A 57,671-nucleotide genomic window follows, 5' to 3' on the forward strand; every position below is an offset into this window, starting at 1 on the left:
TCTCTCCTACACAACTCCTGAGTTTTCAATAACAACTACCTTGCTATATAGCAACGTGATTATCTTTTACTTGTCCTATGGTTAAAAAAATACAAGTCACTATTTATAGCGATGTATAGCCATATCAATATACATCACTGGCAATAAAAGCAAGATTGGTGTGGCTATAACAGTGACAATAGCGTCCATAATGATAATCGCTGTCGCATTGTCCCCCTGATATCATGCCCTCGACATAAAGAGATTATCCGAAAGTAATGTCCGCGCCATCTAAATACGTTTAAAAGTAAGTTTTAGTTTTATTATTGAGGTAAATTAATTACATTGATCGCCAAAGTTAACTATTTAGTTTAAGAGTCCAGCCAATATGTTATTGACACTCATCTGTTGCACACTGTTTATTTTACTGGTTAGCTTATTACCTTTATTGCGTCATCCCCATTGGTTTATCAGAGGCATGGACTTTCCACGTTTGCAATTTACGATTTTAGCCGTAGCCTTATTATTCGCTCACTTTGTTTTTTTAGATATAAAAGCCCCTATCACGCAAATATTGCTTTTAGTTACCACATTGTGTGTTGTATGGCAGTTGTGGTGGATATTACCTTTTACTTTTGTCTGGCCAAAAGAGGTCAAGAACTCAGATGATCACAGCATCGATAAGCAACTAACGATACTGACATCAAATGTCTTTACACCCAATCGCCAAGCTGATGCCTTAATTACCCTCGTTAAACAATATCAACCTGACGTACTCGTAACATTAGAGTCAGATAAATGGTGGCAAGAGCAGCTTAAAGTAATTGAAGTTGACATGCCATACTGTGTTAAATGTCCGCTAGATAACCTTTATGGCATGCATGTTTACTCACGTTTACCGTTAAGCGAACAGGAAGTATGTTACTTAGTGCAACAAGATGTACCCTCTATACATACCGCACTTAAGTTAAGAACAGGAGACAAAATTCGTTTACATTTTCTTCACCCTGCACCACCAAGCCCAACAGAGAATACAGAATCTACAGAGCGAGATGCTGAACTGGTGATTGTTGCTCGTAGTATTGCTCAAACCAACCACCCCGTGATTGTAACGGGAGATCTTAATGACGTTGCTTGGTCTGCTACTACACGACTATTTCGCAAGATCAGTGGCTTATTAGATCCAAGAGTCGGTAGAGGTGCATTTAATACTTTTCATGCTGACTACCCCTTTGCTCGTTGGCCGTTAGATCATTTATTTCATAGTGATCACTTTACCTTACTTGATATTCAACGCTTACCCTCAATCGGCTCTGATCACTTCCCTTTACTTACTCGCCTATCATTTACACCACATCAAGGTGCTAATCAACAAGGGTTGCAAGTTCAGAATGAAGAACAGGTATGGTCAAAGGAAATTGCTGCATCAAAAGATGTCAGTAAAAGTGACGTGCCTAAGCCGATGAATTAAAGCCACTTAACAACAGTTAAATTAAGTCCTGTTCTGAACTCGATTTATCGGCAAATAAAGCCATAACAGTGTTTAATCAGCTATAAATGCCCATATATACTAAGCACAGTGTGGCTAAGTTTATCAGCCGACGTTTTATGGTTAAGCTATTTAATCACACCTGAGCTTCGCGACAGAACTTTAGCTGCTAAAGCGCACTATAACGACTTTTTATCAATCCTTATTATGGAATAAACAATGCAAGCACTAAATAAACAATTAGATTTTATTATTGAATTAGATCGACTCAAAGGTGTTTATCGACAAGCGCTTGTTAAATCTGATAAAAACAGATTTGAGAATAGTGCTGAACACAGTTGGCATATAACGTTAACCGCTCAGATCCTTCATGAATATGCTGTAGAAAACGTTGATATTTCACGTGTTATGAGTATGTTGCTCATTCATGATATTGTCGAAATTGATGCTGGCGATATGTTTGCCTTTTCCGATAAAGCAGCACTTGAAGAGCAAAGAGAAAAGGAAATGGCTGCGCTAACACGTATTTTTGGTTTGTTACCTCAAGAACAGTTTCAAAAGTATAAAGCCTTGTGGTTAGAGTTTGAAGGTGCAGAAACTATTGACGCAAGATTCGCTAAAGCAATGGATAGTGTTTTACCTTTACTGCAAAACATGAGAAATGAAGGCGGCAGTTGGGTTAAACATAACGTGAAAAAGTCGCAGGTTATTAAGCGCAACCGTTACCTTGAAGGCTTAGCACCTCAGCTGTGGCTGTATGTTTGTCAACAAATTGATTTTGCTGTCACACAAGGCTGGTTACTTGAAGATTAATATAAGCATTTGTATTTTATCGCGTTTATTTTAACTAATATCTAAGTGAACTTTTAGTGAACAAGGCATAAAATCATTTCTGCTGGTCAGCCTCATTATTTTTGTCTTAACACAATCAGTATTGCAAAATAACAAAAAGGCTTAGTATTACTACTAAGCCTTTAAAATTAGCTATGGTGTCTTACATGACCTAAGCAGCATGTATTACTTATAACTGTTTATCAATACGCACAGTACCGTTAGCAAGATAAACCATGCGAATAGCATCTGTAGGTTGAAATAGCATTTGACGGTCTAAGTCTTGTATCACCATATACTCATCGCCACTTTCTACTTTTATCATCAGCTCTACTAAATGTAGTGTTTTTTCACGATATTCGGGGTGGCGGTCATGAGCTACCGAACCACCAATGATAGCGCCTAATACTGTTGCAACACCTCGGCCACTTCCGCTACCGAATTGATTGCCAATAGCACCACCGATAAGCGCGCCACCAAAGGTTTTCCAGCCTTGATTTTTATCTTGTATCAATTCTCGTTCAGTAATATTACGCACTGATAAGATGTGGCCAAATAAGATCTTTTCTACCGGCACAGCCTTATTACGTTCATAATCAGCATGCGCAAAAGGCATTACTAACAGCCAACAGATTAATGATAAATAGATAGTTTTCATACTGCCCTCCGGATGAATGTTATGGCTTTACAAAACAACTGACTTACCAGCCGACTGATGCTTTAGTTTTGGTTTTACGAATCTCAGTTTCATCTGCCCAGTCCACTAAACCACTTTCAAGATCCATTAAACGTAGGGTAAATTTATAATACACGTCTGACTTATCCTGATTGCTTTTTACAATGCTCGATAAATTGCCGTATAACATATATTGTGCGCCAACTTGACGACCAAACTGTAGCGCCTTGCTTGGGTCAACCATACCACCATCATGTTGAAATTTTAATTGCTCACGTGCAGCTTCAACGCGTCCCATATCTATAAAACGAAACTTACCTGAACGCAATAATTTGGTTGATATTGAATCAGTAATCGACTCAGTATCTATATGTTCACTGGTTTTGTTTTTTAAGCGCTCAATAAATATTACGGGGCGAGTATTTTGCGTTAACGTACCAACAACCGGTGACAACAGTAATGAATCAGTCATTTGAGCTGCGACTTTTTGAAGATCTGTTGAGCCAAAATTAATATCAGTGGTTTCTACGGCGGTGGCGTCTCCATAACGAACAACTGATTTATTAGCACAACCAGATGCGATAACAAGGGTTAAGCCGAGTGTTGTTACTAGTGCTAATTTATTCATAATACGTTTCCTTAACTATTAATATTCGTATGCTTTTTCAGGGACTTCACGAACATAAACACTGAATGTGCTGACATTAATGTTCGGTGCTAAACCTCGTAAAGTCGTTGATTGTTGGCCATGTAACTCTATTGCTTGCCAGGGTGTTTTTCTTGCTTCAATCACAAAACCATCAGCGTCAAACCAATTAAAATGATATTGCAATTTTTGTGATCTTTTATAGCGGCTGCTAAGTTGCAAATTAACTTCCAATAACCCATTGTTTTTACGTGACTTTACTTCACTAATAAACAAGCGTTTAGCTAAATCTGCATTATGTACTTCCAGGTGCTGACTAAAATCATCACCTGGGGTCATAAGCCCCGTGCCTATTCCAGACGTTACCGGTGGTGTTTTATTTGCACATCCAGCAAACGCCAAAGTGCTCAGTAATGTCACAGCTAAACTCGCCGTGAGTTTTTTCAATTTATTGTTACTATTCAACATACTTCCTCCTGGCTTATGCTTATACAAGCCCTAATAGTGGTTTATAAATTAATCACTTGATAACCAGTATAGTTACCAATAGCTGAATAATAGATTAACGTCATCTTATTGGGCTTCACATCTAGGTTAATATCTTGTTGTTTTGTGTTAATTTGCACTTGTAACACTTGCTTACCTGCCGGTACCTGCATCCGCAAAATATCAACCTGATCAGGCAGTGTTGACCAACTTCGGGTATCAGCTCGCTCAGACGCTATGTTATAAATGCTAGCCAAAATATTGCCAACATCACCTGCTTCTCGACTCAACTTTTGCCGCATTTGTTCTTTGGCAACAACTCGTACAACTTGACGCGTTAACAATGCTGGTAATTGTTCTTGTAAGTCTTTTGCCGCTAATGATTGGAGACGAACAATTTCATTAGATTGATAACTTTGCCCGCTATTTTTAACAATCGTGCTACTGTGTTGTGGTAAATTTTCTGAGTAAACGGGTAAAGAAAAACTAAAAAACTTTACCCCATTGTTACTTCGGCCAATGGGTAGGTTTAAGCTGACATCTTGTTTACTATTCACAATATCTTTTTCGATTAGAAATACTACTTGTCCTTGCGACCCAGCGGGCTTGCTTTGATATTTCCCAAAGCGGCGCTGAAAATGCTCTAAATCTTCTGTCATGCCTAACTTGCTTGCTAAACGCAGAATATCTTGCTGTAAATAAGTGTTTTCAGGGTATATTTCTATCGCCCGCTTATAATCAATGTAAGCATCATTTAACTCACCACTGGCTTCATATAAAATACCTGAAAGGTAAAAAGTAAAAGCGTTTTGAAAGCCATTTTTTACTTGGCCAATAGCACCAGCCATACTCGGGTAAGTATTTGCTAAACTGTCGGTATTCATACCTGACTCATATAACGAATTTTTGGTGTTATATATGTCGCCTTGATAAGCTTTAAGGGCATTTTCTTGCACTAAATTAGCACGACGAATTTCAACTAACGCCCCCGTAAGGTCATGCTGAAATAAATAATTCAACGCTTGATAGCTGTGCAGCATACTTTGTTCGTAATAAGGCACTTGGTAAGAAATAGCATTATCATTACTCACGGAAGCGCCCAGTTTTTCAATGCCTCGACTCAGTTGAATTTTTGCTTTATTACGTTGTTCTTCAAGTTCGCTATAAGCTTGCGCAAAATTATTTTGGCTGGCTTGCCAGTTTGCCGCTAAAAACGCTAATCGTCCTCTTTCAAGCAAATTGAGTACATAGCTACCATCATTTTTTGATCGCTCTGCCAATAATGTTTGCGCCTTAATAAAATCCCCTTGGCGTTGTGCCGTTTTCACTGCTTGCATCTGGCTACTATAGCCTTGAAAAATATCAGCAAACTGTAACGAACTACAACCGAATAAAGTGCTAAACATTACGGTTACAAGGATACGTTTCGAAAGAGGCTTTATCATTTGAATTAATTTATTTCCATACCATGGTACTGACAGTTTTTACTTTCGTTTTATTTAATGACGATTTCTATTGGCAATCTTCATTGCTCATAACGTTGAATCAATTCACCACTTTTATAGTGCTAAAAGTAATCCTATTTAAGATCAGTAGCAATGATTACTTTGTTGTGAAAATGTAAGAAAGTTGGATGTTTTTGCACTTAGCGGTATAAGCTAAGTACAATATTATTGATTGATAAGTATGCCGTCATCCACCCATGACAAGAGATAGTTTAAGGCTAATTGACTGATATCTTCATCAGAACTTTGACTTAAAAGCTGTTCACACAACTGAGCAAAATTATCACCGCTGAGCATCAAGCTTATCAAGCTATGCTCTTGTTGTGATAGTGATCTAAATTGCGTTAGCCGCTCGTTATTGCGCCATAATAGCCATACATTAGCAGCATGCTTGGCTGGCTCAGGCGCGTGTTGTTGTTTTAATGCTTGCCATGTTTCAACGGTATTAAAGTTAAAAGCAGCTATTTGTACACTCGGGTGAAAGCGAAAAACTAAACTAGGCCATTGCTCATGAGGTATTTCCAAAAGCCTTTGTCTTGTAAATCGTGCCGCATCTTTCGCATCAAACGCTACCATCAATAAACGTTCAAAATGAGCTAATTCACTAATAATAGGATGATTTTTAAAAGGTGTATGGTTAGCCAGGAAATTGGGCAATGCATCAGCAAAATTACGTAACGAGGTTTTATTTGAAGGATAAGCTGTGACATACCCGCTAACCATTTGCTCAAACAAATCATCGCCTAAATACATGCCTAACATTTGATGATCATTCTCAATAGTTTCTTTCAAGCGCATTCGGTAAGCATTTTTGTATATATGCAAACGCGCTGTACGGTTAATACTTCCATGTTCAACAACATGTTGAGCAATATCCGCTTTATCATCGATTAAATAGTTCATCATCTGCTGTTGCAGGGAGTGTAATGAAAGTTTGCTCACGTCATTTATACTCTTAGTCTATGCCTCATTATCATAGCGTTATTTTACGGTTAACAAAACGATAATGTCTTTATATGAACATCTACTCATTCGACAAGCCTAGGGTCTGCTGAGCAATTTTTCGCGCGGTATCAACCTCTGCTAACAAGTCTACTAATGGGGGAATGTTATCATCACGTTCGATCATTGTACTGATCAAACCAAATCGTATCAGCGCCTGTTGGTAAAGTTGCCATACGGGATCTGCTACAGGGTGATCATGTGTATCAATAACGTAGTCACCATAATCACTGTGCCCTGCTAAATGAAACTGTTTAACTTTGTCTTTTGTAATGCCGTTAAGGTAATCTTGCGGATTAAAATGGTGATTTCGTGCACTAACATAAATGTTATTTATATCGAGTAGTATTTCACAACCAGAACGACGTGCAACCTCATTGAAAAATTGCCACTCTGTCATTTCTGAGCTTTTATAGCTTAAATAACTTGAAACATTTTCTAAGAGTATTGGTCTACCAAGAAAGTCTTGTACCTGCTCAACACGCTGGCATACATGCGTTAATGCTTCATCATTGTAAGGTAAAGGTAATAAATCATGACTATTTTTTTCATGTGCGCCAGTCCAGCATAAATGATCAGAAATCCATTCAGGCTGTAATTCATTACTGAGCACTTTGAGTTTGCGTAGATAATCGAAGTTTAGCGGGTCTGTGGAGCCTATTGATAATGAAACACCGTGCATCACCATAGGATAGAGTTCACGAATACTGTGTAAATAATGCTTTGGCTTGCCTCCGTCAACCATAAAATTTTCTGAAACGACTTCAAACCAATCAATGTTAGGTTTGTCGTTGAGCACATCCTGAAAATGTTCTGTTCTTAAGCCAAGGCCAAAACCAAGGAAGTGTTCAGGTACCACAACATCAGACAGAGAGAGCAAAAGCTCTCTTGTCAAATGATTAATAGGTTGATTATTCGCCAACCGTACCTCCAACATCCTCACATGTTTGTGCAGCAAGTGCGACAAAACCATGACCTTTACATGCCGCTTGACCTTTACAGGCATTTTCTGCGGTTTTACAGTCGTTATGACCTTTACAAACATTTACCCCATAGCAGTGCGTCAACTCAGCCGTATTTACTGCGCCACGCCAGTCATCTTTCACTGTGCCACCAATGTCGTCACAAGTTTTTTCTGACATGGCAACAAAGCCATGGCCTTTACATGCCGCTTGACCTTTACAGGCATTTTCAGCCGTTTTACAGTCGTTATGGCCGTTACATTTGTTGACACCGTAACAGTGTGCCATTTCAGCAACATTGTTATTAACTGCAGCGGTTTTACTCGTTGACTCAGCAGAAACAGCTGTACAACCCATTAAACCAGCAACCGCTAATGCAACAGCAGCGCCTTGAAACTTAGCTTTAGTATTTTGACTCATTATCTTCTCCGACCTTTCTGTTGTATTTATAGCTTTATAAGATATTTATGCATTTGGCAGTATTTTGCGTTTTAACCAGTAATCAAGACTGACATAGCGTCCGCCACCGATGAAAAACAATGCCAAAAGCATAATGAAATAAGTTGCCGCAAACTCAATACCGTTATTTAAAATAGTGATATTTCCGCTACTTGTTAGCCACTCATAATTACCATGCTCTTTTAAAATAGAAACAATGATCTCTTTTTTCTCTACGGAAGCTTCAACTCTTTCATTAGCAAAAGGAGCATTAGCATCAGCAATCGCCTGCCAGCCATACTGTCCATGCACGGAAGTCATCGCAATAATCATCGTAAACATCATAGGAACAGCCATCAAACGCACGCCTAAACCGAGCAATAAAGCAATAGCACCAATAACTTCAGCAGCAATAGCTAAAATGGCTAAAATAAAAGGAAAAGGCAAACCCAGTCCCCAGTCATCATTACCAAACCATTGCACAATATTTTCAAAGCCGTCAATTTTATGTGTACCTGCCATCCAAAAAATAGGCACTAAATATAAACGCATTAATAGTGGTGCAAGAAAATCCAACTTTTTCGTTGAATTTAAAACCCCATAACCTTTTTCCAATATTGCTTTCACCATGTTTTATTCCTATTTGCTTATGCATAAAGTTTAACTTTAGTCCAAATTACCCATTGCCTAATAAAATGCCTAATAAAATTGTCTAATAATTCATTTCATACAATATTAAAAACACAAGCTGGATAACTGCCTAATTTGACCCGAGAAGTTGTGGCACTATTTCATTATTTATTATGAAAATATAGCAACAAATCAGTGAGGTTTATTTTTGAAATATAAATGTCATTTATCAGGTCGGCAGAAAAAATGATTACTATGCTTTACCATTGGCTCAGTAACGCCGGCCTGTAACTAAGTGTAAACAACTGAAATTAAATGTAAAATAATTAAGGGGGTATGTTACTGGTGTATTATTTAAGTAGGCAGTTCAAAAACTGTTTAATTGCATTTAAGCCACAAATTCCGACAGCTAACGAGAAAAAATAAATTTAATTTTTATTTTTTCTCTCTTATTTTTATCACGACAATCGATTTTTAAAGTATTGTGTGTGTATTTTACAAACCACTTAACTGTTAAGAATGAATAGCAACTACATCATGTACAGCGTGATCAAAATGGTATTGAGAAGGGAAAGTTAAAAATAAAAAAAAGAAATAACATCTTGAACAGCACTGTGGCTATTCAAGATGTTTAATATACCATGCTAAGGTGTTGATTTAACTTATAGCGCTTCCACTGTTGCTAACGATTGAGTAAATTCAGCTAACTCTAGTTCAAAGCAATCGTCATTTTCTTGCCAATTTAGGCCAATTATAACGCCATCTTCTAGTAAGTCTTCAACCCAAAACTCCATCCAATCAGCAACGGTTATTGCTACAGGGATATATTCAGCCCACTCTTCAACACAATGACTTTTTGCTAAAGCTTCTGTTGACCAAAGTGGCATGACATCAGTATCTTCAAAATTAATTGAATCTAGTACTACCCAATCTTCGCTAGCTTTGTCTTGTAATGCCCAAATAAGTTGATTTTCTTTTACTTGTGTTAAAAAGTCACTGAGCGTGTTTGGCGTTGTCATATTAGCAATGTACCTTAAGAATTTTGCCAACATTATACGGGGGCAAATGGCATAACTCAACGGCTCAAGCCTAGCATTGAAAATTAATACGCAGCTATACCGCGATAATGTCTGGTGTAAATTTAAGCAAAGTCTTTAATAGCTTATTCAAAATCAAAAAATGATTATTTACTATATAAATCAAGGATAAATGCGACATTATGTCGCACTATGAAATAAAACTTTTCAGATATAGTTGCGTTAGTTATTAATTATCACTGATGAGTTTCACCTATGTTATTAAATAAGTCTTACCTAAGTATTTGCTGCGCCCTTGCCATTATTCCAACTCAACAAGCTGTTGCACAATTGACAAGCGATCAATCAATAAGTACTCAAGCAACAGAGCGTATAGAAATTACCGGTTCACGTATTAAGCAAGTTGATCTAGAGTCAGCAAGCCCGGTAACAGTTATCAATGCTGAACAAATCGCCTTTTCAGGTATTTCGAGCGTTGAAGAGTTATTACAAGAAATGACAGCTTCGGCCGGACCCGCAGGAAATGCGACCAATGCTTATTGGACAAGTAATGGTTATGCCACAGCACAAATAAACTTACGTGGCCTAGGCATTAAGCGTACCTTAGTGCTATTAAATGGCCGTCGACTTGTTGCCGGTGGCACAGGGGCAAATGACAGCCCTGATCTTAATATGATCCCCGTCAGTTTAATCAAGCGCATTGAGGTGTTAAAAGATGGCGCATCGGCAATTTATGGTGCTGACGCAATTGCAGGTGTTGTTAATATCATTACTAAAGATGACTTTACTGGCGCCCAATTAACCCTAAAAGCAGGAGCAAGTGATCGAGGAGATGCAGAGAATCAAGAAATAAACTTAACATTAGGTGGTGATTTTCAACGCGGTAATATGGTCGTTAATCTTAATTATGTTAACACAGGTAATGCCCTTCAGTCAGAGCGTAACCCATGCCCACTAACAGAAAGTGGCAGTAAGCTTGAGTGTTTTTATTCAGGCTCAACAATTGGCGGTCGCGCTACATTAGCTGATGGTAGTGAAGTACAATTTAACCAAACAGCTAACGGCAACGGTAATAGCTATAGTCAGTATAACAACAGTGAACATGGTTATAACTGGTTTGAATCACTTAATTCATACAGCCCAATGCAACGTTTAAACATTGCCACCTTGGTAAACTATGAGCTAAGCAGCACAGTACAGCTAAACACAGAGCTTATTTATGCTAACCGTCGCTCTAGCCAAATTGTTACGCCACGCGGCTTCACAAGCGTAGCGGTCGCGAGCGACTTTATCTACAATCCTACGGGGCAAGATTTAACCTTAAAAAACCGCCGCAATGTCGAAGTCGATAATCCAGAGTTTTATCAAGAAACAGATACCTTACAAACCAGTATTATGCTCAATGGTGAGTTGGCAAACGACTGGCAATGGCAAATCGGTTATAGCTATGGTCGTAATACCGGTACCGATGGTTGGAGTTATGACTTTAATGACGAACGTGTTGCTCAAACACTTGACCATAGCACCTGTAGTAACGAGCTTAATGCAGCTATTCCTTGCGGTGACTATTTTGGCGTTGATGAACTTTCACAAGCCGTGATTGATTACGTTACCTATCAACGTGAAGGCACTGGCGGAAATGAGTTACGCGCTTGGACAGGTCAATTAACCGGCGAAATACTTGCCTTAGAATCTGGCAGTTTAGCTTTCGCCGCTGGACTTGAACAAAGAGACGAAAAAGGTTGGCGCAAGCCTGACACCATTGCCCAACAAAATGGTGATGAAGAGGCTATTTCTGGATCATACCAAGTCAAAGAAGCCTTCTTCGAACTTGCCATTCCTTTAGCAAAAGATGCTGCATGGGCCAATAATTTAGACGCTGATATCGCATTACGTTATTCAGACTACTCAACTTTTGGCTCCGACACCACATTTAAACTGGGTCTAACATGGCGCCTAAACAGCGCGTTAATGCTAAGAGCGGTACGCTCATCTGCCTTTAGAACACCAACAATTACAGAATTATTTGGTGGCACTAATACTGAAAACCTGATCACAGTTGATCCTTGCGAAGGCGCTACCGGCACTATTCAAGCCAATTGTCTTGCCGCTGGTGTTCCAAGTAACTTCATTCAAGATGGCGCAACGGTAAAAACAAGCGTTGGCGGTAATCCCAATGTTGGTCCTGAGCGAGCAAATACACTAACCTTAGGTGCCGTATGGCAAAGCCCTTACGCCGATAACTTAGCTATAACACTCGATTACTTCGATATTAAAATTGACAACGCGATCAATGCCGTTGCGGGCTCTAATATGCTCCGCCTGTGTTATTCAGATCCGATCGCCTATGCTGAATATTGTCATAATATCGTGCGTGATGATAATACCCATCAAGTAACTGAACTTGAAAAACGCCCAATGAATGCCGCAAATGAACATGTTGCAGGTATTGATGCTAACTTCAAATATAAAAGTGATTATCAAGACTATAAGTTTTCACTAAATTGGGATATTACCCGTTTATTGACACATGAAAATACGGCTTTTTCGGGTGCAGAAACGGAAATACTTCTCGGTAAGATAACCGCTGATCGTGGCATTTTTTCTAAATGGAAAAGCAACCTCCAAGTATCATTAGCAGCACAATCATGGAAATTAAATTATAGCTTACGTTATATCGGCAAAGCAGATGATGAAAATGGTGGTGGCCCCATTGGCAGTGCGGTACCTAGTGTCGTATATAATGATATTCAAGCAAGCTACATGCTAGCGGATGACTTAATAATATCAAGTGGTATTGATAACTTATTTGACAAACAGCCCCCCTTCCTTACCTCATGGAATGATGCGAATACCGATGTCTTTACTTACGACACTGTTGGTCGTCGAGGCTATATTAAGGTTAATTACGCATTTTAAGCCTAATTAATTGTTTTTGAGTTCGGTTTATTGACGACTACAGCTATCGATAAACCGAACAAAACCTAGTAAACGAATAATTAACGAACAACAAGCCAATAAGCACTGAACAAATAAACAAAAAACCATAAGCATCTGATAAGCTGTCATTATCAACCACACCTGTAACAGAATTATCAGTGAAAATTGAGTTTGTAGATAACATTACCGATATTGCCGAGCAAGACTGGCAGCGACTAAATAGCCAAGCCTCGCTATTTTCAAATTATCGATTTTTTCAGTGCTTAGAAGCGAGTGGCTCAATTGGACAAGCACAGGGGTGGCAACCTCATCACCTACAGCTTCACGATACTAATAATGACGTTAGCGCGATATTACCAAGCTACATTAAGTCGCACTCTTGGGGCGAGTATGTTTTTGATTGGGCGTGGGCAGACGCGTACCAACAACATAATATCCCTTATTATCCCAAGCTAGTTACTACTGTGCCTTTCACGCCAGTTACGAGTCATAAGTTATTATCAAACAACATCAAACTGACCGACACTTTCGAGCTATTAAGTCACCATTGCCAGCATCAACAACTCAACAGTTGGCATTTACTTTATAGCCAAGATGCCCCAGAAATAACAACTCAGCAATGCCATGATGTTTATCAGCGTAATACCGTACAATTTCATTGGCTTAATTATGGTTATCGAGACTTTGATGATTTTCTAGCAACCTTTAATGCACGCAAAAGAAAAAACACTCGCAAAGAACGACTCTCGATAACTCAGCAAGGCATATCCGTTAGACAAGTTTTGGGCAAAGATATTAATGCCGCAGAGCTTGCCTTCTTCTATTTAACCTATCAGCTGACCTATTTAAGACGTGGACATACGCCGCATTTAACTTTTGAATTTTTTCAAAATATAGTGAAAAAGTTACCTGAACATATTTTGTTGATTATCGCTAGTTGCCATGGTGAAGACGTCGCTTGCGCTTGGTTTTTCTTTGATGATGACAATTTATACGGTCGCTATTGGGGCTGTACGCAGTCGTATAATAACTTACATTTTGAATTATGTTATTACCAAGGCATTGCCTTTTGTATTGAAAATAAGCTGGCTTTATTTCATCCCGGTACACAAGGCGAACATAAGATAGCACGTGGCTTTGAGCCCAAATTAACTACGTCATATCATTGGATAAAACATCAGGCATTTAAAACGGCTATTAAAGACTTTTGTCTACAGGAGCAACAGCAAATGCGCGAGTATCAACAACAATGCCGGCAGTTGTTACCTTTTAAATTATCCGAATAAATAGCAAGCCTTAACGTTACTAAACAACCATCAGCTTGCTCGCTAAACCATAATGAACTGAGAAAAACTCATGAATAAACCTTTTTCCCAAGCATGTGAAAATAACAAAACGGCTATTCTGCCTTTACTAACACAGAGCTTAAAAAGTGCTAAAACACTACTAGAAATAGGCTCGGGCACCGGCCAGCATGCGGTATACTTTGCGCCAAATATGCCATGGTTAACATGGCAAACCAGTGATAGAGCTATTAACCACCAAGGTATTAATTGCTGGCTTAAAGAGCAACCTAGCGATAATTTACTAGCGCCGCTAACGCTAGATTTACATCATGATTGGCCCATCAAGTCTGTTGATGCTATTTATACCGCAAATACGCTACATATTATTAGTTGGCCACTAGTACAAACGTTTTTTGCTGGTGTAGCACAGCATTTGGCGCTAGCTGGAAGGTTGTGTATTTATGGTCCTTTTAATTATCAAGGTCAACACACTAGCGAAAGCAATGCTAATTTTGATCTTTGGTTAAAAGAGCACGATGAACTAAGTGGCATTCGCGATATTGAAGCAATTATAGCTTTAGCAAAAAGTGCGGGTTTGTTGTTAACCGATGATCATGCTATGCCAGCGAATAATCGGCTGTTGATATTTAATAAAGTAAATTAACCTGGCACTCAACATGAATAACGCATAAAAAATGCGCTAGCAAATTACTAGCGCATTTTTATAAGTCTATTCAATGCGCCTACATGGGGAGCTACGCAATGTAGTAGCTCAGTTTCAATAAAACCGAGCTTTATAGCGGCTAGTGCCGTTAGGCAATGGAATGACTCAATATAGTAACTATATATAATTACTCATTGACGACTTTCACCGACACTTCAATCGACTTGGCACTGCCGGCCAGCCACTTTTGCAAGTAGATACTGCCTAACACTTCTGCTTTTCCTGGCTCAGGCACTTCTTTAAACCGAATACTGTTTTTATTTTCTTTTTCAAAAACAAGCTTAACATTAACTTCTGGCATTTAACTGTCCTTATAGTTTTAACAACCTTATGCAATATTTAAACGTGCCACTAACCATTGAGCAATATCACGAATCTCTGTTGGGTGAACACTGTGCGCCATGGGATACGTTTTCCAGGTAACTGGATAGTTTTGCTCATTCAGTAATTTATTGGCCATTTTACCAGCGCTTAATGGCACAACATCATCATTAGCACCATGTAATTGTAGGATGTTAGTATCACTATTTGCCACGCTAAGCTGGTCTGGTAAGGCATCTGCATTAGGTAAGTAACAAGATAATGCCATAATACCTGCCAACTTCTCAGGGTAGCGCAAGCCCGTAAACATACTTACCACGCCACCTTGGCTAAAACCTGCTAAAACAATATTACTGGTCGGAATACCTTTATCATTTTGTTCTTTGATCAGCGCTTTAACTTTCGCTTCAGATTCAATTACGCCCTTCATATCAGCACGGTTATGCAAATCCATGCTTTTAATATCGTACCATGAGCGCATAACATAACCTTGGTTAATGGTTACCGGTTGTTCAGGAGCGTGAGGAAAAATAAAGCGTACCGAATGGTTAGTCGGTAATCTTAGTTCAGGTACGATGGGCGAAAACCCAGCTCCAGAGTCGCCTAAACCGTGTAACCAAATAACACAGGCTGTGGCAGGCGAACTTGGCTCAATGGTAATTCTATCTAATGGAACAGCTGACATGCTTCTCTCTTTATATGGGTAACAGTAAAAAATGCCGATATCATAACGTTTCTACAGAAGTCGATACAACTAACTCTGGCTCAATTATGATAATTTTTATCATAAATTAACCAAACTTTGGGATAAATGACTCCATAATAATGGATGAATGATTTGTTACTAAATTATTCAAAGCAATGATTTTAATTGATCCCATAGCGCAACAACAATACAGTAGGCGTTACTTGGCAAGCAAACATGGATGAAGGAAGAAAAACCAACAGATGAATTTCCCGAAAAAAACCTTACTTGTTGTTAGCATCAGTCTTAGTGCCTTGATTATCGGCTATATTTCCCGTGTCAGTATCATAAACAATATCAGCAAAACAGAACTAGCCTTATACCAAGCTAAAATCACTTGTCTCGATTTTCACCTCAGTTCTGACTTAGCACTAACAATAAGTGCTTTATGTATAGAAACACCACAAGCCAGGGTCGATATTCATGATATGGTAATAAACACTGAGTTGACCTCAGATCAGAAAATCAAAGCTGTTGATATTGCATCGGTGCATATTGATGGTAAAGCGGAGCTAGTGCCTTACCTGATTGATCTTCAGAAAAACACTGAGCAAAAATCAAGTCAATTACCCGTTTCACAACAATTAAAAACGGCTTTAGCTCAGCTAGCTCAATTTGGTTTACCATTTGATATAGCAGTAAAACAGTTGCGCTATACTCCCCACCAAGTTATCGATAGCAGCACATCACCTGTTTTAAAACATAGCGAAATAGATAAAAGTAGTTTACCAAGTCGTTATTTTGGGCATTTTTTGGCAAACAATAGTCAGTTTGAAATACAACTACAAGATCATCAACAACAAACCTTATTTGCGGCTACATTTTCAAAAAATGAACAAACAACACAAGAGAATTTTTCGTTAGAACTAAGTGCTCAACTATCGCTATTAGCTGAGCTTATTGACCAACATAATATAGCGCTGCCCTTAACCATAAAAGAACTTACACAAACAATAGAAACTCATGGCGAGCTTTATAGCTTAATCAATTATCAAGACAGTAAACTAACCCTAAATAGCCAATTGAGTGCTTTTAGTCTTGAGACTGATACAGGGGTAAAAGCAAGTGGCCCCTTCAAGCTCAGCGGTGCGTTAGGTATTAACGGTGAAATTCATTTTTCAGCCAATAGCACAGAAGATAAAAATGATGCTCAACTTGCTTTATCTTTTACTGACAGCACGGCCTTAACGTTACAGTACAGCCAGCCACATTTATTGGCACTACTAAAGCAAAATGATATAGCTCCTGAAGTTGTCACCGTGCTAAAAGACAATCCTATCAACCAGCTATCGCTAAGCCCTGGAGGTGATTTTATTTACCGTTTCAAGACACAACAACTGACGCTTTCTAGCTTAAACGTTACCGCAAAAAATATTGTTAACGTTACGCTAAGTTCAGCGCCAGTAAATAGTCAGATAAATGACCTGGTAAATAAGCAAGCCACTAATCCCGCAACCAAATTAGGTAACAATATACACAACACTGAGCCTGCTCATCAACTTAACCTAAGCAACATTGTCTTAGATCTTCATCAGTTCATCACACTTAACCATAAAAGCGCTAAATTAGCCGACCATAATATAACAGCTAAAAACGTTATCTTAGCTGAACTAGACTTTATGCTTAATGGCTCATTGCAACTGTCAGCAATTAGCAGCTTATCTTCTGAGGCTGTTGGGATAATGCTACTAGGCTCTATTCGTCAAGCGCAAAATGAAACGTTAATAAAAATTTCTGAAAACTCGTTTTTGTCGAACAATAATATCGCCATATTATCTGCTCAAAGCGCCGGTAATAAGAAACTACTTTCAATTAAAAACATCAAAAACTATCTGCAAGGTGATATAAAGCTTCAAGATCAACAGGCGATCCGGTTAGATTTGTCAATCGACAGCGTGGCGCATAAATTACAAGTTCCAAAATATCTCAATATCAATAAATTAACCTTGAACAGCAAAATAACGGGCAATATAGATAACATTTCAATCACAACTCTTGCCAGCGCTGATCAGGTTCCACTAGGACAATTAGCGATTTCAGGCACTGCAGAGAAACCTCATATTACCCTCACCGCTAAGGCATTACCCTTAACTGACTTACTGTCACTTAATTTGCAATTGCCGGTAAAGGTAGCATTAGTCGACGGCACACTCAGTTATAGCGTTGCCGGTCAAGTCAGTGATTTATCTAACATTGCAAACACACCGTTGCTTATCTCATTAGGGCTAACGTCGGTCAGTGGAGAAGTTGAAGATATTTGGCTACAAGAACTAAATTGGCAGCAAAGCTTTAATTATTCTGCAGGCAAATTAACAACGTATTCTGGTGTAGACGAAAACCTCACCATTGCTTTAATCGATACACCAACCCCAATCGCCAAACTGTCCATCACCACAGGATTAAGCTACCAAGAAGATTTTAAAATCACGGCAAGTCAACTCAAAGGCGATATTTTAGGTGGCAGCTTTGCGATTCCAAGTATTCAGTGGCCATTAGAGCATAAGCATTCAGTTGACGTTCAGCTTACCTCTATAGACTTAGAGCAAGTATTAGCATTAGATAAAAAGCAAGGCATTGTCGTCACCGGTAATGTCTCAGGCCAATTACCGATAATTTTTGATGGCGAAAAATACACCATGGAAAAAGGTGAGTTACATAACGTTACGCAAGGTCTTATCCAAGTAATGAATAACCCTGCAGTCGAAGAGCTAAAAGCAAATAACAGCCAATTACAGTTAGCGTTTGATGCCTTGCAGAACTTACATTATCATCAACTGTCCTCTGATGTTTCTATGGCAGATGACGGCTACATGCTATTGGCAACGGTAATAAAAGGCCGTAACCCAGACATCGATAACGATGTAAATCTGAATTTGAACTTAAGCTATGATTTATTAGGCTTGCTTGAATCAATGTCAATTACCGAACAATTTGAAGAACGTATTATCAAAGGTTTACAAAAACATTAAGGAGTAAGTATGAATAAAATACTAACCACTGTGTTAGCTATTTTTATAATAAGTGGCTGTACACATAAGATAGAAGTCAGCGCAAAAGAGCCGATCACGATCAATTTAAACTTAAAAATAGATCATGAAATTAAAGTGAAAGTTGACAAACAACTTGATGACATATTTAGTGATGATAGCGACGTATTTTAGGAGATAATCATGAGTAAACTAAGTAGTAATATAACCAATAAACTAGTTAAAAAATTAACCTGCGCGCTATTAGTATCAACCATGGCATTTTCAGCCTGGGCTATTTCACTTGATGATGCAAAGCAGCAAGGTTTAGTGGGTGAAATGCATAACGGTTATTTAGGGGTAGTTGTAAACAGTGCAGAAGCAAAAAGTTTAGTGGCTAGCGTTAATAAAAAACGTAAAGAAATTTACCTTAATTTAGCCAGAAAGAATAAAATTACACTGCAGCAAGTTACTGCCTTAGCAGGCCAAAAAGCCCTAGCAAAAACACAGCCTGGTCACTTAATTCAAAATGCAGCAGGGCAATGGGTAAAGAAATAGTCAGCTGTTAATTAATAACCGATAAATCGAGAAAGGGACTAACGAGTCCCTTTTTTGGTTTTTATAACGCCTAATATTTACCGGTCGGTATCATCCATTTGCCCAGTCAAAAATTCAAGCACTCGTTTATGTCGCATTTTTACCGCAGACAGTTTCATTTCACAAATATCAGCAACTTCTTGAAACTCTAAACCTGTTCGGTAACGCAACAACATAATATTACGATCCACAAATGATAATCGCTCAAGCATGGTTGAAATTAACGCCGCTAAATCTTGTTCTGGCAATGTTGCTTCTAAGCTGTCTAAGTAATCATCATCATATTGCATAATATCCCAACGACGCTCTCTGATCTTATTAATGCATTCATGATGGGCAATTTTAAACAACCAAACCTTAAACGACACTAGCCACTTAAAGCCTTTTAAATGGGTTAAGGCTTTAATAATAGTTTCCTGTACTGCATCTTCAGCATCAGATTGGTTATTTAGCACCTTGACACAATAGCCCTTTAATTTAGGCAAGTAAGGGCTGATCAGCTGCTGAAAATAGCGCGTGTCATAAGGCAAGCTCTCTTGCACAAGTGCAACGAGCTGTCGTTCGTTAAACGAATTCAAATCAAAAGTAACCTATTTCCTACAATTTATTGTTTCGTTACTTTATTCGCCAACAAAAACGTATTGGGTACAGTAATAATTGCTTCGCCTTCAGCCATCACCTTACTGGCAACACTACCAATTGAAACTAAAGCCCCTTTAACTTCCTGTACTTCAATGTTGTCACCAATTTGATACATCTCTCTGAGATACACCCCAGCGACAACTTCTTGTGCCATTGATTTTGTTCCAATCCCCAAAGAAATAGCAGCAGCAAGGCCAACACTAGCAATAACCACTGAAAGAATATTATTGAGTAGTGATACATCAATATCTAACTGCGTAATCGACAATGAAACAGTGATGACAATAATAATGCCGCGACACACTTCTGCAACAGAGCGGCCATAATCAACGCCGGTATTTTTAGCCGCAATTTTTACACCATTGAAAACAATTTGGGCAACAAAAAAACCACACAGCAATACGGCTAAAGCTGCCAATAATTTAGGCAAAAACAGAGCAAGTGTGTCAATTAAACCAGACAGCATCTTAAGGCCGACAATATCCAATGCGGCCAATAAAAATATTAATAAGATAAAGGTAGATATTATACTGGCAACCACTTGGCTACCTTGAACATTAATATCCATTTTTTTTAGCAAAGCCTCAAGGCCAAGTTTATCCAAAAATGTATTAAAGCCAATTTTGATTAACGATTTATTAAGTAGTCGCTTCACTAAAGAAGCAATGGCCCAACCAACAAGTAAAAATAAAATAGCGACAATGAGATCCGGCATAAAAGTTACCACTTTATGCCAAACAGCCATCAGACCCGTATAGGTTTTTTCTGAGATATTTTCGGTTTCCATTATTTTTTCCTATTACTGTTAGCCATATTTTTAAAAACAGGCTTTAAAATTTTCATAAATATGCTAGCAAAAACCACCCAAATAGAGGCCATGCCAAGCGCAATTAAATCTTTACTGCCCTGCTGTACATTTGCAGTTGTCACCGCACGCTTAAATAATTCTTCATCAGGTGTCGCAAAAGCAATGTCATCATCTTGCTCAAACTGATCTTTTAAGTTTTGTTCTATGTTGTTCATTATTTTCCCCAAGCAAATAACTAATAACTTTGCTGCTTTTATTAATAACGATTTTTATCTGTAAAAGTCACAATTACTTTACTTTCATGAATAAAATAATCTGTCGCTAAAAGCAAGGTGGCAAATTCTAGTGTATTTTGCGTATTATTGTTACGAATAGATGAACTTTAAGGACGAATAAGCCAAGTATTGTTACTTAGGGATGTGTCATTATTTATTTTTCAGCACTAGCTAAAGTTTGTGCTAGCAGCACTTACCTATCGGCAAAATCAATACTTTGAAATAAATAATAATTAATTTGTGACTTTTACCCATTCTCCTCGTTATAGAGGATAGAAACTAATAAAAAGTATTTATCTCTAAGCAAGGAATTACCTATGAAAGCATTTAAAATCTCTCTACTAGCAGCCCTTATCAGTTCACCACTCGCTGCAGAAAATATCGATAAAACATGGGAGCTTGGTGTATTTGGCGACTATATAAAGTCAAGCACCAATAAAGAAACAGACAATGATTGGCAGCAAATTGAAGCCGGAAAATCTATCGGTATCGATTTACAGAAAATAATTAATGACTACTGGGATGTTCGCTTTGAAGTTGCCAAAACTCGTTATGAAATTCAAGACGGTGGAGATCATGATTACGGCACACGTGCTGGCCTTGATGCCATTTACAAGTTAGAAGATAGCGATTTATACCTCTTTGCTGGTGTAAAACGCTTTCGTAATGAACGAAGCTACAACGCTGTAAATGTTGGTGCAGGTTACAACTTTCAAGTCAGCGATCGTTTTTCACTTTACAGTGAAGCAGTCGTTTATAGAGATCTAGACTATGGTTTTACCGATCAAGGTATAAAGTTAGGTGTAAAGTATGCATTTGGTGATGCTAAACAAGCACCAGTAATGGCTAAACCTAAAACCGTTGTGGCTGCTAAGCCTGTGATCAAAGATAGCGATAATGATGGTGTACGTGACGCTATTGATCGTTGTGATAATACGCCATCTACAGTAAAAGTAGATTCTACCGGTTGTACATTGTATTCAGAGCATGAAGTAGAAATTAAGCTAAATATAGCATTCGCTAATAACAGCTCTATCGTTCAACCTGCTTTAGTTGATGATATTCAAAGATTAGCGGACTTTATGAAAGAATATAAACAAACCTCAGTAGAGATAGAAGGACACAGCTCTGCAACAGGCAGCGCCGATTACAACTTAATGTTGTCGAAAAAACGTGCCGATGCCGTGAAAAGCATTTTAGTGAATAAGTTCAACATTGAAAGCAGTCGCTTAACCACCAAAGGTTATGGCCAAGAGCAATTACTTTCAACAGAAAACACCGTCACAGCGCATAAGTTAAACCGACGCGTAGTTGCAAAAATTACGACTAGCACTAAAAAAGTAATTTCAAAAAACTAATACTTAGGTAGTTAAGTAATATCTCGTTAATAAAAACAATGCCAGATATGGCATTGTTTTTTATTTTATATATGTATTTTCTATTGATATCTCACGGTAAGCATAGTAATGAAAAAAGTAAAATTAACCGCATCAACCTTAAATTTTATCGCTAAAAATATAAAAAATAATGCTGACTCTTGCTCTTACCCTTTACGTACCCGCAACGCTGAATCGTCAATAAACGTCAGTAAAAATCATCAAATAACCACCGCTAGCAAATCAAAATCATAATATTTGCTACCAGCCTTAGTCTTTAATACTCAGTGTATAAGCTATAAAATCGAAGCACGTTATCTCTTCAGTCACGACTCAGAAAATACCTCATTCACGCCCGCGCATAACCCCAGGGAGTAAATCCTTACGGCAATTAACCTGCTTAATATGCGTTCTAGCCAGAGCTTTATCAGCAAAATATTTAACAGAAATTTAGTTTATAGCCTAGCTTAACTTTACCCGTGTAACTATCAATAGCGCAGTATGATAAATCAATCTGTTTTATTCTAAGTTTAGCTACTTTCCCTGAAGTACCTGTTTGTTAACAGTATTGTTAGCTTTGGAGCCTCAAGACCTATGACTCTACATTGTTGATATGAAAATACAGACATAAAAAAACCGGAACACCTTAATGATAAAGGTTATTCCGGTTTTTATTGGTTCTAGTAGAACCTGTATTTGGTGCAGATAGAGAGACTCGAACTCTCACGCCCTAAGGCACCACCCCCTCAAGGTGGCGCGTCTACCAATTCCGCCATATCTGCAAATTTTTTAAACTAGCCTGGTACGTCGCTATCTTTTTCTGTCACTGTGTCACTACTTGGCACATCAGAGTTGTTCACTTTTGGTTCAACACTGTCAGTTGGAATCGCATCAGTTGCAGGTGCTACTTGTCCAGCAGGAACGTCTATGTTATTCCATTCATCTGTTGCTTTAACACGATTAGCCGTTAAGTTACCTAATACTAAACTAATAACAAAAAAAGCAATCGCTAAGTAAGTAGTCGCTTTAGTTAAGAAGTTACCAGAACCGCTTGAACCAAAGATGGTTGCTGATGAACCAGCACCGAATGATGCGCCCATATCAGCACCTTTACCTTGCTGAATCAGCACTAAGCCAATTAAACATAAAGCAACGATCAAATACACTACAATTAACACTTGATACAACATTTTATTATCCCTTTGCTGCTGAGCAAATTACTTTGAATTCATCAGCTTTTAAACTAGCACCGCCGATTAATCCACCATCGATATCAGCTTGTGCAAATAATTCTTCACAGTTTGTCGCATTGACACTGCCACCATACAACAATGGCACTCTAACTGCGACGTTTTCATCAATTTTCGCGATAAATTCTCGAATAAACTGATGCGTTGCTTGCGCCATTTCTGGCGATGCTGTTTTTCCTGTACCTATTGCCCAAACAGGCTCGTACGCAATAACAACATCTTTAAAATTTTCAATACCTATTTCGTCAATCACCGGCTGTAATTGCGCGGCTAAAACGACTTCGGTTTGCTCTGCTATTCGCTCTTCTTCGCTCTCACCTATGCATAAGATAGGTTTAAGGTTTGCTGCTAGCGTTGCTTTCACTTTTTGCGCAACTAAACTACTCGATTCTTTATATATACTACGACGTTCTGAGTGTCCTAGTATGACATAATTAACACCAACTTCTTGTAACATTGAGGTTGATACTTCACCAGTAAATGCACCTTTAGCATGCTCATTTAAGTTTTGTGCTCCTAAACTGAAAGCCTTTGGCAACTTCATTTCAGTGCTGACTAAATTAAATGCCGCTAAGTAAGGAAAGCTTGGACAGACAACAACTTCAACATTTTCATTTAACGTTAAACTGTTTAACTCTGAAACCATTGAGTTGACTAATGCTAAACTGCCATTCATTTTCCAGTTTGCTGCAACTATTGCGCGTCTATTCATTTTTCATTCCTAAATCAAAGCGGCGAGATATTAACTAACCTGTCGACAAGATACAAGTCTTTCAAGCAATATCTTGTTCAATTGCCTAATATTTATTCGACATATGTAAATGGCCAAATTATTACCACTAACATGCAAGCTTAACGGCGTCAGCAATATTGTTTGCTAAAGCCGTAACTTCGTCGTGTTCTGGGCCTTCAACCATAACTCTGATCAGTGGTTCAGTGCCTGATTTTCTCAACAGTACACGCCCACGACCCGTGAGGATTGCATTAACTTTGTCAACAGCCGCCACAACATCATCATTAACTAATGGATCGCTATCACCAGAAAATCTAACATTAACTAATACTTGTGGTAATTTAGTCATACCTTGGCGTAATTCAAATAAGCTTTTACCCGTATTACAAATAGCGGTTAAAACATTCAAAGCAGCAATAATGCCATCACCGGTTGATGTATGGTTTAAATTGATGACATGGCCAGAGTTTTCTGCCCCTAATTGCCAACCTTTTTGCTTAAGCATTTCCATAACATAGCGATCGCCCACTTTACTACGAGCAAACGGAACGCCCATATCAGCAAGAGCAAGCTCTAGGCCCATATTACTCATTAAGGTACCCACAACACCACCATCGATATTACCACTTTGTAAATCATTACAAGCAATGACATAAACAGATTCATCGCCATCAATAACATAGCCGGTATGATCTACCATCATCAAACGGTCACCATCACCATCTAAAGCAATACCTAGGTCTGCTTGATGATCAACAACCGCAGCGCTTATTGCCGCCATCGAGGTTGCGCCACATTCATGATTAATATTAGTGCCATTGGGCGCCGTTCCGATTTCGACCACTTCAGCACCTAACTCACGAAAAACATTAGGGGCAATGTGATACGTGGCACCATTTGCGCAATCGACAACTATTTTCATGCCTTTTAATGAATATTGGCTTGGAAAATTACTTTTACAAAATTCAATATAACGACCGGCAGCATCAGCTATGCGATTAGCTTTACCTAAGTGAGCAGACTCTACACAGCCCATGTCTTTATCAAGTTCGGCTTCAATAGCTAACTCAACATCGTCTGGTAACTTTTGTCCGTCTTGAGAAAAGAATTTGATACCATTGTCGTAAAAAGGGTTATGTGAGGCACTGATCACAATACCGGCTTCAGCACGAAAGGTTTTAGTTAAGTAAGCAATACCTGGCGTAGGCATTGGCCCTAATAAACCAATATCAATGCCAGCTGCTGAGAATCCTGCTTCTAGCGCAGACTCTAACATGTAACCTGATATGCGGGTGTCTTTACCAATAAGTACTTTTTTGGTGCCTTGCGCGGCTAAAACACGTCCTGCGGCATAACCTAACTTCATAACAAATTGTGGGGTAATTGGGTATTGTCCGACTAAACCACGAATTCCATCGGTACCAAAATATCTTCTTTCTGACATGAGTTTCTCCATTACGCTAATGGCTTACCTATTAGCTTTTTGACCCTAGCTGTTTACTGGTTATCAGTTACGGCTTGTAATACAGTTAATGCGTCCACGGTTGCTTCAACATCGTGCACGCGAATAATATTTGCCCCTTGTTGAGCGGCAATAATGGCAGCACTTAAGCTGCCAGCGAGACGTTGCTTAACGTCTCGATTTAATAAGTTTCCTATCATAGATTTACGCGAAATCCCGATAAGCAAAGGTAACTTTAGCTGAGAAAATTTCGATAAGTTAGCTAAGAGATGAAAGTTTTGTTCCAGTGTTTTTCCAAAGCCAAAACCAGGGTCTAAAATAATGCGTTCACGTGCAATACCGGCACTAATACAAGCCTCAATGCGTTGTTGAAAAAATGCCACTATATCGTTAATTACATGATCATAACTGGGGTTATTTTGCATCGTACGAGGTAAACCTTGCATATGCATTAAGCAAACAGGCACATCACTTTGCGCGACAGCGGCTAAACACCCTTGATTTTGCAAGGCTGCTACGTCGTTAATCATATCGGCACCCGCAGTTATTGCCGCGTTCATTACCGCTGCTTTGCTAGTATCAATAGAAACTAAAACATCAAAGCGTTGCTTAATGGCAATAAGCACAGGAATAACACGTGCCAATTCATCTTCTTCACTGACATCTTCAGCTCCTGGTCGTGTTGACTCACCACCAATGTCAATGATGCTAGCACCATCAACAATCATACGTTCAACTTGTGCTAACGCAGATTCAAGTTGCGTGTAGCTACCACCATCTGAAAACGAATCAGGCGTAGTATTAAGAATACCCATCACTTGCGGTGTCGATAAGTCGAGGTTTAAGCTGGAACAATTAAGATGATTTAACACCAGATTCTCTTTATAAATTCTTTAATAAATACGGTTAAACTTTACATAAAATAAAGCCTCAATAGTTGATAAATCTAATGATTTAACCATTGAGGCTTATTATTCAAATATGGCTATTTATTTAACTGGCATATCTGAAGTTTCATTTGAACTTGAAGATTCCGTTGGTGACGCTTTCTCGTCATCCTTTTTTGCTGATGGTTTACTAGAATCTGCATTATTATCTGATTTACCATCAGAACTTGTGCCGTCAAAATCAGCCGGTGGGCGAACTTTAGTACGATTCATTAGATCATCAACCTGTAAGGCATCAATCGTTTCATATTCCATTAGTGCATCTTTCATTGCATGTAGAATATCTTCATTTTCTTTTAAGATTTTCGCTGCACGTTCATAGTTACGGTTAACAAAATCTTTAATTTCTTCATCAATAGCACGTGCTGTTTCATCAGACATATTCAGTGACTTAGATGATGTTCTACCTAAGAATACTTCGCCCTCTTCTTCAGCAAACAGCATAGGACCCATTTTTTGAGAGAAGCCCCATTGTGTCACCATTTTACGAGCAAGCTGCGTGGCACGTTCGATATCGTTCGATGCACCTGTTGACACTTTCTCAAAACCGTAAATCATTTCTTCAGCAATACGGCCACCGTATAAAGATGAAATGTTACTTTCCAAGTGCTGCTTACTATGACTAAACCTATCTTGCTCTGGTAAGTACATAGTGACACCTAAAGCGCGACCACGTGGCATAATACTGACTTTATAAACAGGATCATGATCGGGTACTAAGCGACCAACAATTGCGTGGCCTGCTTCATGATAAGCCGTCATCTCTTTTTCAGATTCAGTCATTACCATTGAACGACGCTCAGAACCCATCATGATTTTATCTTTAGCTTTTTCAAACTCAGCCATACCCACGACACGTCGCGCTGAACGGGCTGCAAATAATGCGGCTTCGTTTACTAAGTTAGCTAAATCGGCACCAGAAAAACCAGGTGTACCACGTGCGATAACTGACGCTTTTACATCGTCACCTAATGGTACTTTACGCATATGTACTTTCAGAATTTGTTCGCGGCCACGAATATCAGGCAAGCCAACAGTTACTTGGCGGTCAAAACGACCAGGACGTAATAATGCAGGGTCTAGTACATCAGGACGGTTAGTTGCAGCAATAACGATAACCCCTTCATTGCCTTCAAAGCCATCCATCTCAACTAGCATTTGGTTAAGTGTTTGTTCACGCTCATCATGACCACCACCCATACCAGCGCCACGTTGGCGACCAACAGCATCGATTTCATCAATGAAGATAATACAAGGTGCTGATTTTTTTGCTTGTTCGAACATATCACGTACACGTGATGCACCAACACCAACAAACATTTCAACAAAGTCTGAACCTGAAATAGTAAAAAACGGTACTTTCGCTTCACCCGCTATGGCTTTAGCTAATAACGTTTTACCGGTACCAGGTTGACCAACCATTAAAACACCTGATGGTATACGACCACCTAGCTTTTGAAAGCGTGACGGGTCTTTTAAGTAATCAACTAACTCTGATACTTCTTCTTTTGCTTCATCACAACCTGCAACGTCAGCAAAAGTCGTTTTAATTTGATCTTCGCTCAATAAACGCGCTTTCGATTTACCAAAGCTCATGGCACCTTTACCGCCACCGCCTTGCATTTGGCGCATGAAGAAAATCCAAACACCAATTAACAATATCATTGGAAACCAAGAAACAAATATTGTCATTAAGAAGCTAGGCTCCTCAGGTAATTCACCTGTTGCATTAACGCCTTGCTTTACTAGATCATTGATTAAATCACGATCATAGCCTCCAGGGATAACCGTGACAAAGTTCTCACCGCTACGTTTAATACCATTAATAACGCCATTTCTATCAACGTCAACTTCTCTAATTTGTCCTTGACGTACGTCTTGGATAAACTGTGTGTAATCTACTTGTTGTTCATTGCCGTTTCCTGGAGTAAAGCTCTGGAAAACAGACATAAGTACAACTGCAATAACTAACCATAAAATAAGATTTTTTGCCATATCGCTCAACTTAATGACCTCTTGCTAATGTTCAAAATGGTGCGATGAAATATTTCCATCTAATTTACTACAATTTAAAGCCGGTCGCCACTAGATAAACTTCACGTGAACGAGCACGCGATGATTCTGGCTTGCGAGTTTTAACGGTTTTAAATGCGGCTCGAGCATCTTTCATAAATTGCTCAAAGCCTTCGCCTTGAAACACTTTCACAACAAAAGCGCCATTTTTCTTTAAAACTTGGTTACACATATCAAGTGCTAATTCCACTAAATACATGCTTCGTGCCGCGTCTGCGGTATCATTACCGGTAAAATTTGCCGCCATGTCAGACATAACAACATCAATATTTTTACCATTAATTCGGTTCAATAACGCATCAAGTACGGCTTCTTCTCGAAAATCACCTTGCAAGAAATCAACACCTGCAATAGGGTCCATCGGTAAAATATCGCAGGCAACAACTTGCCCACTGTCACCAACAACTTTCGTTGCGTATTCAGACCAACCGCCTGGTGCTGCACCTAAATCAACCACTTTCATGCCAGATTTAATCAACTTGTCTTTCTTATTGATTTCTTCAAGTTTAAATACAGCGCGTGAGCGAAGCCCTAACTTTTGCGCTTTTTTTACATATTCATCATCAAAATGCTCTTTCAACCATCGAGCACTACTGACACTGACCTTATTCTTACTCATTCAATCCACTTATCTATTATGCTATTAAACGTTACTTAACTTTCGAATATTCGTTAACTTTATTTACTTTCTAAATAAGGTCAGGTCTATATTAACCAAAAACAAAGCAGAAAAGTACGTTAAAAAGCTATCACTTTGTAAACAATATTAGTATTACAAACTAGATGGAGGTAAAATAGCGATAATTCAAGCTAACTTGTAACGAAAATTGTTAATGAACCTAAATAAAAAACAAATCCAGTATTTAAAAGGCTTAGCTCATAGCCTTAAACCCGTGGTATTACTAGGTAATAACGGCCTTACCGAAGCTGTAGTTGCCGAAGTCGACTTCGCTTTAAATCATCACGAATTAATTAAGATTAAAATCCCTACCGATGATCGTGAAACAAAAGCACTAATCGTTGAAGCCATTTGTCGTGAAACCAATGCAACTAAAGTGCAAGTGATCGGTAAAACCTTAGTTATTTATCGTCAATCTGAAGAAAAGAAGATTCGCATACCAAAAATTTAATGTTATTTACTGAGCAGTAAAATAGGTAAGCAAAACACGAAAATGAAAAAGGGCATAAGCCCTTTTTTTATCTCCAAAGAAAACTTGTTGCTATATTAGGATAAACTAATATACAAACTTTCCCCTTTGTCATAGAATAAAGTATTACCTTCTATTTTACGGATTAAAAAATGATTTTATCAGTGCCCGAACTCGTTGCTTTAGCAAAAAAGTCAGTTACTTGTATTAGCGCCGCTCAAGCGTTTACCGATAAAAATGCGACATTTATTGATGTAAGGGAGCCAGCGGAGAATGCTGCTTCTCCAGTCGACAACTCATTACACATTCCACGTGGTATCTTAGAAATGAATATTGCTCAGCATTGTCCTGATGCTAATATGGCGATTTATTTACATTGTGCCTCTGGCGGACGCGCAGCACTTGCTGCTGAGCAGTTACAACGTATTGGCTATACCAATGTAAAAGCGATCAGCTGCCCCCATAATGAAATTTGTAACGCAAAAGTCGCATTATAATGCTTAATAAAAAGTGCGTTGTGCTTTAATAACTAAAAAGCGCCTATCATAACGATAAGCGCTTTTTTTAAACTAAGTAGTATCAGTTCTTGCTGCTGTAAATTGAATAATACTTAAATGTGATCTACCGAAACAATCTCATATTCAACTACGCCACCAGGGGTAGTGATCTCAATTTCGCTATCCACTTCTTTACCAATTAAACCGCGTGCAATCGGCGAGTTTAAAGAGATACGACCGGTTTTAAAATCAGCCTCATCATCACCAACAATCTTATAGCTTACTTCTACTTCAGTATCGATATTCAATAATGTCACTGTTGAGCCGAAGATAACTTTACCGGTATTAGGTATTTTAGTTACATCGATAACTTGTGCATTACATAAACGCCCTTCAATATCTTGAATACGACCTTCACAGAAGCCTTGCTCTTCTTTAGCGGCATGATATTCAGCGTTCTCTTTCAAATCGCCATGTTCACGCGCATCAGCAATATCTTTAACGATACGTGGACGCTTTTCAGTTTTTAAAATTCTTAATTCTTCTTTTAATTGCTCGGCGCCAAGCAATGTCATCGGATATTTTGTCATTTTACTCTTCTTTTATAACAACAAAGGCGGCTTACCCATGTTAAAAACTAGGTAACCACCTTCAAAAAATTAATCGCTGGTAAAATCAGTTGAGTGAATTTTCCTCGATAAGAGCAAACCCACTCAAACAGCTTTATTTACAACGCTTATGTAACTCTTGTATTGACGTTACAATATTTCGGTCATCTGCTGCGTGTGATTGACAAGCAGCAAATGCAGCGTTCAGTGTTGTAGTATATGCGACTTTGTAACGTAAAGCACCACCACGTAACACTTTAGAATCTTCAATCGCCTTGCGACCTTCTGTAGTGTTAATAATGTAGTTGTATTCACCATTCTTAATTCTATCAAGAATATGTGGGCGACCTTCGTGTACTTTATTCACTAATCGACAAGGAATATTTGCTTCACCTAAAATGATTGCAGTGCCATGTGTTGCATCAATTTGGTAACCTAATGCTACCATTTGTTTTGCTAAATCGGCAACCCGACCTTTATCACTATGACGAACTGAAATTAATGCGCGACCATCTTTAGGTACTGAAACACCTGCACCTAAGTTAGCTTTAGCATAAGCTTCTTCGAAGGTATCACCTACCCCCATCACTTCGCCCGTTGAACGCATCTCTGGTCCTACTAATGGGTCACTACCATGGAACTTGTTAAATGGAATAACGACTTCTTTCACTGAAAAGTACGGCGGTACTACTTCTTTTATAATACCTTGCTCTTTAAGTGACTTACCAGCCATTACACGCGCACCTACTTTAGCTAAAGGCACAGCTGTCGCCTTAGACACAAATGGTATAGTACGAGCGGCACGCGGGTTAACTTCAATTAAGTACACTTCGCCGTCTTTAACTGCCATTTGCGTATTCATTAGACCAATAACGCCTAACTCAAACGCCAAGTCAGTCACTTGCTTGCGCATAACATCTTGTACTTCTTGGCTTAAGCTGTACGCAGGTAATGAACATGCTGAGTCACCCGAGTGAACACCGGCTTGTTCAATATGTTGCATAATACCGCCAACAACAACATCAACACCATCACAAACTACATCAATATCAACTTCAATCGCGTCATCTAGGAAATGATCAAGCAAAACAGGAGAGTCATTTGAAACGCTTACTGCTTCGGTCATATAACGACGTAAATCATCTAAGTCATACACAATTTCCATTGCTCGACCGCCCAGTACATAGGATGGACGAACCACAAGCGGGAAACCTATAGCTTCAGCTTTTGCCATCGCTTCGTCTAACGAAGTAACAGTGGCATTTTCAGGTTGTAATAAACCTAAACGGTCAACCGCTTGTTGGAAACGTTCACGGTCTTCGGCGCGGTCAATGGCATCAGGTGAGGTACCAATAATAGGTACGCCCGCCGCTTCTAAAGCACGCGCTAGTTTAAGTGGTGTTTGACCACCGTATTGCACAATTACGCCTTTAGGCTTTTCAATACGTACAATTTCAAGCACATCTTCAAAAGTGATTGACTCAAAATATAAACGGTCTGATGTATCATAATCAGTTGAGACTGTTTCAGGGTTACAGTTAACCATGATAGTTTCATAACCGTCTTCGCGTAATGCTAATGCGGCATGAACACAACAGTAATCAAATTCAATACCTTGGCCGATACGGTTTGGACCGCCACCTAAGATCATGATTGATTCTTTATCTGTCGGGTTAGCTTCACATTCTTCATCATAAGTAGAATACATGTAAGCGGTATCTGAACTAAACTCAGCCGCACAGGTATCTACACGTTTATAGACGGGGAAAATGTTGGCAGTATGACGTTTTTTACGTACTTCAGCTTCAGCTACACCAATCAAAGCTGCTAAGCGTGAATCGGCAAAACCTTTACGCTTTAATTTACGTAAGTAACTAGGTGTTAATACTTTTAACCCCCCTTCGGCAACTTTCGCTTCTTCTAAAATAATGTCTTCAATTTGGACTAAAAACCAACGATCAATTTTAGTTAAACGGAAAATATCATCAACAGTTAAGCCTAGGCGGAAAGCGTCAGCAACATACCAAATACGATCGGCACCCGCTTCTTGTAACTCATGCATTATTTTGGTTTTAGCACCAGGCTGTGTCACGTCAACCATAGGATCAAAACCATTAACGCCCACCTCTAAACCACGAAGTGCTTTCTGCAATGACTCTTGCTGATTACGGCCAATTGACATTACCTCGCCAACAGACTTCATTTGCGTAGTTAAACGATCTTCTGCACCGGCAAACTTTTCAAAGTTAAATCGAGGAATCTTTGTCACAACGTAATCGATGGTCGGTTCAAATGATGCTGGTGTTTTACCGCCAGTAATATCATTAGTTAATTCATCTAGCGTGTAGCCGACAGCTAATTTTGCAGCAATTTTAGCAATTGGGAAACCTGTCGCTTTTGACGCAAGTGCAGACGAGCGTGATACCCGAGGGTTCATCTCAATGATCACCATACGTCCAGTGTTAGGACATATACCAAACTGCACGTTTGAGCCACCCGTTTCAACACCAATTTCGCGTAGAACTGCAATCGAAGCATTACGCATGATTTGGTATTCTTTATCGGTTAACGTTTGTGCTGGTGCAACTGTAATTGAATCGCCGGTATGAATGCCCATAGGGTCGAAGTTTTCAATCGAACAAATAATGATACAGTTATCATTTTTATCGCGTACAACTTCCATTTCATATTCTTTCCAACCAATTAATGATTCATCAATCAATAATTCAGATGTTGGAGAAAGGTCTAAACCACGTGTACAAATTTCTGTAAATTCTTCACGGTTATAAGCAATACCACCACCGCTGCCACCCATAGTGAATGACGGACGAATAATACAAGGAAAACCTAAGTTTTTGCTTGCCGCGTGTGCTTCTTCAAGCGTATGTACTATTTCAGCACGTGGTGTTTCTAAGCCAATGGCTTTCATTGCTTTATCAAAACGACTACGATCTTCAGCTTTATCAATTGCATCAGCTGTCGCACCAATCATTTCAACGTTGAATTCTTTTAATACACCTTTTGCTTCAAGCTCAAGTGCACAGTTTAATGCTGTTTGACCGCCCATAGTCGGTAATACCGCACAAGGACGTTCTTTTTCAATAATTTTGCGAACAACTTCCCAGTGAATAGGTTCGATGTAGGTCGCATCAGCCATTTCTGGATCGGTCATTATTGTTGCTGGGTTTGAGTTAACCAATACAACTCGGTAGCCTTCTTCACGCAGTGCTTTACAAGCTTGTGCGCCAGAGTAATCAAACTCACATGCTTGACCAATAACAATTGGGCCAGCGCCTAAGATCAAGATAGTTTTTAAATCAGTACGTTTTGCCATTTTATAATCTCTCTTCTCTTGTCTAGGTTCTAAGCTTTTTTAGCAGCAACAATTAAGTCGATAAAGTGATCGAACAAAGGTGCGGCATCTGCTGGTCCAGGGCTCGCTTCAGGATGGCCTTGGAAACTAAATGCGGGTTTATCTGTACGGTGAATACCTTGGATTGAACCATCAAATAGTGAGGTATGCGTCACTTTTAAGTTTTCAGGTAAATTGTTTTCATCTACAGCAAAGCCATGGTTTTGGGCTGTAATCATCACCACATTTCGTGCAAAATCTTTTACTGGATGGTTGCCGCCATGATGACCAAATTTCATTTTAATGGTTTTAGCACCACTCGCTAAACCTAGTAGCTGATGACCTAAACAAATACCAAATACCGGGATATCTGTAGTTAAAAATGTTTTAATTGCATTGATCGCATAATCACATGGTTCAGGGTCACCAGGGCCATTTGATAAGAAAATACCGTCAGGATTCATGGCTAGTACTTCTTCTGCTGAGGTTTGCGCAGGCACCACTGTTAGCTTACAACCACGGTCGACTAACATACGTAGAATATTACGTTTGGCACCGAAATCGTACGCAACCACATGAAAATCAGACTTTTCAGGTGTAACGTGCCCTTTACCTAGCTGCCAACTACCTTCAGTCCATGTGTATGCTTCTTTAGTCGAAACCACTTTAGCTAAGTCCATTCCTTTCAAGCCAGGAAAACTTTGTGCTTGTGCTAGCGCCTTTGCTTCTTCTGCACTTACGTCAGTAAAGTCACCTGCAATGATACAACCATTTTGAGCGCCTTTTTCACGTAAGATACGTGTTAATTTACGCGTATCTATATCAGCAATACCTAAGATGTTTTTCGCTTTTAGGTAATCGCTTAAACTTTGTTCACTTCGAAAATTACTCGCTAATAACGGTAAGTCACGAATAACTAAACCTTTAGCCCAAATAGTGCTAGATTCTTCATCTTCACTATTGGTACCTGTGTTACCTATATGAGGATATGTTAGGGTAACAATTTGCTCTGCATATGAGGGATCAGTCAGAATTTCTTGGTAACCCGTCATTGAAGTATTGAATACTACTTCACCAACAGCTGTCCCTTCTGCACCGATAGCGGTGCCCTTAAATACAGTGCCGTCTTCAAGCACTAACATGGCAGATTTAGTCAATTTAACCTCCGTTAAGAAGAAAGAATATTAATGGTAAACAACTAAGAACCTACCATTAACTGTAAAAGCGATACGTACAAAAATGCCAAAAACCTTAACCAATTCATCATGAACTGTAAATTTTTGACAAAATCCACTTATTTTACGCTTGAAAGCTTCTTTCGTCTAGTAATAATTGTGAAAAACCTCTGCTTTTGACGTAATTGATGTAAAGACGCCAAAAACAATACTTATCTATAATAAAAGCCTTAAAATACTTACCAATTAGTCAGGTTTTAATACATTTATCTGACGTAGATACAGTAAATATAACCTGCTTATTAGTCACTAATAGCTTGTGATTAATCCTTCAAGCCTAGAACATCTTGCATATCGTAATAACCCGCATCAGCTTCACTTAACCAAAATGCTGCACGCATTGCCCCTAAAGCAAAGGTCATTCGAGAACTTGCTTTATGAGTTAATTCAATTCGCTCACCAATATCAGCAAAATAAGCCGTATGCTCACCAACAATATCGCCGGCACGCACGGTCGCGAAACCTATCGTGCTTGCATCTCTTTCATCAGAAATGCCTTCTCTGCCATAAACCGCGACTTTATTTAAATCCCGACCTAAGGTATCAGCGATCACTTGCCCCATTTTTACCGCAGTGCCTGAAGGAGCGTCTTTTTTAAATCTATGGTGCGCTTCAAAAATTTCTATATCAGTATAGTCGCCAATCGCTTTTGCGGTGATTTCAAGTAACTTAAATAACAGGTTGACTCCAACACTGGTATTAGGTGCTAAAACTAACGGAATATGCTCTCCAGCAGCTTTAATGGTTTCAACTTGTAAGTCTGAGAAGCCGGTTGTACCGATAACCAAGGCTTTATTATGTTGCTTACACCATTGTATGTGCTCAAGTGTCGCGTCTATAGAAGTGAAGTCAATCAGCACATCAGCTGTTAATAGGGTTTGATAATCTGTGGTGGTTTTTTTATTAATCGCACCGATTCCGGCAATTTCACCTAAATCGAAATTTTCAAAAGATGAACCAACACGAACACTACCACCCACTAGCTCAATAGATTTATGCTCAATTGCCGCTTGTATTAAATTACGGCCCATACGTCCGCTACATCCTAAAATAGCTACTTTTACTTTCATAGCAAAGTCTTCCTACTGTGTAATGTTAATAAGGTGTCTTATCAATAATGTCAAAAGTGTCACTTAAGGTGATTGACTGGCTAAGCTCTTGCGAGACAACATTAAAAATTTGCCATTGCTCATCATTTAACGCGATATGATAAAAAGCTGAAAAATCAGTAAAAACGTCACTTTTGGCGTCTATAAACTGCCAATCAACACAAGCGATTAGCAGATGTTCGCTTAATACGCTAAAACTAGCTTTTAAAGCAATAAAACGCTTTATTTGTGCATGACTGAGCACGGTAAAAATATCTAAAAACGCTTGTTCGAAGCTATTGTTATCAGCCATTAACACGACTTTATCTGGTGTATGCAAAGTACAAGGCAATTGGTAGCAGCTTTGCATATCTAGCATATTTTGTTGATGAAACGCTGTTAAGTAACGTTGAAATAACTGCTCAATGGCTCGCTTATACATGGCTGTAGCACTCAAACTTGTAGATACACATTTACGGTCAATATAAATAACGCTTAATTGCACTCAAATTAAGCTTATAAAAAAGCCCTCAAGTGAGGGCTTTTAAAAATTAAGCTAATTAACTAACGATAGTTAATAACTCAACATCAAATATCAAAGTTGCATACGGAGGAATTGCACCTTGTGAGCCACGCTCACCGTAAGCTAAGTCGTATGGCACATATATACGCCATTTTGAACCTTCAGTCATTAACTGTAATGCTTCAGTCCAACCAGCAATAACACCACCAACTGGGAATTCTGCAGGTTGACCACGGTCAACAGAGCTATCAAAGATATCGCCGTTAACAAATGTTCCGTGGTAATGAACACGAACTGTGCTAGCAGCTGTTGGCTTTTCGCCTTCGCCCGTAGCAATAACTTCGTACTGTAAACCTGATTCAGTCGTTGTAACTTCATCACGTTTAGCATTTTCAGCTAAGAAAGCTTCGCCTTCAGCTGACTTTTCTTTTGCTTGTGCTTGTTCTAGTTCTTGCATCTTTTGAGATACAATACCAAAGGCTTCATTTAAATCTTCATCAGATACTTGGCTAGCAACATTAGCAATAGCATCAGCTAAACCTGCTTGTACCGCTGATACGTCAAAATCTTTAAATGGGTTATTACGAAGTTGATCACCTAATTGACGACCTACACCGTAACTTACGCGTTGTTCGATTGTTTCGATTTTATTTTCAGACATTATTTAATCTTCACATTAATTGATACGATAAAAATTCGCGAGATAATAGCATAAACTAAGCTTCGTCTGTAGTGCTAGTAAAAGGAATTTTGTTATTTATTATAAGTTTTTTATCTTTGTGGATAATTAACACCTTATGACCCGCAATGGCTTTAACCATGTGAGCTTTCAAGTATTTTTTTATAACATTGTGTTAACACCGGAGCCGATAAATTTAAATCTTCTACGATTGCCATTGGGTAAGCAATTAACACGTCAAACTCAGATTCACCGCCAGCTGCTAAATCTCTTTGCATAGAAGTTTCACTATTATCAGCTAAACGTGATAAAAAGCTTAAAGTCTCCTTTATATGCTTGTCGCCAAGTTGCACTCCTACCTTGCGGCCAATATCAGCATACTCATTAACAATGCGCTCAAGTAAAAAGGCGACATGACTTTGTGAACGAATTTCGCCTAAATTAAGCTTTCTAGACGCCGCCAAAGCTCCCCAGGCTGCAACTAATATAAACTTACGCCATAGTGCGAGTGTTATATCGCTAGTTACCCCGACACTAATACCTGCGAGTTTCAACCGCTTAGCAATCGCACTAAGTTGTTCTGTCTCAACTACTTTAGCATTTTGCTCGGCAAAGCACCCTAAAGTGATATGAGGCTTAGCTCCCGTATGGTTAATCACACCATCCGCTGACTTTTCAGCAATTATTTTCGCTAAGCCACCAATGATATTGGCGCTAGCGATGCCTTGTTGTTGCATGACATCGGCAGCATTTACCCCATTCAAGAGCGGAATTACCCGAGTTTTCGCTGAAATAAGTGGTTTAATTTGCCCAAGCGCAGCACTCAACTGATACGACTTTACACAAATAAAAATCACATCGGCAGGTGTTGTAAGGCTATCACTGGTCAAGCTTAATGCATCAATCACATTGATCTTAGCAAGCTTTACATCGCCTTCGATACTGTTAATCGTTAGGCCGGAAGCTTTCATGCTTTCAAATTGCTGACCACGTGCGACAAAGGTAACATTTTCACCGTGTTGTGCTAAACGACCACCGAAGTAACCTCCGACAGCGCCACAACCAAGGATAACAAAATGCATAACACTTCCTTTAAATACATAAATTTTGCTCAGTTTATCATGTAAAAACCTTCAAGGTCAGGCGCTTAAAATAAAAATCTGTCGCCTAAATATCATCAGTTAACATCGTTTATTCATAAGCGCTTGGTGTTAATGCATTTCAAATAAGCAATTTACATTGCAATAACAGCCACCAAGAGTGAATTAAGCTATTGAATTATTATACTAAAATATTTTAACGTTCAAATTGTAGCTATTTTAATGACAAACTGGTTGACGACAAAAACCCTTTCGTGGGATTATGCTCACGCATCGAGCTAATGCTCAGGCGATTGTTTTTTCCATTAACGATAAAAATAAAAGCTGATTCATTACGCGCTAAAGTGCAAATAAATATATTGATGACAATAAAACTGTTAAGACAATAAACGGTTAATTTTCAATATTAATATTTTAAATACATTTATCAAACAACAGTCTATTCAACGTTGCTGATAACGAGGAAAGCAAAAAGTGGCTAATATTCATAGAGATAACTCATTTAATGATATAAATGAGGAACAAATGCCCGTTGCAAAGAATAAATTGCATGGTTGGAAACACTTTGCAGGCTTATATGCTGGGGAGCATGTAGCGGCAACTGAATTTGTTATTGGCGCAACGTTCGTCGCATTAGGTGCTGCGACTATTGATATATTACTCGGCTTATTAATTGGTAATTTATTAGCCATGTGCTCATGGTGGTTATTAACAGCGCCAATCGCAGTTGAAACACGTTTAAGCTTATATAATTACCTCAATAAAATTGCTGGTAATTCAATGACCAAGCTCTATAACTGGGCAAATGTGGTGATTTTTTCGGTGATCTCTGCTGCGATGATCACCGTGTCATCTACTGCCGTTAGATTCTTGTTTGATATTCCAGCTCAACTTAATTGGTATCCTAATAGCTTTTGGTTTGTTGCTATCGTACTCGCTGTCGGCTCTATTGTTGTCGTGGTCGCTATGTATGGTTTTGCCACCGTCGCTGATTTTTCTAAAATATGTGCCCCTTGGCTATTTGTTATCTTTATTTCCGGTTCTTTTGCTTTGTTTCCGGCTTTATCAAACCATGTTTTAGGAACAACAACACTGACCGGCTGGGGCGATTTTATGACCATAGGTGACAGTTCCATTTGGACAGGATTTACCGGTGATGGTGAAGAAGGCATTGGCCTACTTGAAGTCATAGGCTTTGCATGGGCTGCTAACTCAATCACCCACTTTGGTTTAATTGATATGGCAATTTTTCGCTTTGCTAAACGAAAAAGCTACGGTTTATTATCGGGTGTTGGTATGTTTTTTGGTCATTACCTTGCTTGGATTTCAGCGGGTATTATGGGCGCAGGTGCTGCGGTATTACTTAAAACCACCATTACCTCATTAGATCCTGGTGATGTTGCTTACCACGCGTTGGGCTTAACTGGCTTTGTTATCATTATTATCGCTGGCTGGACCACCGCTAACGCCAACCTTTATCGTGCAGGCTTAGCTGCTCAGTCTATTTTTGTTAATCATTCTCGTGAAAAAACCACTGCGGTTGTTGGTGTCGTCACCGTGATCATTGCTTGTTTCCCTTTTGTTTTTTCTCAAATGCTACCGTTACTGACTTACGCCGGCTTATTAGTTGTACCTGTTGGCGGCATTGTATTTGCTGAGCATGTGTTATTTCCAAAAATTGGCTTAACCCGCTATTGGGCTAAATATCAAAACATTGCTCGCAGTATTCCAGCCATTGCAACTTGGGCACTTGCCTTAGTGTTTGGCTTTGGTTTAAACGCGCTAGATGTTATGTCCTTTTACTACCTGTTTATCCCAACGTGGATATTTAGCATTGTCACTTATACTGTATTAGCGAAAAAGTATGGCGCCGATAAAGATTACAGCGAAGAAGCTGCTGCTGAAGCACTGGAGCAACAAAACATTGTTACTTATCAAGCTGAGCAAGCACGAAACGATAAAGCTTTTGTTGTTGATACCAGTTTATTAAGCAAAGTATTAAATGCCGTATCCGTTATTTCATTATTAATCATTACCGTATTCGCATGTCAGGTGATGTTTTTCAGTGAAACCATGGCCATTTATGAGGCCAATAAAGCGCAATTTGAACTTTACTGTTTCATCTTTACCATCATGTATTTTGCCAGTGCTTATATCGTATTAAAACGTCATAAAGTGCTTAATAATTAGTGATTGTATCGTTAACTAACACTTAATTACGAAGCATAACGTTAGCTGACAATAAGACAAAAAAGCAATAATCCCTTATAGCTAAATACTAAGTAAGCTTTAGCTATAAGGCAGAAAACAACCATTAATAGGGTAAGCAGTAGTAGCACTACCCTGATTAATTTTTAGGTTCAATTTTATTGAGCAAGGTAAAAACATGACTGATACGACAAAAAATAAAACACTAAGCCAAACCCTGTGCAAAGGCAATTTAGCTAAATTACCTACATCTGTTGATATACCAACGTATGATCGCAGCCACCTCAAAGCGGGCATCGTTCATATTGGTGTTGGCGGTTTTCATCGTGCCCATCAAGCGGTATATATCAATGAATTATTGAAAACACCGGGCGCTGAGCAATGGGGCATTTGTGGTATTGGTTTATTAGAAAATAACCGCGGCTTGCGTGATATCTTGGTAAAGCAGGATTACTTATATTCGTTAGTGGTACGCCACCCTAATGGCAAAATTGACAATAAAATCATCGGTTCAATGATAGATTTTATTTTCGCTCCCGATAGTAAACAAGCCGTTATTGACAAATTAGCCCATAGCGACACTAAAATTGTTTCATTAACCATTACTGAAGGTGGTTACAACATACACCCAACCACTGGCGAGCTTGACTTAAACAACGCAAGCATTGCCCACGACATTGCCAATCCTGACGATCCAACAACAGCATTTGGTTATATTGTTGCCGCCTTGAAAATACGAAAAAATAACGGCATGCCGGCTTTTACCGTGCAATCTTGTGACAACATTCAGCACAATGGCGCCGTAACACGCAAAATGCTGTTAAGCTTTACTCAACAACAAAATCCCGCAGATGCCGAGCTAAGCCAGTGGATTGCCCAGCAGGTACAATTTCCTAATGCTATGGTCGATCGCATTACACCCGTAACAACAAAAGCCGATATTGATTACGTAGCACAAACCTTTGGTTTACTTGATGAATGGCCAATTACTTGTGAGTCGTTTTCACAATGGGTGATTGAAGATAACTTTAGTGACGGCCGCCCGCAATGGGATAAAGTCGGCGCGCAATTTGTTAGCGATGTCACGCCATTTGAGAAAATGAAAATTCGTTTATTAAATGCCGGCCACTCAGTGTTAGGTTTACTAGGCTCGATTCATGGTTACGCGACTATAGATGAAACCGTATCCGATAAAGATTTTGCCGATTACCTACGTGCTTTTATGGATTTAGAAGTAACCCCGCTCTTAGATGAATTAGACGGTATCGATTTAGCACAATATAAAGACACCTTAATTGAGCGTTTCTCAAACCCTAATATCAAAGATAATTTGGCGCGTATTTGCTCAGAAAGCTCAGCCAAACTGCCTAAATTTTTAATCGCTACTATCACAGAAAATTTAATAGCAAAACGTGATTGTTCATTAGCCGCTTTAGTCATTGCCACTTGGTGTTTATATAGTGATAAGCAAGTTAACCAATCTCAGCAAACCTTAGATATTCAAGATGCCATGCGAGATGAGCTAAGCAAATATGCTAAAAAAACGCCAACAGATAAATTCGCCTTCTTAAAACTAGATAGTTTGTTCGGCGATTTAATCTTACAACAGGCATTCACTGAACATTATGGTAACGCCATTAACGCGCTGTATTCACCAAGTTGCTATATTAAAGACATTATGAAAAGCACGCTTGAGAAAAAGCATAAAAAAGCCAGTGCGGAGACAAAATAATGAACAGTTTATTCATTAATCATAAGGCGCCAAGTGAAATATCTATCAGCTGTTTTGGTGAAGTATTATGGGACTGCTTTGCAAGCGATAAACGTTTAGGTGGAGCGCCGCTTAATGTCTGCTTGCGTTTAAACTCACTGGGCATTAATGCCCAAATGTTAAGTGCCGTTGGCAATGATACCTTAGGCAACGAGCTGTTAGATATTATTAAAGCACGAGATATGAACACTGATTTTATTGCGATTAATAGCGATAAAAAAACCAGTACCGTAGAAGTAACAATAGATGATAACGGCTCCGCATCTTATGAAATTGTTGCCGATACCGCTTGGGATAACATCGCTTTAACCCCTGCCCTTATTGAGCAAGTAAAGTCATCAGACATTTTTGTTTTTGGTAGTTTAGTGGCCCGCAGCCCAGTGTCATTAAATACCCTAAAGCAGCTAATTGATATGGCACAATTCAAGGTTTTTGATGTTAACTTACGTAAACCTCATTACCAGCTTGCAACCTTAATACAATTTATGGAAGTTGCTGACTTTATTAAATTAAACGATGATGAATTATACGAAATAGCACATGCGATGGGCTCTAAATTTAACTCCCTAGAGCAAAACATTGAATTTATTGCTGAAAAAACTAATAGCCCTTATATCTGTGTAACGAAAGGCTCACATGGCGCTTTACTGAAAATTAATGATAAAAATTATTATAATTCGGGTTTTTTGATCAATGTCGTTGATACCGTAGGGGCAGGAGACGCTTTCTTAGGTTCGTTAATTTACCAGTTATGTAATACAACTAACGCGCAATATGCGGTTAACTTTGCCTGTGCGGTCGGTGCTATGGTCGCGAGCAATCATGGTGCGACTCCGCAATTGTCACTTGCTGATATTGAGCAGTTTATTAATCCGGTGTAATTACTGGCTTTATTTTACTGCACTTAATTTGATTTTCAGCGCGCTACCTTAGCTATCTTGGTATCATCATTTTAGCTGTAACATATTGATAATTTGCTCTAATGTTAAAAGGAATAAAAATGCCTCAAACCACAACGTTTTCCATACCTGAGACAATTGAATTAGTAATTTTTGATTGTGACGGTGTATTAGTCGACAGCGAAATGTTAAGTCAACGTGTATTACTTAGTATGCTCAAAGATTTAGGTGTTGTGGTATCAAAGCAATATTTTCTGACTAACTTTTTAGGTTTCAATTTTGAGCATGTTACCGCTAAAGTGTTCGCTGACTTTTCAGTAACGTTAACTGAAGCGTTCCGCGACAATTATCGCGCAGCGTTAATTTCCGTATTTGCGAAAGAACTGCAAAAAACTGATGGCCTAAACGCCATATTGGCTGATCTTAAAGTAAAAAGTTGCGTTGCTACGAGCGGTAGCCCTGAAAAAGTAAAAAATTCACTGCACTATACCCAGCTTGAAAGTTACTTTGCTGGCCATGTTTTTACCTCTTCTGAAGTAACAAATGGCAAACCCTCCCCTGATTTATTCCTACATGCGGCAAAAAAAATGGCGGTCGCGCCTGAGCACTGCTTGGTAATCGAAGATTCTAACGCAGGCGTCAGCGCAGCACTCGCAGCAAATATGCATGTTATTCGCTATGCTGGCGCTAGTCATCTGAAAAGTAGCAATAACTCTACTCAAGCGCTAGCAGATGTTAGTACAATAACGCATTGGAACCAGTTATTTAAGCAAATACCATCACTGAGTTCATCAGCTAAAATCGAGGGGTAAACTGTGTTAAAACGCTCTAATTCAGACATAAGAAAGTTAGACGATGCCGCCAAAGCGGGTTGGTTATATTATGTTGCCGGTTATACTCAAGAAGAAATAGCCAAAAAACTCAATGTATCACGACAGTCAGCTCAGCGTATGGTTGCATTGTCGGTCAGTGAGGGCTTAATCAAAGTCAGGCTCGAACACCCCATCGCTAAATGTATGGATTTACAAGTAAAGCTCAAGGAAAGCTTCGGTTTACGATCTTGCATCGTGGTACCGAGTGCTGATGGCGAACCATCGTCGACTTTAGGGCTTGCGCAAGCGGGCGCAAAAGAAATAGAACTACATTTAAAATCTCCACAACCTAAGGTTATAGCGTTAGGTACAGGTCGAGTGCTGCGCGCTTGCGTTGAAGAGCTGACTTTATTGAACTGTGAACATCATCAAATTGTTGCATTGCTGGGTAATATGGCATCAGATGGCTCTGCATCATCATACGATGTTGTGATGAGAATGGCAGAGCATATTAATGCTAAGCATTATCCTATGCCACTTCCTGTACTGCCGAGCAGTAAAGAAGAAAAAGAACAGTTACACGCCCAACATTATATCGCTAATAATTTAAAATTAGCCGCGCAAGCCGATGTTACTTTTGTCGGTGTCGGTAATTTAGCGGTCAATTCGCCGTTACATATTGATGGTTTTGTTACCCCTAAAGAGCTAGAAGAGCTGCAAACTAAAGGCGCAGTCGGTGAAATAATCAGTTGGGTTTTAGATGTTAACGGTAATTTAATTGATTGTGCGGTCAATGAGCGTGTTGCCAGTACACCACTGAAAGTAAACCCTGAAAAAGCGGTTTATGCCATCGCTGCTGGTGAAGAAAAAGTACTCGCAATTCTAGGTGCCCTTCGCTCTAAACTAATCAATGGCTTAATAACCAATGAATATACTGCTGAGCGTTTACTCGAACAATTAAAGTAATTGAGCCGATGCATTTAACGCTTATATACCCAAGCCACTTGAAAGTGCAGTTTCAGAGTGGTTTGGGTATAACTTTAAAAGTCATTCATAACCGTAAGCGAAATGACAGCGTTTATGGCTTAGTTAGTCAATACATTTACAGAAAACAAAATATTATAAAGGCTTATTAAACATGTTAACGAATTCTCTGGCATGGCAAAATTTACAAATTCACTATTTAGACAGCAAAACAATACACTTGAAATCTTTATTTCGCATAGATGCTACACGATTCGATAAATATACTATCACTGCTTTGGGGTTAACCTTAGATTACTCAAAAAATCATATCGTGGCAGAAACTAAAAACTTGCTGGTTGATTTAGCAAAGCAATGTGGTGTTAGTGAAAAAATAGAACAAATGTTTTCTGGTGCGCCAATCAACACCACAGAAAACCGTCCAGTATTGCACACTGCCCTGCGCAACTTTTCTGATCAACCGGTATATGTTGATGGCAAAAACATTATGCCCTTGGTGAAATCGACTTTAGAAAAAATAAAAAACTTTGTTAACGATGTTTCATCAGGCGTGACAAAAGGCTATAGCGGTAAAGCCTTTACTGATATTGTTGCTATTGGTATTGGTGGCTCGTTTTTAGGGCCTAAAATTATGTCTGAAGCTTTAAAACCCTATCGTCAAAAACATTTGAATGTACATTACGTTGCCAATGTCGATGGTTGTCATATTCATGATGTGTTGTCGACTTTAGACCCTGAAACTACATTGGTGATCACCTCATCTAAAACCTTAACCACGCAAGAGACGCTGCGAAATACTGAATCAGCAAAAGAATGGTTTTTAAAACAAGCAAACGTTGCAGACATTCAACATAACTTTGCTTGTGTTTCGAGTAATATCGACGCCGCAAAAAGTTTTGGTATCAATGAAAAAAATATATTTCCAATGTGGGATTGGGTTGGCGGACGCTACTCTATTTGGTCAGCTATTGGCTTACCCCTTGCTATTGGTATCGGTTTTGACAACTACCTAGAGTTTCTAACGGGTGCTTTTGAGATGGATGAACATTTCAGAAAAACACCTTTTGAGAAAAATATGCCAGTGATCATGGCATTGTTAGGTATTTGGTATCGCAACTTTCATGGCGCACAGTCACAAGTACTATTACCTTATTATCATTATTTACGCGGTTTACCGGCTTACATTCAGCAACTAGATATGGAAAGTAATGGTAAGTCGGTTAATTTAGAAAACAAAGAAACCAACTACGATACGGGCCCTATTATTTGGGGCAGTGAAGGCACAAATGGTCAACATTCGTTTCATCAATTAATCCATCAAAGTAAAACCCCTATTCCGGTGGACTTTATTTTGCCGCTTAATCCACATAGTGATATTTGTGATCATCACGATATGTTAATTGCCAACTGTTTAGGACAAAGCCAAGCGTTAATGGAAGGACAAACACAAGAGCAAGTTATCGCAGCAATGACAAAAGCAAAATGTAGCACTGATGAAATCAGTTATTTGTCATCTCATAAAGTCATGAAAGGTAATAAACCAAGTAACACACTATTAATGCCAAAATTAACACCAAAAGCTTTAGGCAGCTTAATTGCGTTGTACGAACATAAAGTCTTCGTTCAGGGCGTTATTTGGCAAATTAACTCTTTCGATCAATGGGGTGTTGAACTAGGTAAAGCGCTAGGTAATGATATTTTCAGCAAACTTGCCAATACCGATATACCCCTTGATATGGATGGTTCAACGAAAGGCTTGATCAATATTTGCCGACAAAGACGCAGTATCTCTGAGTTTAACTAACCCCTTGATTAAGTAGCGTTAAAAGTAGTGTAATAACACTGGAAAGTAGCCATCGGCAATGCTTGATGGCGACAATTAATGACTATACAATTTGTGGTTAAAATGAATACTTAAGCTGATAGCTCAGCTAACCACAGTCGTTAAATGTTAATCGCTGAGGCTTACAAGACAGTTTGCGAGGAAAAGTTCGTTCATATTGCCACTTTTCCCCTTTTTCTTCATTTCACATTATTTTTCTGCGTTTAATATTTGCTCAAAGTTTAACTTTGTTAGTCGCGTTAACGTCTTTACCACATAGAACATGATGGCAATTAACATCAACATTGACGGTATCGCAATAACCGGATAACTTAACATCGTCATTTCACCCAGTTGCTCATTAAACTCGGCAGTTCCAGCGGGGCTAACCACAATCCATTTAGCGAGAAGATAATTCATTGTTGCTGAAAAAACAAAGGTGATGGCTAACAGATGATTGGCTCGTTGAATTTTGGCTTTAAACTCTTCTGTTTTACCGTTATCTGCCAATGTTTGATAAATAAGGTCTAAATTAAACAGCATCGGATTTAACAACATTTTGGCAATTAATGGTTTACCCCAAAAGCCAGAAACTAACACGACTAACCCTATTGCTGATGGTATCGCCGCTTCTTTAATAGCTAGCCATTGAACATCGAGCTCAAACAAGCCAATACCGCCGGTTAGCAAAGTACTTAAAAAACCCAGTAACGAGATAAAGTTCATCGATTTGTTTTTTATAAAGTCATATAAGCCATAACCTAGAGGAAAGAGTAACGCTAAAACTAGCGCGTACATCGAGCCTAAATAGTCATCTCCCGATAGCTTCATTAAGATGATCGACGGAATAGCAATATTATAAATAATTTCTAGTAAGGTATTATTAGCAGGTTTAGTTTGTGTTTTAGTCGACATTATTTTTTCATTTTATGGAGAGCTGATCATTGTCAGTCTATTTAGATCTGCGTTGATTTTATAGAATATTAAATAGAATGTCATATATAAACCCTGAAATGATGCGAGCGAGTGCTGATATTCAATAAAACCTGAAAATACTGTCACGATAAACAGCGATGTCGACAATAAAGGCTACAATTACCCAGTAAAAAATGCAGTAAACGCAGAAATGAACGAAACAAGAATAAACGAACTTCTAGACGTCTAGATTGACATGAAGTATTAAATCCCTATAATACAATTCTTCATAGACATTCCATAGAAATTAGTTATTGTTTACACAGTATAATAATTATAAAAGACCCCATACATGACCACTAATATTTCTGAAAAGCCTGCGACAACATCAAGTAATATAAGCCCCCCTGCCCACAGTTTGAAAAGCTTACTGCCATTCGGTGTTTTTCTCGGCTTATTTCTTGGTACGGGTATTGTACTAACGTTGCAAGGCGTTGATTTTGCGTTTTATCAATTACCGGCAAGTATTGCCATTATTCCAGCCATACTCTTGGCGGTTTATATGGGGCGAGATAGCGTTAATGAAAAAATCAGCCAGTTTATCCAAGGCGCAGGTCACCAAAATATTATCACCATGTGTATTATTTACCTGTTAGCTGGCGCTTTTGCTACCGTTGCCAAAGCCACGGGTAGTGTTGATGCGAGTGTGCAACTTGGCTTATCAATCTTTCCTGATTACCTATTATTACCAGGACTTTTTTTAGTAGCCGCATTTCTTGCTACCGCAATGGGAACCTCAATGGGTACCATTGCTGCCATAGCACCTATAGCTTTAGGTTTTATTGAGTCAGCCGATGTTGATGCCAGCTTAATTGCCGGTTGTATTATTTCAGGGGCCATTTTTGGCGATAATTTATCAATAATTTCAGATACCACCATAGCGTCAACCCGTAGTCAGGGCGCACATATGAAAGATAAGTTTCGAGTAAATTTCAAGTTTGCCGTACCAGCAGCTCTCATTTGCTTAGCGATTCTCGCCGCCAATGGTGTAACGATTGACCATCAAGTTAGCCAAGAACTCGATGTTATTGGTTTTTTACCTTACATCGTTATTTTAGCGTTAGCACTTTCAGGGGTGAACGTTTTCTTAGTATTGCTGATCGGCATAGTATTAGCCGCAGCAATCGGCATGGTAAATAATGGATATCAACTCGCCAGTTGGGTCAACGATATCAATAAAGGCTTTGCTAGCATGCAAGATATCTTTATTTTATCTTTATTTATTGGCGGCTTAAGTGAATTAATTAAACGCCAAGGCGGGCTAAGTGCACTCACAAACAGTATTGAGCGTTTGACCCGTAAAATCAGTCCTAATAATCAAAAACGTGCCGCTGGCATTGGCATTGGCGCACTAGCCTTTTGTTGTAATTTTTTTACTGCAAATAATACCGTCTCTATTATTGTCACCGGTGAAACCGCGAAAGACTTAGCGCAAGATGGTCAGCTTAGCCCTGCCCATTCAGCAAGTTTGCTAGATATTTTTGCCTGTATAAACCAAGGCTTATTACCATATGGCGCACAAGCGTTATTGCTTGGCGCTACCTTAAAAATATCGCCGATTGAGGTTGTAGCAAATGCCTATTACCCGATGATTTTATTTGTTGTTGCTAGCTTTGCTTTTTGGCGTATCACCAAGAAGTAGCATGATATTTTCAAACTAAAAACGGCGAATTAATTCGCCGCTTTGTTCCAAGTTACCTAGCTAGATATTCCAGTTAACTATTGATAACGCAAAGCGTTAATTGGCTTATTGCGAGCAGCGACAGTACTCCACGCTATTATCAATGATATGACAACAAAAAAAACATTAACAACAGTATGTTAGCAAAGGTAAAACGGTAAAGTCATCACCGCAACAGCACCTTGTTTGTCTGTTCTGTTAGCTAAAGATAATTCGCCTTTGTGATTGGTTATTATTTGCCTGCTTAAGGCTAAACCAATACCTGAGCCTTTAGCTTTAGTGGTGTAAAACGGTACAAATAAGTTTGCCGAGTTAGCAATACCACATCCTTGATCTAGTACTTTAATGACCACCTTCTGGCTGGTTTTAAACATTTGTACTTCAATGTTTCTAGTTGAGTGTTGCTCTAAATCTTTATTTGAATGTTGTGCTTCATGGGCATTTTTAATCAGATTCAATAGTACTTGTTCAAGCTGAGCTTTATCGGCATTAATAAATAAAGCTTCGGAAAAACTCATCGTGACATGTTGCACTAAACTGGCAATCCCCTGCAACAACTCGGCTAAATCAAAGCGCTGATAATTAGGTAGCGGTAGTTTGGCTAAATCTGAATAACTATCAATGAACTGTAATAAGTTATTGCTGCGACTATCTATAATTTTAATCGCTTGTTGGCACTGCTGAGAAGTTAAATCAGGCATTTCAAGTAAGTTTTGGCTTAACGCTGAAATCGGCGTTAAAGAGTTTCGTACTTCATGGTTGAGAATTCGGATAATATTTTGCCAAGCTTGTTGCTCATTCTTTTGCAGCTCTTGGGTAATGTTATTCAACATCAAAAGATGATAATTATGGTTATTTTCTTTGAATTCGCTTTGCCTTATTTGCCATGTTGTTGTCATATTAAATGGATTATCTTCAGATAAATGCCATAAACCATTTCGTATCTCTAAACCTAGGCTTTTAGCTGATCTTTGTTTAAGTGTTTGCCACGGCACAGAAAACAAGATGCTAACCGCTGGGTTAGCATGTTTAAGCTGAGCTTTTTGATCTAAGATCAGCACTGGAGAGTCTAATTGTTCAATGAGGCCATACAATAAAAACATCTGTTGATCGTAACGGCTTTTGTTAATTTGCAAGCTTTGACTGAGCGAGGATAACTCATCAAAAAGTGACGCGACAATACCTTGGGTAAAAGGTGACTTAGCTCTGAGCGTATAATCTTCCATTTTCAGTGCTTCAGTTAAGCTGGCTAAACTATAATAAGGCGCTAGTACTAACCTATAAAGTGCAACGAGCAAGCAGGTGTATAGGACGATAAGCAACAATATTGATGTTGACCAACTTAGCCAATCGAAGTCGAAGGCAACGCCTGTTGTGATCAAAAGCCCTATTGGCGGCAGCAAAATGGCAACAAGTAACCAAGTAAATCGGCGCTCTAAACTATAACTTTGGATTAATTTGATATTTTTCTAACCTTCTATAAATGGCATTTTTACCTAAGCCCAATAACGCTCCTGCTTCAATGACGCGTCCGCCAGACTTTTGTAAGGCCTGTATAATTAACTGCTCTTCCGCCTCATCAACTGTCATAAATGGTATTTCACCACTTGCTTGTATCGCCGGCTGAACATTTAGCCCGCTCACTTGTATTTCAGCTGAATCATTTAATAATACTGCACGTTCAATGACATGACTAAGTTCTCGAATATTCCCTGGCCAATCATATTGATATAAAGCTTTCTTTGCTTGCTCTGATAAATACAGCCCACTTTTATGGTACTTGTGACTTTTTTCCACAAGAAAATGCTCAGCTAAAGGCAATATATCGTCTTTTCGTTTTCGTAACGGCGGAATATCGAGCACAATAGTATTAATGCGATAATATAAATCTTGACGGAACTCGCCGTTAGCAATTGCTTGCTGAAAATCGGTATTACTGGCAGCAATTAACCTAACGTCTGCTTGTTGTGTTTTACTTGAGCCTACCGCTTCAAATTCGCCAGATTCAAGCACTCGTAATAACTTAGGCTGTAAACTCATCGGGATTGTGCCTATTTCATCGAGAAATAAACTACCCGATTGCGCAGCCTCAAAACGCCCCATACGATCATTTTTTGCGTCAGTAAATGCTCCTTTGGTATGGCCAAACAGTTCACTTTCAAACAAAGTTTCAGGAATAGCCCCCATATTTACCGTAACGTAACTCTCTTGATTACGTTGAGATTTTTGGTGAATGTAACTCGCAAGCAAGCTTTTTCCGGTGCCATTTTCTCCGGTAATTAAAATCGCCGTGTCTGTTACCGCTAACTTTTGGGCTTGTGCAAGCAAAAGTTGCATAGCCGAAGATTCACCTAACATAATAACTTCGTTGGTTGAACGTTGTGCTTTTAGGCGTTTGTTTTCTAATTGCACTGAGTCTAATTGAAACTGTTGTTCAATTAGGCGAATTAAGCGCTGATTTTTCCACGGTTTTTCAATGAAGTCTTTCGCGCCAAGCTTAATAGCCTCAACGGCTATCTCAACAGTAGACCAAGCTGTCATGACAATAACGGGGAAGTGATGATTTTTTTCTTTTAAGCTCTTCAGCATATCCATGCCTTCCTGACCAGACGTGGTATCGTACTGAAAATTCATATCAAGCAACATTAAATCAACTTGATGCTCGACTATTTTATCTAATGCTTGTTGTGGTGAGTCTGCTTCAATGACAGTAAAGCCATAATTTTCGAGAATAAACCTAGCAGAGAGCCTTAAGTCACTTTGGTCATCAACAACCATGATTGTTTTTTTCATTTTGCCTTCTTTCTAATAATTTTTATTGTTTTTTATAAACACTGAAATTTGTGACTTTGAATAATCCATTAAAATGAATAGCCCATTAAAATCAATAAAACGCAGTAGCGATATAGCTACTATGCGTTTTTTTTCATCTATTTAACCTGAACTCTGGATAACGAGTGCTTGATATTCAAGTGAATCAAAAGCTTAGGTGGCAAAGTAAATGCTATAGCAAGTTGAACATCACTAATAGACGTCACTAATAGGCAGCATCAATGCTTCATTTTAAGCCACTCCCAAGGCAAAACACTTATCAATAGAGAGCTATTTATCGACGTTTTAACGCAGATAATGGGTTAAAACGGAGGGTTGAGCAAGTGCTGCTTATCCAGAATTCAGGTTATTTAATATTTATTCATTTCTCAATGCTTGTATCGGATCTGTGGCAATAATCTTTCTAGCCGGAAAGTAACAAGCGGCTAACGCGATGGTAATTAACACCAATATACAGCCAGAGGTCAGTAACCAGTCAATAGATAACCATTGATTAATATGCTGTTGCGCCCAGCCATAAAGCACAGCGGCTAATAATAAACTTAAAACAAAGCCCAAGATAATAGGCGTAAATGACTCTTTAATAAAATCAGTCAATATGTGCCGACTTTTTGCGCCCAATGCCATACGAATACCTAGTTCATAACGTCGCATTTGACTGTTGTAACTGATCACGCCATAAATGCCAACTGCCGCCAATAATAAGGCGAAAATAGCGAGCGTCATGCTTAACCATAAAGTTAATTTTTTATGATAAACCAAATCACTATAAATGTCAGAAACCGAGGTAAAGCGCCAGACCTTTAAATCAGCAAATTTTTCATCAATTAGATTAAGTAAGGTCATTTTCTCCAGCACTTTGCCTGCTTGCATTCTGATAATGAAATTTGTTTTAGATGCAGAAAAGCCAAAATACATCATCGAACCTTGAACTTTCTGATGTGTGAATGGATTATAAACATCTTCAACAACACCAACCACCTTGAAAGCTGAGCCACCACCGGAATATATCACGGTCCCCACAATATCTTTATCGCCAGCTATTTTCTTCGCTGCAGCCTGACTTAAAATAACAGGGTCTTCATCATTTCTAACTTCTTGGGCGGTAAAGCCTCGACCGGATAGAAGTTTTAGACCAACAGTATCAAAATATTGAGTATCAATAGTGGTAAATGGAAATTGGCCTAAACCATTGCCAGCACCATCTGAAATACTGGTGCTAGAATTTCCTCTACGAATCGGTGGATTAATTGCTCTGGAAACTTGTTTTACCCCCTCAATTTTTTGTAACTCACTCATCAGATCTCTTGATAGCTGCATTCGGTCAGCTTGCTCTGGATATGCGTCGCCGATATCTAACCTCACGCTATATAGGCCTTTATCTTCAAAGCCCAACGGCTGACTTAATACACTTAAGACATTATTCATAATAAGGGAGGTTACTATTAACAACAAAGTCGCTAAACAAATTTGACTCGTCACCAATAAATTACGCACTTTAGCGTTAACCTGAGCCCCCGTGCCCTTACCACTAGATTGTAGTTGTGAAATTAGCTGTTTGTAATTGATCAGTTTTAGCGTAATGGTGGCAAATATAAGTGATAAAACTATGGTTAGGAGACCAGCAAAAACAACCGCGGCCCAATCTAAAGAAAGCTCTGAAAGCCTAGGCAAAACACTGCCCGCTGTGTTGCGTAATAATTTGATACTCCAACCCGCAATGACTAAACCAATAATCATAGATGCGCTGCACAGTAAGAAACTTTCTAACCAAATACTAAAAAACAAATGTTTCAGTTTTGCGCCTAAAGTAGCTTGAATAACCAAGGCGCGTTGTCTTTGCGCCGCTCTGGAAAAAAATAAATTAACAATATTTGCACAAGCAATAAGTAATAACACGCCTGCGCCTAATAACACCAATAAACCTATGTACTTGTTATCACCTATAATAGCGACTTGTAAGTTTTGAAAATTTGCTACCAAGGCTTGATGTTTATCTTTACCTATACGGCCATTTTGCTGGAACATAGGATCAATTAACTGATTAAACTCTTCACTCGCCTGCGCCTGTGATGAATTTGGCAATAATTTTCCAATGGCTCCGGTACTTGTATAAGCATTATTCCAACTATCCTCTTCCTGAGCATGGAAGTCCCATGGTAACCAGACTTGGCTTTGTTCTTCATCATTAAATAAATTAGGTTCAATAAAACTTTTTGAGATCACCCCGACAATTCGAAATTGTTTATTTCCCAGGGTCATGCTTTGACCCAAAATATTACTATCGCTAGCAAAACGTTGCCTCCACAACTGTTCGCTGATCATTGCCGAGGGATTATAGCTATCTACTTGCTCTTGTTGGTTAAATGCTCTGCCCATTAATATCGGTGTCGCTAATATGTCAAGATACTCAGGACTAATATAACTGATTTCTGTCAGTGGCTTTTCAACATGGCTAGCTAACACACTACGGTTACGATAAACCAACGCCATTGACGTTAAGCTCTTTTGCTTTTGATACATTAATTTTTGTGCGACAAAAAATTGCGAGTTTTTATAAACGCGATCTCCCTGCTGTATCTCTTGTTTCATTAAAATCAGGCGTTCAGCGTCAGGGTAAGGTAATGCCTTAAAAATTAATAAATGATTGAGACTAAATGCAGCCAACAATACGCCTAAAGTTAACGCCAACGTAAATACAGTGGTTACCACAAAACCAGGGACTCGCGACAAACTGATGGCGGTTGCTTTAACTTCATTGAGTAAGGTGCTCATACCGCCTCCTGTAACGTACTGTCACTTAAAGTAATGTCATCTAAAATAACACCATCTAATAAATTCAGTTTTATGCTCGCGTGATTGGCATACCTTGGGTCATGAGTAACCATACAAATGGTCGTGCCTTCTTTATTGAGGTTGTCTAATAAAGCCATCACTAAATCACCATTTTTAGAATCCAAGTTGCCGGTAGGTTCATCGACTAATAATATACTTGGTTTGCCCACTAGCGCTCGAGCAATGGCAATACGTTGCTGCTGACCACCAGAAAGTTGATTGGGCTTATGCGAACACCTGTGCTGCATTTCCACTTTTTCTAAACTTTCCATCACCTGTTTATTCACTTCTTTGGCTGACAATCTTGGCTCTCGATACTTTAACGGCAAGGCAACATTGTCATAAACACTAATTTCATCAATTAAGTTGAAAGCCTGAAAAATAAAACCGATATGTAAGTTTCTAATTTCAGCTCTATCATCAGCGGTTAAATTAGCCACTTGCTGATCTTTAATCAGGTAACTGCCCGTTGTTGGCGTGTCTAGTAGACCTAAAATAGACAATAGTGTTGACTTTCCACAACCCGACGGCCCAGAAATAGAGACATAATCACCTTCATAAATAGCCATATTAATGTCTCGAAGTGCATGAGTTTCCATATCTATTTTTGAATAAACCTTACTGATATTTTTTAATTCGATAAGAGCTTGCTTGTTCATAATTCGGTCCTTGTTAGTCTGTGATCATCATTGTTTGGTTTTGTAAATAAGCGCTAGTATCAGAAACAATAAATTGCTCTCCCATACTCGCGCCTGAAAGTAGTTCGATATTATTGCCAATAATTCGGCCAAACTTTATTGTTCTCTGTATGGCACTTTGCTTGTTATCAGCCAGAGTAAATAAAGTTTGGCTTGAATTCGCTTTAACCCCAACAGGGTGCTTGACATAAAGTGCATTGCTAAGCATACCAATTTCAATTATCCCTTCGACCTTCAATTCAGGTCTTGCATTTGCGGGTAATGCTTGTGTTATGTCGATATCAATAATGACACTGCCGTTAGTAATTACCGGGTCAATACGATTTACTATGCCTCTAACCAAAGCTCCACGGGTGTTTATTTCAGCTTGATGACCAATGACAATCTCTTGTGCCGCTTCTTGTGGAATTTGCAGTTGCGCCATCATGGTTTTATTGCTGGCGACCAGTGCTAATTGCTCTCCTGATGCGACACTTTGCCCTAACGTTACTGGTAATGACTGTAATACCCCTTCGATATCGGCATGAATCACTAACCCGGCCTGTAAAGATAACTTCAATGCTAAATTAGCTTCAAGTTGCTTGGTAAACTGCCCTTGTACTGCTATTTTTTCTTGATGTGCTGTTTTTAAATGCGCCAACCTTTGCTGCTCTATCTTTAGTTGTTTTCCAAATTGCTCTTCGGTTAATTTTGAACGTTTAAAGTCTATTGCCGAGACAATACCGCTAGCGGCTAGCCTGCTTTCTGCTTCAACTTTTAATTTCGCCGCAGCTAAATCAGATTCAATATTCACTAAGTTAGCTTGATACAACAAATACTCACTTTTTTGGTTAACTTTCAGTTCACGTAAACTGGCATTATGTCTAACTAACTCCATCTCAGCATTATTAACTTGTAATAAAAGATCAGGATTACTTAAGGTCATAATAACCGTATCTGGGGTAACCTCAGCACCAGGTAATACCCGTATTTCTTCGACCGTTGCTATCGTTGGTGCGGTGAGTAAACGCTTATGTTTTGAAATAAGCTTACCAAAGCCTGAAATGGTAAAAGGTAAATCACTTTGCTGTACTGAAGCGACTCGAATATCACTTCTAG

At 38.9% G+C, this 57,671-nt stretch carries 52 protein-coding genes and 1 tRNA gene (1 of these 53 running past the window's edge); 19 read left to right on the forward strand and 34 right to left on the reverse strand.

Annotated features, from left to right (window positions below):
* Positions 1-367: 367 nt before the first annotated feature.
* Together B0169_RS06190 and B0169_RS06195 are read left to right on the forward strand one after the other, a co-directional pair.
* Complete coding sequence (locus B0169_RS06190; protein WP_077285094.1) at positions 368-1,450, forward strand: endonuclease/exonuclease/phosphatase family protein; 1,083 nt, start codon at positions 368-370, stop codon at positions 1,448-1,450.
* Between the two features lie 237 nt (positions 1,451-1,687).
* On the forward strand, positions 1,688-2,281 hold the full coding sequence (locus tag B0169_RS06195; RefSeq protein ID WP_077285095.1) for an HD domain-containing protein: 594 nt from the start codon (positions 1,688-1,690) through the stop codon (positions 2,279-2,281).
* 208 nt (positions 2,282-2,489) lie between these two features.
* Here B0169_RS06195 and B0169_RS06200 read toward each other — a convergent pair whose 3' ends face one another.
* The 9 genes from B0169_RS06200 to B0169_RS06240 all read right to left on the reverse strand — a co-directional run bounded on the left by B0169_RS06200 (position 2,490) and on the right by B0169_RS06240 (position 9,663).
* Complete coding sequence (locus tag B0169_RS06200; RefSeq protein WP_077285096.1) at positions 2,490-2,957, reverse strand: outer membrane lipoprotein; 468 nt, start codon at positions 2,955-2,957, stop codon at positions 2,490-2,492.
* A gap of 43 nt (positions 2,958-3,000) precedes the next feature.
* Positions 3,001-3,603, reverse strand: a complete 603-nt coding sequence (gene lpoB / locus B0169_RS06205) for a penicillin-binding protein activator LpoB (protein ID WP_077285097.1) — start codon at positions 3,601-3,603, stop codon at positions 3,001-3,003.
* Positions 3,604-3,621: 18 nt separating this feature from the next.
* Positions 3,622-4,089 (reverse strand): YcfL family protein, encoded by a 468-nt coding sequence (locus B0169_RS06210; protein ID WP_143323482.1) that lies wholly within the window; start codon positions 4,087-4,089, stop codon positions 3,622-3,624.
* Between the two features lie 41 nt (positions 4,090-4,130).
* Positions 4,131-5,513: a COG3014 family protein gene (locus B0169_RS06215; protein ID WP_077285098.1), complete on the reverse strand. Its 1,383-nt coding sequence runs from the start codon at positions 5,511-5,513 to the stop codon at positions 4,131-4,133.
* A 264-nt stretch (positions 5,514-5,777) separates the two neighbouring features.
* Positions 5,778-6,554, reverse strand: a complete 777-nt coding sequence (locus tag B0169_RS06220; protein ID WP_143323483.1) for an HvfC/BufC N-terminal domain-containing protein — start codon at positions 6,552-6,554, stop codon at positions 5,778-5,780.
* 82 nt (positions 6,555-6,636) lie between these two features.
* Complete coding sequence (gene bufB / locus B0169_RS06225) at positions 6,637-7,485, reverse strand: MNIO family bufferin maturase (protein ID WP_077285246.1); 849 nt, start codon at positions 7,483-7,485, stop codon at positions 6,637-6,639.
* Positions 7,486-7,525: 40 nt separating this feature from the next.
* A complete protein-coding gene (gene bufA2, locus B0169_RS06230) occupies positions 7,526-7,996 on the reverse strand; it encodes a BufA2 family periplasmic bufferin-type metallophore (RefSeq protein ID WP_077285100.1) in 471 nt (156 codons plus the stop codon).
* A 45-nt stretch (positions 7,997-8,041) separates the two neighbouring features.
* Positions 8,042-8,644: an HvfX family Cu-binding RiPP maturation protein gene (locus B0169_RS06235; protein ID WP_077285101.1), complete on the reverse strand. Its 603-nt coding sequence runs from the start codon at positions 8,642-8,644 to the stop codon at positions 8,042-8,044.
* 662 nt (positions 8,645-9,306) lie between these two features.
* Positions 9,307-9,663, reverse strand: coding sequence for a DUF2750 domain-containing protein (locus B0169_RS06240; protein ID WP_077285102.1), 357 nt, complete (start codon positions 9,661-9,663; stop codon positions 9,307-9,309).
* A gap of 273 nt (positions 9,664-9,936) precedes the next feature.
* On the opposite strand from B0169_RS06240, the gene B0169_RS06245 reads away from it, so the two are divergent.
* From B0169_RS06245 to B0169_RS06255, 3 genes are all read left to right on the forward strand, one after another.
* A complete protein-coding gene (locus tag B0169_RS06245) occupies positions 9,937-12,600 on the forward strand; it encodes a TonB-dependent receptor (RefSeq protein ID WP_077285103.1) in 2,664 nt (887 codons plus the stop codon).
* A gap of 179 nt (positions 12,601-12,779) precedes the next feature.
* Positions 12,780-13,907 carry a GNAT family N-acetyltransferase gene (locus B0169_RS06250; protein ID WP_077285104.1) on the forward strand — a complete coding sequence of 376 codons (1,128 nt, stop codon included), beginning with the start codon at positions 12,780-12,782 and terminating at the stop codon, positions 13,905-13,907.
* Between the two features lie 70 nt (positions 13,908-13,977).
* Positions 13,978-14,571 (forward strand): DUF938 domain-containing protein, encoded by a 594-nt coding sequence (locus B0169_RS06255; RefSeq protein ID WP_077285105.1) that lies wholly within the window; start codon positions 13,978-13,980, stop codon positions 14,569-14,571.
* 187 nt (positions 14,572-14,758) lie between these two features.
* On the opposite strand, the gene B0169_RS19360 is transcribed toward B0169_RS06255, so the two are convergent.
* Both B0169_RS19360 and B0169_RS06260 read right to left on the reverse strand, forming a co-directional pair.
* Positions 14,759-14,932 (reverse strand): hypothetical protein, encoded by a 174-nt coding sequence (locus B0169_RS19360; RefSeq protein WP_164474798.1) that lies wholly within the window; start codon positions 14,930-14,932, stop codon positions 14,759-14,761.
* Between the two features lie 27 nt (positions 14,933-14,959).
* Positions 14,960-15,637, reverse strand: coding sequence for an alpha/beta hydrolase (locus B0169_RS06260; protein WP_077285106.1), 678 nt, complete (start codon positions 15,635-15,637; stop codon positions 14,960-14,962).
* Positions 15,638-15,900: 263 nt separating this feature from the next.
* Here B0169_RS06260 and B0169_RS06265 point away from each other — a divergent pair, with 263 nt between their 5' ends.
* The 3 genes from B0169_RS06265 to B0169_RS06275 are packed head-to-tail and all read left to right on the forward strand — an operon-like array spanning position 15,901 to position 19,221.
* Complete coding sequence (locus B0169_RS06265; protein ID WP_077285107.1) at positions 15,901-18,666, forward strand: intermembrane phospholipid transport protein YdbH family protein; 2,766 nt, start codon at positions 15,901-15,903, stop codon at positions 18,664-18,666.
* Between the two features lie 9 nt (positions 18,667-18,675).
* Positions 18,676-18,858: a YnbE family lipoprotein gene (locus tag B0169_RS06270; RefSeq protein ID WP_077285108.1), complete on the forward strand. Its 183-nt coding sequence runs from the start codon at positions 18,676-18,678 to the stop codon at positions 18,856-18,858.
* A gap of 9 nt (positions 18,859-18,867) precedes the next feature.
* On the forward strand, positions 18,868-19,221 hold the full coding sequence (locus B0169_RS06275) for a YdbL family probable chaperone protein (protein WP_077285109.1): 354 nt from the start codon (positions 18,868-18,870) through the stop codon (positions 19,219-19,221).
* Between the two features lie 77 nt (positions 19,222-19,298).
* On the opposite strand, the gene sigX is transcribed toward B0169_RS06275, so the two are convergent.
* From sigX to B0169_RS06290, 3 genes are read right to left on the reverse strand one after another with little or no spacing between them, the layout of a single operon-like run.
* The gene (gene sigX / locus B0169_RS06280; RefSeq protein ID WP_077285110.1) at positions 19,299-19,838 is read right to left on the reverse strand and encodes an RNA polymerase sigma factor SigX; all 540 of its coding nucleotides are present in this window, start codon (positions 19,836-19,838) and stop codon (positions 19,299-19,301) included.
* A 26-nt stretch (positions 19,839-19,864) separates the two neighbouring features.
* Positions 19,865-20,689 (reverse strand): mechanosensitive ion channel family protein, encoded by an 825-nt coding sequence (locus tag B0169_RS06285; protein ID WP_077285111.1) that lies wholly within the window; start codon positions 20,687-20,689, stop codon positions 19,865-19,867.
* On the reverse strand, positions 20,689-20,925 hold the full coding sequence (locus B0169_RS06290) for a hypothetical protein (protein WP_077285112.1): 237 nt from the start codon (positions 20,923-20,925) through the stop codon (positions 20,689-20,691). Before B0169_RS06290 ends, B0169_RS06285 begins: the two co-directional genes overlap by 1 nt.
* Before the next feature lie 377 nt (positions 20,926-21,302).
* On the opposite strand from B0169_RS06290, the gene B0169_RS06295 reads away from it, so the two are divergent.
* Positions 21,303-22,343 carry an OmpA family protein gene (locus B0169_RS06295; protein ID WP_077285113.1) on the forward strand — a complete coding sequence of 347 codons (1,041 nt, stop codon included), beginning with the start codon at positions 21,303-21,305 and terminating at the stop codon, positions 22,341-22,343.
* A gap of 108 nt (positions 22,344-22,451) precedes the next feature.
* On the forward strand, positions 22,452-22,616 hold the full coding sequence (locus tag B0169_RS19220) for a hypothetical protein (RefSeq protein WP_158077059.1): 165 nt from the start codon (positions 22,452-22,454) through the stop codon (positions 22,614-22,616).
* Between the two features lie 442 nt (positions 22,617-23,058).
* On the opposite strand, the gene B0169_RS06300 is transcribed toward B0169_RS19220, so the two are convergent.
* From B0169_RS06300 to rlmE, 7 genes are all read right to left on the reverse strand, one after another.
* Positions 23,059-23,143: transfer RNA gene (locus B0169_RS06300), tRNA-Leu, on the reverse strand.
* A gap of 12 nt (positions 23,144-23,155) precedes the next feature.
* The gene (gene secG / locus B0169_RS06305; RefSeq protein WP_077285114.1) at positions 23,156-23,551 is read right to left on the reverse strand and encodes a preprotein translocase subunit SecG; all 396 of its coding nucleotides are present in this window, start codon (positions 23,549-23,551) and stop codon (positions 23,156-23,158) included.
* 4 nt (positions 23,552-23,555) lie between these two features.
* Complete coding sequence (gene tpiA / locus B0169_RS06310) at positions 23,556-24,323, reverse strand: triose-phosphate isomerase (RefSeq protein WP_077285115.1); 768 nt, start codon at positions 24,321-24,323, stop codon at positions 23,556-23,558.
* A gap of 127 nt (positions 24,324-24,450) precedes the next feature.
* A complete protein-coding gene (gene glmM, locus B0169_RS06315; RefSeq protein ID WP_077285116.1) occupies positions 24,451-25,788 on the reverse strand; it encodes a phosphoglucosamine mutase in 1,338 nt (445 codons plus the stop codon).
* A gap of 53 nt (positions 25,789-25,841) precedes the next feature.
* Positions 25,842-26,621 (reverse strand): dihydropteroate synthase, encoded by a 780-nt coding sequence (gene folP / locus B0169_RS06320; protein WP_077285247.1) that lies wholly within the window; start codon positions 26,619-26,621, stop codon positions 25,842-25,844.
* 174 nt (positions 26,622-26,795) lie between these two features.
* The gene (ftsH, locus tag B0169_RS06325) at positions 26,796-28,748 is read right to left on the reverse strand and encodes an ATP-dependent zinc metalloprotease FtsH (protein ID WP_202971809.1); all 1,953 of its coding nucleotides are present in this window, start codon (positions 28,746-28,748) and stop codon (positions 26,796-26,798) included.
* A 67-nt stretch (positions 28,749-28,815) separates the two neighbouring features.
* The gene (gene rlmE, locus B0169_RS06330; protein WP_077285118.1) at positions 28,816-29,445 is read right to left on the reverse strand and encodes a 23S rRNA (uridine(2552)-2'-O)-methyltransferase RlmE; all 630 of its coding nucleotides are present in this window, start codon (positions 29,443-29,445) and stop codon (positions 28,816-28,818) included.
* A 214-nt stretch (positions 29,446-29,659) separates the two neighbouring features.
* Between rlmE and yhbY the strand changes: the two genes are divergently transcribed.
* Positions 29,660-29,956, forward strand: a complete 297-nt coding sequence (gene yhbY, locus B0169_RS06335) for a ribosome assembly RNA-binding protein YhbY (protein ID WP_077285119.1) — start codon at positions 29,660-29,662, stop codon at positions 29,954-29,956.
* A gap of 170 nt (positions 29,957-30,126) precedes the next feature.
* Positions 30,127-30,471 carry a rhodanese-like domain-containing protein gene (locus B0169_RS06340; protein ID WP_077285120.1) on the forward strand — a complete coding sequence of 115 codons (345 nt, stop codon included), beginning with the start codon at positions 30,127-30,129 and terminating at the stop codon, positions 30,469-30,471.
* A 113-nt stretch (positions 30,472-30,584) separates the two neighbouring features.
* Here B0169_RS06340 and greA read toward each other — a convergent pair whose 3' ends face one another.
* The 7 genes from greA to B0169_RS06375 form a co-directional block, all read right to left on the reverse strand.
* Positions 30,585-31,061 (reverse strand): transcription elongation factor GreA, encoded by a 477-nt coding sequence (greA, locus tag B0169_RS06345; RefSeq protein WP_077285121.1) that lies wholly within the window; start codon positions 31,059-31,061, stop codon positions 30,585-30,587.
* A 133-nt stretch (positions 31,062-31,194) separates the two neighbouring features.
* Positions 31,195-34,413: a carbamoyl-phosphate synthase large subunit gene (gene carB / locus B0169_RS06350; protein WP_077285122.1), complete on the reverse strand. Its 3,219-nt coding sequence runs from the start codon at positions 34,411-34,413 to the stop codon at positions 31,195-31,197.
* Positions 34,414-34,442: 29 nt separating this feature from the next.
* Entirely contained in the window at positions 34,443-35,588 is a 1,146-nt protein-coding gene (gene carA / locus B0169_RS06355; RefSeq protein ID WP_077285123.1) for a glutamine-hydrolyzing carbamoyl-phosphate synthase small subunit, read from the reverse strand.
* Between the two features lie 341 nt (positions 35,589-35,929).
* Complete coding sequence (gene dapB / locus B0169_RS06360) at positions 35,930-36,736, reverse strand: 4-hydroxy-tetrahydrodipicolinate reductase (RefSeq protein WP_077285124.1); 807 nt, start codon at positions 36,734-36,736, stop codon at positions 35,930-35,932.
* A 25-nt stretch (positions 36,737-36,761) separates the two neighbouring features.
* Positions 36,762-37,259, reverse strand: coding sequence for a hypothetical protein (locus tag B0169_RS06365; protein ID WP_077285125.1), 498 nt, complete (start codon positions 37,257-37,259; stop codon positions 36,762-36,764).
* A gap of 55 nt (positions 37,260-37,314) precedes the next feature.
* The gene (locus tag B0169_RS06370; protein WP_077285126.1) at positions 37,315-37,938 is read right to left on the reverse strand and encodes an FKBP-type peptidyl-prolyl cis-trans isomerase; all 624 of its coding nucleotides are present in this window, start codon (positions 37,936-37,938) and stop codon (positions 37,315-37,317) included.
* Positions 37,939-38,090: 152 nt separating this feature from the next.
* A complete protein-coding gene (locus B0169_RS06375) occupies positions 38,091-39,038 on the reverse strand; it encodes a ketopantoate reductase family protein (protein ID WP_077285127.1) in 948 nt (315 codons plus the stop codon).
* A gap of 543 nt (positions 39,039-39,581) precedes the next feature.
* Here B0169_RS06375 and B0169_RS06380 point away from each other — a divergent pair.
* The 6 genes from B0169_RS06380 to pgi all read left to right on the forward strand — a co-directional run bounded on the left by B0169_RS06380 (position 39,582) and on the right by pgi (position 47,534).
* Complete coding sequence (locus tag B0169_RS06380) at positions 39,582-41,246, forward strand: purine-cytosine permease family protein (protein WP_077285248.1); 1,665 nt, start codon at positions 39,582-39,584, stop codon at positions 41,244-41,246.
* 196 nt (positions 41,247-41,442) lie between these two features.
* Positions 41,443-42,996, forward strand: a complete 1,554-nt coding sequence (locus tag B0169_RS06385) for a mannitol dehydrogenase family protein (protein WP_077285128.1) — start codon at positions 41,443-41,445, stop codon at positions 42,994-42,996.
* Positions 42,996-43,916, forward strand: coding sequence for a carbohydrate kinase family protein (locus B0169_RS06390; protein WP_077285129.1), 921 nt, complete (start codon positions 42,996-42,998; stop codon positions 43,914-43,916). The genes B0169_RS06385 and B0169_RS06390 overlap by 1 nt, the downstream gene beginning before the upstream one ends.
* 119 nt (positions 43,917-44,035) lie before the next feature.
* Positions 44,036-44,746: an HAD family hydrolase gene (locus B0169_RS06395; protein ID WP_077285130.1), complete on the forward strand. Its 711-nt coding sequence runs from the start codon at positions 44,036-44,038 to the stop codon at positions 44,744-44,746.
* A gap of 3 nt (positions 44,747-44,749) precedes the next feature.
* On the forward strand, positions 44,750-45,712 hold the full coding sequence (locus B0169_RS06400) for a sugar-binding transcriptional regulator (RefSeq protein WP_077285131.1): 963 nt from the start codon (positions 44,750-44,752) through the stop codon (positions 45,710-45,712).
* Positions 45,713-45,884: 172 nt separating this feature from the next.
* The gene (gene pgi / locus B0169_RS06405; RefSeq protein ID WP_077285132.1) at positions 45,885-47,534 is read left to right on the forward strand and encodes a glucose-6-phosphate isomerase; all 1,650 of its coding nucleotides are present in this window, start codon (positions 45,885-45,887) and stop codon (positions 47,532-47,534) included.
* A gap of 228 nt (positions 47,535-47,762) precedes the next feature.
* On the opposite strand, the gene B0169_RS06410 is transcribed toward pgi, so the two are convergent.
* On the reverse strand, positions 47,763-48,467 hold the full coding sequence (locus B0169_RS06410) for a VC0807 family protein (RefSeq protein WP_077285133.1): 705 nt from the start codon (positions 48,465-48,467) through the stop codon (positions 47,763-47,765).
* 352 nt (positions 48,468-48,819) lie between these two features.
* Here B0169_RS06410 and B0169_RS06415 point away from each other — a divergent pair, with 352 nt between their 5' ends.
* Entirely contained in the window at positions 48,820-50,169 is a 1,350-nt protein-coding gene (locus B0169_RS06415) for a Na+/H+ antiporter NhaC family protein (protein WP_077285134.1), read from the forward strand.
* Between the two features lie 179 nt (positions 50,170-50,348).
* Here B0169_RS06415 and B0169_RS06420 read toward each other — a convergent pair whose 3' ends face one another.
* The 5 genes from B0169_RS06420 to B0169_RS06440 form a co-directional block, all read right to left on the reverse strand.
* On the reverse strand, positions 50,349-51,434 hold the full coding sequence (locus B0169_RS06420; RefSeq protein WP_077285135.1) for a sensor histidine kinase: 1,086 nt from the start codon (positions 51,432-51,434) through the stop codon (positions 50,349-50,351).
* 214 nt (positions 51,435-51,648) lie between these two features.
* Entirely contained in the window at positions 51,649-53,001 is a 1,353-nt protein-coding gene (locus tag B0169_RS06425) for a sigma-54-dependent transcriptional regulator (RefSeq protein ID WP_077285136.1), read from the reverse strand.
* Between the two features lie 396 nt (positions 53,002-53,397).
* Positions 53,398-55,815, reverse strand: coding sequence for an ABC transporter permease (locus B0169_RS06430; protein WP_077285137.1), 2,418 nt, complete (start codon positions 55,813-55,815; stop codon positions 53,398-53,400).
* On the reverse strand, positions 55,812-56,534 hold the full coding sequence (locus tag B0169_RS06435; protein WP_077285138.1) for an ABC transporter ATP-binding protein: 723 nt from the start codon (positions 56,532-56,534) through the stop codon (positions 55,812-55,814). Before B0169_RS06435 ends, B0169_RS06430 begins: the two co-directional genes overlap by 4 nt.
* A gap of 13 nt (positions 56,535-56,547) precedes the next feature.
* Positions 56,548-57,671, reverse strand: the 3' portion of a protein-coding gene (locus tag B0169_RS06440; protein ID WP_077285139.1) for an efflux RND transporter periplasmic adaptor subunit. The gene runs 124 nt beyond the window's last position; the window shows 1,124 of its 1,248 coding nt (coding positions 125-1,248); its start codon lies beyond the right edge, outside the window — the gene reads right to left on this strand; its stop codon occupies positions 56,548-56,550.

The sequence above is a fragment of the Cognaticolwellia aestuarii genome (genome assembly GCF_002000025.1).
Taxonomy (GTDB): domain Bacteria; phylum Pseudomonadota; class Gammaproteobacteria; order Enterobacterales; family Alteromonadaceae; genus Cognaticolwellia; species Cognaticolwellia aestuarii.

Excerpts from the sequence above, each read along its gene's own strand:
- B0169_RS06190 (WP_077285094.1), top strand. The coding sequence starts at position 368 with ATGTTATTGACACTCATCTGTTGCACACTGTTTATTTTACTGGTTAGC.
- B0169_RS06195 (WP_077285095.1), top strand. The coding sequence starts at position 1,688 with ATGCAAGCACTAAATAAACAATTAGATTTTATTATTGAATTAGATCGA.
- B0169_RS06200 (WP_077285096.1), bottom strand. The coding sequence starts at position 2,957 with ATGAAAACTATCTATTTATCATTAATCTGTTGGCTGTTAGTAATGCCT.
- lpoB (WP_077285097.1), bottom strand. The coding sequence starts at position 3,603 with ATGAATAAATTAGCACTAGTAACAACACTCGGCTTAACCCTTGTTATC.
- B0169_RS06210 (WP_143323482.1), bottom strand. The coding sequence starts at position 4,089 with ATGTTGAATAGTAACAATAAATTGAAAAAACTCACGGCGAGTTTAGCT.
- B0169_RS06215 (WP_077285098.1), bottom strand. The coding sequence starts at position 5,513 with ATGTTTAGCACTTTATTCGGTTGTAGTTCGTTACAGTTTGCTGATATT.
- bufA2 (WP_077285100.1), bottom strand. The coding sequence starts at position 7,996 with ATGAGTCAAAATACTAAAGCTAAGTTTCAAGGCGCTGCTGTTGCATTA.
- B0169_RS06235 (WP_077285101.1), bottom strand. The coding sequence starts at position 8,644 with ATGGTGAAAGCAATATTGGAAAAAGGTTATGGGGTTTTAAATTCAACG.
- B0169_RS06240 (WP_077285102.1), bottom strand. The coding sequence starts at position 9,663 with ATGACAACGCCAAACACGCTCAGTGACTTTTTAACACAAGTAAAAGAA.
- B0169_RS06245 (WP_077285103.1), top strand. The coding sequence starts at position 9,937 with ATGTTATTAAATAAGTCTTACCTAAGTATTTGCTGCGCCCTTGCCATT.
- B0169_RS06255 (WP_077285105.1), top strand. The coding sequence starts at position 13,978 with ATGAATAAACCTTTTTCCCAAGCATGTGAAAATAACAAAACGGCTATT.
- B0169_RS19360 (WP_164474798.1), bottom strand. The coding sequence starts at position 14,932 with ATGCCAGAAGTTAATGTTAAGCTTGTTTTTGAAAAAGAAAATAAAAAC.
- B0169_RS06260 (WP_077285106.1), bottom strand. The coding sequence starts at position 15,637 with ATGTCAGCTGTTCCATTAGATAGAATTACCATTGAGCCAAGTTCGCCT.
- B0169_RS06265 (WP_077285107.1), top strand. The coding sequence starts at position 15,901 with ATGAATTTCCCGAAAAAAACCTTACTTGTTGTTAGCATCAGTCTTAGT.
- B0169_RS06270 (WP_077285108.1), top strand. The coding sequence starts at position 18,676 with ATGAATAAAATACTAACCACTGTGTTAGCTATTTTTATAATAAGTGGC.
- B0169_RS06275 (WP_077285109.1), top strand. The coding sequence starts at position 18,868 with ATGAGTAAACTAAGTAGTAATATAACCAATAAACTAGTTAAAAAATTA.
- B0169_RS06285 (WP_077285111.1), bottom strand. The coding sequence starts at position 20,689 with ATGGAAACCGAAAATATCTCAGAAAAAACCTATACGGGTCTGATGGCT.
- B0169_RS06290 (WP_077285112.1), bottom strand. The coding sequence starts at position 20,925 with ATGAACAACATAGAACAAAACTTAAAAGATCAGTTTGAGCAAGATGAT.
- B0169_RS06295 (WP_077285113.1), top strand. The coding sequence starts at position 21,303 with ATGAAAGCATTTAAAATCTCTCTACTAGCAGCCCTTATCAGTTCACCA.
- B0169_RS19220 (WP_158077059.1), top strand. The coding sequence starts at position 22,452 with ATGAAAAAAGTAAAATTAACCGCATCAACCTTAAATTTTATCGCTAAA.
- secG (WP_077285114.1), bottom strand. The coding sequence starts at position 23,551 with ATGTTGTATCAAGTGTTAATTGTAGTGTATTTGATCGTTGCTTTATGT.
- tpiA (WP_077285115.1), bottom strand. The coding sequence starts at position 24,323 with ATGAATAGACGCGCAATAGTTGCAGCAAACTGGAAAATGAATGGCAGT.
- glmM (WP_077285116.1), bottom strand. The coding sequence starts at position 25,788 with ATGTCAGAAAGAAGATATTTTGGTACCGATGGAATTCGTGGTTTAGTC.
- folP (WP_077285247.1), bottom strand. The coding sequence starts at position 26,621 with ATGGGTATTCTTAATACTACGCCTGATTCGTTTTCAGATGGTGGTAGC.
- ftsH (WP_202971809.1), bottom strand. The coding sequence starts at position 28,748 with ATGGCAAAAAATCTTATTTTATGGTTAGTTATTGCAGTTGTACTTATG.
- rlmE (WP_077285118.1), bottom strand. The coding sequence starts at position 29,445 with ATGAGTAAGAATAAGGTCAGTGTCAGTAGTGCTCGATGGTTGAAAGAG.
- yhbY (WP_077285119.1), top strand. The coding sequence starts at position 29,660 with ATGAACCTAAATAAAAAACAAATCCAGTATTTAAAAGGCTTAGCTCAT.
- B0169_RS06340 (WP_077285120.1), top strand. The coding sequence starts at position 30,127 with ATGATTTTATCAGTGCCCGAACTCGTTGCTTTAGCAAAAAAGTCAGTT.
- greA (WP_077285121.1), bottom strand. The coding sequence starts at position 31,061 with ATGACAAAATATCCGATGACATTGCTTGGCGCCGAGCAATTAAAAGAA.
- carB (WP_077285122.1), bottom strand. The coding sequence starts at position 34,413 with ATGGCAAAACGTACTGATTTAAAAACTATCTTGATCTTAGGCGCTGGC.
- dapB (WP_077285124.1), bottom strand. The coding sequence starts at position 36,736 with ATGAAAGTAAAAGTAGCTATTTTAGGATGTAGCGGACGTATGGGCCGT.
- B0169_RS06370 (WP_077285126.1), bottom strand. The coding sequence starts at position 37,938 with ATGTCTGAAAATAAAATCGAAACAATCGAACAACGCGTAAGTTACGGT.
- B0169_RS06375 (WP_077285127.1), bottom strand. The coding sequence starts at position 39,038 with ATGCATTTTGTTATCCTTGGTTGTGGCGCTGTCGGAGGTTACTTCGGT.
- B0169_RS06380 (WP_077285248.1), top strand. The coding sequence starts at position 39,582 with ATGCCCGTTGCAAAGAATAAATTGCATGGTTGGAAACACTTTGCAGGC.
- B0169_RS06385 (WP_077285128.1), top strand. The coding sequence starts at position 41,443 with ATGACTGATACGACAAAAAATAAAACACTAAGCCAAACCCTGTGCAAA.
- B0169_RS06390 (WP_077285129.1), top strand. The coding sequence starts at position 42,996 with ATGAACAGTTTATTCATTAATCATAAGGCGCCAAGTGAAATATCTATC.
- B0169_RS06395 (WP_077285130.1), top strand. The coding sequence starts at position 44,036 with ATGCCTCAAACCACAACGTTTTCCATACCTGAGACAATTGAATTAGTA.
- pgi (WP_077285132.1), top strand. The coding sequence starts at position 45,885 with ATGTTAACGAATTCTCTGGCATGGCAAAATTTACAAATTCACTATTTA.
- B0169_RS06410 (WP_077285133.1), bottom strand. The coding sequence starts at position 48,467 with ATGTCGACTAAAACACAAACTAAACCTGCTAATAATACCTTACTAGAA.
- B0169_RS06415 (WP_077285134.1), top strand. The coding sequence starts at position 48,820 with ATGACCACTAATATTTCTGAAAAGCCTGCGACAACATCAAGTAATATA.
- B0169_RS06420 (WP_077285135.1), bottom strand. The coding sequence starts at position 51,434 with ATGGAAGATTATACGCTCAGAGCTAAGTCACCTTTTACCCAAGGTATT.
- B0169_RS06425 (WP_077285136.1), bottom strand. The coding sequence starts at position 53,001 with ATGAAAAAAACAATCATGGTTGTTGATGACCAAAGTGACTTAAGGCTC.
- B0169_RS06430 (WP_077285137.1), bottom strand. The coding sequence starts at position 55,815 with ATGAGCACCTTACTCAATGAAGTTAAAGCAACCGCCATCAGTTTGTCG.
- B0169_RS06435 (WP_077285138.1), bottom strand. The coding sequence starts at position 56,534 with ATGAACAAGCAAGCTCTTATCGAATTAAAAAATATCAGTAAGGTTTAT.